This is a genomic window from Colwellia meonggei (assembly GCF_057537295.1).
In genome coordinates this window covers 346,028-403,698 of sequence record NZ_BAAJLZ010000004.1, presented here as the reverse complement: position 1 = coordinate 403,698, position 57,671 = coordinate 346,028, and the positions used below count along the sequence as shown (strand labels likewise).

General features: G+C 37.7%; 50 protein-coding genes (2 of these 50 running past the window's edge). 16 read left to right on the top strand and 34 right to left on the bottom strand.

The genetic code is table 11. The annotated features are described in order from the left end of the window. From hrpA to AC27E9_RS12670, 5 genes are all read right to left on the bottom strand, one after another. Positions 1-3,055: the 5' portion of an ATP-dependent RNA helicase HrpA gene (hrpA, locus tag AC27E9_RS12690; RefSeq protein WP_487130712.1), read on the bottom strand. The gene continues 941 nt to the left of window position 1, outside the view; the window shows 3,055 of its 3,996 coding nt (coding positions 1-3,055); the start codon lies at positions 3,053-3,055; its stop codon lies beyond the left edge, outside the window. A gap of 136 nt (positions 3,056-3,191) precedes the next feature. Continuing rightward, positions 3,192-3,605, bottom strand: coding sequence for a CBS domain-containing protein (locus AC27E9_RS12685; RefSeq protein ID WP_487130710.1), 414 nt, complete (start codon positions 3,603-3,605; stop codon positions 3,192-3,194). 390 nt (positions 3,606-3,995) lie between these two features. Further along, positions 3,996-4,778 carry a hypothetical protein gene (locus AC27E9_RS12680; RefSeq protein ID WP_487130708.1) on the bottom strand — a complete coding sequence of 261 codons (783 nt, stop codon included), beginning with the start codon at positions 4,776-4,778 and terminating at the stop codon, positions 3,996-3,998. Between the two features lie 53 nt (positions 4,779-4,831). After that, the gene (locus AC27E9_RS12675; RefSeq protein WP_487130753.1) at positions 4,832-5,335 is read right to left on the bottom strand and encodes a CreA family protein; all 504 of its coding nucleotides are present in this window, start codon (positions 5,333-5,335) and stop codon (positions 4,832-4,834) included. Positions 5,336-5,360: 25 nt separating this feature from the next. Next, positions 5,361-6,407, bottom strand: coding sequence for an isoaspartyl peptidase/L-asparaginase family protein (locus AC27E9_RS12670; RefSeq protein ID WP_487130706.1), 1,047 nt, complete (start codon positions 6,405-6,407; stop codon positions 5,361-5,363). A 173-nt stretch (positions 6,408-6,580) separates the two neighbouring features. Here AC27E9_RS12670 and AC27E9_RS12665 point away from each other — a divergent pair, with 173 nt between their 5' ends. From AC27E9_RS12665 to AC27E9_RS12645, 5 genes are all read left to right on the top strand, one after another. Continuing rightward, a complete protein-coding gene (locus tag AC27E9_RS12665) occupies positions 6,581-7,390 on the top strand; it encodes a crotonase/enoyl-CoA hydratase family protein (protein WP_487130704.1) in 810 nt (269 codons plus the stop codon). 37 nt (positions 7,391-7,427) lie between these two features. Further along, a complete protein-coding gene (locus AC27E9_RS12660; protein ID WP_487130702.1) occupies positions 7,428-7,883 on the top strand; it encodes a GNAT family N-acetyltransferase in 456 nt (151 codons plus the stop codon). A gap of 369 nt (positions 7,884-8,252) precedes the next feature. Next, entirely contained in the window at positions 8,253-9,101 is an 849-nt protein-coding gene (locus AC27E9_RS12655; protein ID WP_487130700.1) for a substrate-binding periplasmic protein, read from the top strand. A gap of 384 nt (positions 9,102-9,485) precedes the next feature. Next, entirely contained in the window at positions 9,486-10,433 is a 948-nt protein-coding gene (locus AC27E9_RS12650) for a bifunctional helix-turn-helix transcriptional regulator/GNAT family N-acetyltransferase (protein ID WP_487130698.1), read from the top strand. 10 nt (positions 10,434-10,443) lie between these two features. Further along, positions 10,444-11,127, top strand: a complete 684-nt coding sequence (locus AC27E9_RS12645; RefSeq protein WP_487130696.1) for an alkylmercury lyase family protein — start codon at positions 10,444-10,446, stop codon at positions 11,125-11,127. Between the two features lie 136 nt (positions 11,128-11,263). On the opposite strand, the gene AC27E9_RS12640 is transcribed toward AC27E9_RS12645, so the two are convergent. After that, positions 11,264-12,217, bottom strand: a complete 954-nt coding sequence (locus AC27E9_RS12640; protein WP_487130695.1) for a LysR family transcriptional regulator — start codon at positions 12,215-12,217, stop codon at positions 11,264-11,266. Between the two features lie 146 nt (positions 12,218-12,363). Here AC27E9_RS12640 and AC27E9_RS12635 point away from each other — a divergent pair, with 146 nt between their 5' ends. Then, the gene (locus tag AC27E9_RS12635) at positions 12,364-13,179 is read left to right on the top strand and encodes an enoyl-CoA hydratase/isomerase family protein (RefSeq protein WP_487130693.1); all 816 of its coding nucleotides are present in this window, start codon (positions 12,364-12,366) and stop codon (positions 13,177-13,179) included. Positions 13,180-13,337: 158 nt separating this feature from the next. Here AC27E9_RS12635 and AC27E9_RS12630 read toward each other — a convergent pair whose 3' ends face one another. From AC27E9_RS12630 to recC, 8 genes are all read right to left on the bottom strand, one after another. Further along, complete coding sequence (locus AC27E9_RS12630; RefSeq protein ID WP_487130692.1) at positions 13,338-13,856, bottom strand: P-loop NTPase family protein; 519 nt, start codon at positions 13,854-13,856, stop codon at positions 13,338-13,340. Positions 13,857-13,952: 96 nt separating this feature from the next. Continuing rightward, positions 13,953-14,162, bottom strand: coding sequence for a DUF2986 domain-containing protein (locus AC27E9_RS12625; protein WP_487130691.1), 210 nt, complete (start codon positions 14,160-14,162; stop codon positions 13,953-13,955). 105 nt (positions 14,163-14,267) lie between these two features. Then, positions 14,268-14,528, bottom strand: a complete 261-nt coding sequence (locus tag AC27E9_RS12620; RefSeq protein WP_487130689.1) for a DUF5062 family protein — start codon at positions 14,526-14,528, stop codon at positions 14,268-14,270. Positions 14,529-14,652: 124 nt separating this feature from the next. Continuing rightward, entirely contained in the window at positions 14,653-15,039 is a 387-nt protein-coding gene (locus tag AC27E9_RS12615; protein WP_487130687.1) for a VOC family protein, read from the bottom strand. Positions 15,040-15,110: 71 nt separating this feature from the next. Beyond that, positions 15,111-15,674 carry a DUF3087 family protein gene (locus tag AC27E9_RS12610; RefSeq protein WP_487130685.1) on the bottom strand — a complete coding sequence of 188 codons (564 nt, stop codon included), beginning with the start codon at positions 15,672-15,674 and terminating at the stop codon, positions 15,111-15,113. Between the two features lie 58 nt (positions 15,675-15,732). Continuing rightward, positions 15,733-17,799 carry an exodeoxyribonuclease V subunit alpha gene (gene recD, locus AC27E9_RS12605; protein ID WP_487130683.1) on the bottom strand — a complete coding sequence of 689 codons (2,067 nt, stop codon included), beginning with the start codon at positions 17,797-17,799 and terminating at the stop codon, positions 15,733-15,735. Then, positions 17,792-21,538 carry an exodeoxyribonuclease V subunit beta gene (recB, locus tag AC27E9_RS12600; RefSeq protein WP_487130681.1) on the bottom strand — a complete coding sequence of 1,249 codons (3,747 nt, stop codon included), beginning with the start codon at positions 21,536-21,538 and terminating at the stop codon, positions 17,792-17,794. The genes recD and recB overlap by 8 nt, the downstream gene beginning before the upstream one ends. Then, positions 21,538-25,329 carry an exodeoxyribonuclease V subunit gamma gene (gene recC / locus AC27E9_RS12595; RefSeq protein ID WP_487130679.1) on the bottom strand — a complete coding sequence of 1,264 codons (3,792 nt, stop codon included), beginning with the start codon at positions 25,327-25,329 and terminating at the stop codon, positions 21,538-21,540. The genes recB and recC overlap by 1 nt, the downstream gene beginning before the upstream one ends. 720 nt (positions 25,330-26,049) lie before the next feature. Between recC and AC27E9_RS12590 the strand changes: the two genes are divergently transcribed. The 4 genes from AC27E9_RS12590 to AC27E9_RS12575 all read left to right on the top strand — a co-directional run bounded on the left by AC27E9_RS12590 (position 26,050) and on the right by AC27E9_RS12575 (position 29,678). Further along, entirely contained in the window at positions 26,050-27,144 is a 1,095-nt protein-coding gene (locus tag AC27E9_RS12590) for a serine hydrolase domain-containing protein (RefSeq protein WP_487130677.1), read from the top strand. A 100-nt stretch (positions 27,145-27,244) separates the two neighbouring features. After that, positions 27,245-28,636, top strand: coding sequence for a hypothetical protein (locus tag AC27E9_RS12585; RefSeq protein ID WP_487130675.1), 1,392 nt, complete (start codon positions 27,245-27,247; stop codon positions 28,634-28,636). 185 nt (positions 28,637-28,821) lie between these two features. Continuing rightward, positions 28,822-29,226, top strand: coding sequence for a helix-turn-helix domain-containing protein (locus AC27E9_RS12580; RefSeq protein WP_487130674.1), 405 nt, complete (start codon positions 28,822-28,824; stop codon positions 29,224-29,226). 62 nt (positions 29,227-29,288) lie between these two features. Further along, entirely contained in the window at positions 29,289-29,678 is a 390-nt protein-coding gene (locus AC27E9_RS12575; protein ID WP_487130672.1) for a VOC family protein, read from the top strand. Between the two features lie 58 nt (positions 29,679-29,736). Here the strand turns inward: AC27E9_RS12575 and AC27E9_RS12570 are convergent, their stop codons facing one another. Next, positions 29,737-30,615 (bottom strand): LysR family transcriptional regulator, encoded by an 879-nt coding sequence (locus AC27E9_RS12570; protein WP_487130670.1) that lies wholly within the window; start codon positions 30,613-30,615, stop codon positions 29,737-29,739. Between the two features lie 84 nt (positions 30,616-30,699). Between AC27E9_RS12570 and AC27E9_RS12565 the strand changes: the two genes are divergently transcribed. Beyond that, positions 30,700-31,110 carry a PACE efflux transporter gene (locus AC27E9_RS12565; protein WP_487130668.1) on the top strand — a complete coding sequence of 137 codons (411 nt, stop codon included), beginning with the start codon at positions 30,700-30,702 and terminating at the stop codon, positions 31,108-31,110. A gap of 59 nt (positions 31,111-31,169) precedes the next feature. Here AC27E9_RS12565 and AC27E9_RS12560 read toward each other — a convergent pair whose 3' ends face one another. Genes AC27E9_RS12560 through AC27E9_RS12550 form a run of 3 tightly spaced genes read right to left on the bottom strand, consistent with a single transcriptional unit; the run spans position 31,170 to position 35,412 of the window. Further along, the gene (locus tag AC27E9_RS12560) at positions 31,170-33,443 is read right to left on the bottom strand and encodes a transglutaminase TgpA family protein (protein WP_487130666.1); all 2,274 of its coding nucleotides are present in this window, start codon (positions 33,441-33,443) and stop codon (positions 31,170-31,172) included. 14 nt (positions 33,444-33,457) lie between these two features. After that, complete coding sequence (locus AC27E9_RS12555; RefSeq protein ID WP_487130664.1) at positions 33,458-34,474, bottom strand: DUF58 domain-containing protein; 1,017 nt, start codon at positions 34,472-34,474, stop codon at positions 33,458-33,460. An 11-nt stretch (positions 34,475-34,485) separates the two neighbouring features. Next, positions 34,486-35,412: an AAA family ATPase gene (locus tag AC27E9_RS12550; RefSeq protein WP_487130663.1), complete on the bottom strand. Its 927-nt coding sequence runs from the start codon at positions 35,410-35,412 to the stop codon at positions 34,486-34,488. A gap of 540 nt (positions 35,413-35,952) precedes the next feature. On the opposite strand from AC27E9_RS12550, the gene AC27E9_RS12545 reads away from it, so the two are divergent. Further along, positions 35,953-37,029 carry a M14 family metallopeptidase gene (locus AC27E9_RS12545; RefSeq protein ID WP_487130661.1) on the top strand — a complete coding sequence of 359 codons (1,077 nt, stop codon included), beginning with the start codon at positions 35,953-35,955 and terminating at the stop codon, positions 37,027-37,029. A 99-nt stretch (positions 37,030-37,128) separates the two neighbouring features. Here AC27E9_RS12545 and AC27E9_RS12540 read toward each other — a convergent pair whose 3' ends face one another. From AC27E9_RS12540 to AC27E9_RS12475, 14 genes are all read right to left on the bottom strand, one after another. Further along, positions 37,129-38,379: a hypothetical protein gene (locus AC27E9_RS12540; RefSeq protein ID WP_487130659.1), complete on the bottom strand. Its 1,251-nt coding sequence runs from the start codon at positions 38,377-38,379 to the stop codon at positions 37,129-37,131. A 31-nt stretch (positions 38,380-38,410) separates the two neighbouring features. Then, positions 38,411-38,983, bottom strand: coding sequence for a MiaE family protein (locus AC27E9_RS12535; RefSeq protein ID WP_487130657.1), 573 nt, complete (start codon positions 38,981-38,983; stop codon positions 38,411-38,413). Positions 38,984-39,253: 270 nt separating this feature from the next. After that, the gene (locus tag AC27E9_RS12530) at positions 39,254-39,445 is read right to left on the bottom strand and encodes a DnrP protein (RefSeq protein WP_487130655.1); all 192 of its coding nucleotides are present in this window, start codon (positions 39,443-39,445) and stop codon (positions 39,254-39,256) included. A gap of 52 nt (positions 39,446-39,497) precedes the next feature. Continuing rightward, positions 39,498-41,336 (bottom strand): nitric oxide reductase activation protein NorD, encoded by a 1,839-nt coding sequence (locus AC27E9_RS12525; protein ID WP_487130653.1) that lies wholly within the window; start codon positions 41,334-41,336, stop codon positions 39,498-39,500. A gap of 155 nt (positions 41,337-41,491) precedes the next feature. Then, entirely contained in the window at positions 41,492-41,770 is a 279-nt protein-coding gene (locus tag AC27E9_RS12520; protein ID WP_487130651.1) for a hypothetical protein, read from the bottom strand. 153 nt (positions 41,771-41,923) lie between these two features. After that, entirely contained in the window at positions 41,924-43,312 is a 1,389-nt protein-coding gene (locus tag AC27E9_RS12515; RefSeq protein ID WP_487130649.1) for a cbb3-type cytochrome c oxidase subunit I, read from the bottom strand. A gap of 4 nt (positions 43,313-43,316) precedes the next feature. Further along, the gene (locus AC27E9_RS12510; protein ID WP_487115653.1) at positions 43,317-43,757 is read right to left on the bottom strand and encodes a c-type cytochrome; all 441 of its coding nucleotides are present in this window, start codon (positions 43,755-43,757) and stop codon (positions 43,317-43,319) included. 365 nt (positions 43,758-44,122) lie between these two features. Further along, positions 44,123-44,389, bottom strand: coding sequence for a cytochrome C oxidase subunit IV family protein (locus tag AC27E9_RS12505; RefSeq protein WP_487130647.1), 267 nt, complete (start codon positions 44,387-44,389; stop codon positions 44,123-44,125). A gap of 28 nt (positions 44,390-44,417) precedes the next feature. Further along, on the bottom strand, positions 44,418-45,032 hold the full coding sequence (locus AC27E9_RS12500) for a cytochrome c oxidase subunit 3 family protein (RefSeq protein WP_487130645.1): 615 nt from the start codon (positions 45,030-45,032) through the stop codon (positions 44,418-44,420). Beyond that, entirely contained in the window at positions 45,025-45,843 is an 819-nt protein-coding gene (locus AC27E9_RS12495; protein WP_487130643.1) for an AAA family ATPase, read from the bottom strand. The genes AC27E9_RS12500 and AC27E9_RS12495 overlap by 8 nt, the downstream gene beginning before the upstream one ends. A gap of 213 nt (positions 45,844-46,056) precedes the next feature. Next, positions 46,057-46,374 (bottom strand): cupredoxin domain-containing protein, encoded by a 318-nt coding sequence (locus tag AC27E9_RS12490; protein WP_487130641.1) that lies wholly within the window; start codon positions 46,372-46,374, stop codon positions 46,057-46,059. A 135-nt stretch (positions 46,375-46,509) separates the two neighbouring features. Beyond that, the gene (locus tag AC27E9_RS12485; protein WP_487130640.1) at positions 46,510-47,412 is read right to left on the bottom strand and encodes a DUF4350 domain-containing protein; all 903 of its coding nucleotides are present in this window, start codon (positions 47,410-47,412) and stop codon (positions 46,510-46,512) included. Between the two features lie 152 nt (positions 47,413-47,564). Continuing rightward, a complete protein-coding gene (locus tag AC27E9_RS12480; RefSeq protein WP_487130638.1) occupies positions 47,565-49,352 on the bottom strand; it encodes a NapC/NirT family cytochrome c in 1,788 nt (595 codons plus the stop codon). A 133-nt stretch (positions 49,353-49,485) separates the two neighbouring features. Next, positions 49,486-51,114, bottom strand: a complete 1,629-nt coding sequence (locus tag AC27E9_RS12475) for a cytochrome D1 domain-containing protein (protein ID WP_487130636.1) — start codon at positions 51,112-51,114, stop codon at positions 49,486-49,488. 419 nt (positions 51,115-51,533) lie between these two features. Between AC27E9_RS12475 and AC27E9_RS12470 the strand changes: the two genes are divergently transcribed. Beyond that, a complete protein-coding gene (locus AC27E9_RS12470; protein ID WP_487130634.1) occupies positions 51,534-52,100 on the top strand; it encodes a bacteriohemerythrin in 567 nt (188 codons plus the stop codon). Between the two features lie 1,017 nt (positions 52,101-53,117). Continuing rightward, positions 53,118-54,581, top strand: a complete 1,464-nt coding sequence (gene sbcB / locus AC27E9_RS12465; protein ID WP_487130632.1) for an exodeoxyribonuclease I — start codon at positions 53,118-53,120, stop codon at positions 54,579-54,581. A 22-nt stretch (positions 54,582-54,603) separates the two neighbouring features. Here sbcB and AC27E9_RS12460 read toward each other — a convergent pair whose 3' ends face one another. Continuing rightward, positions 54,604-55,182 (bottom strand): hypothetical protein, encoded by a 579-nt coding sequence (locus tag AC27E9_RS12460; protein WP_487130630.1) that lies wholly within the window; start codon positions 55,180-55,182, stop codon positions 54,604-54,606. 434 nt (positions 55,183-55,616) lie between these two features. Between AC27E9_RS12460 and AC27E9_RS12455 the strand changes: the two genes are divergently transcribed. Together AC27E9_RS12455 and AC27E9_RS12450 are read left to right on the top strand one after the other, a co-directional pair. Beyond that, positions 55,617-56,477, top strand: a complete 861-nt coding sequence (locus tag AC27E9_RS12455; RefSeq protein ID WP_487130628.1) for an NAD(P)-dependent oxidoreductase — start codon at positions 55,617-55,619, stop codon at positions 56,475-56,477. A 156-nt stretch (positions 56,478-56,633) separates the two neighbouring features. Next, the gene (locus AC27E9_RS12450; protein ID WP_487130626.1) at positions 56,634-57,116 is read left to right on the top strand and encodes a glutathione peroxidase; all 483 of its coding nucleotides are present in this window, start codon (positions 56,634-56,636) and stop codon (positions 57,114-57,116) included. 95 nt (positions 57,117-57,211) lie between these two features. Here AC27E9_RS12450 and AC27E9_RS12445 read toward each other — a convergent pair whose 3' ends face one another. Beyond that, positions 57,212-57,671: the 3' portion of a hypothetical protein gene (locus tag AC27E9_RS12445; RefSeq protein WP_487130624.1), read on the bottom strand. 155 nt of this gene lie beyond the right edge of the window; the window shows 460 of its 615 coding nt (coding positions 156-615); the start codon falls outside the window, past its right edge; it ends in the stop codon at positions 57,212-57,214.

The window sequence follows — 57,671 nt, the reverse complement described above, 5'->3', positions numbered from 1 at the left end:
GACCTTGTTTCAGCAGTTTGCCGTTTTCGTTAACTATTTTAAAGTTCATTGATAAGTGCGGCACTAGCTCTATACCTTGCCACGCATCTTCTGGCAGCCGCACACCCGTCATTCGTAATAATTGTTTTTCAAGCGCTGCTGTTAACGCACTGTCAGCCCCTGAAATTGCTGAAAAACAAGCTTCGGCATAGTTTGGCGCCGGAACAAAATTTCGCCGTAACGACTTAGGTAAACCGCGAATCAAGGCAGTTATTAACTCAAGCCTTAGTGCTGGAATCAACCAGTCAAAGCCAATATTTTCCACTTGGTTTAATATACCAACAGGGATCAAAACACTAATACCATCGTCAATATCACCAGGGCTGAAATGATAACTCAATGGTAGAGTTAAACTGCCTTGTTGCCAGGTTTCTGGGTATTCATTGGCGGATAGTTTAACGGCGGTTTCTTTAAGCAAAAATGCTTTGGTAAAATTTAATAACTTAGCGTTGTTGTGTTTTTGCTTTTTCCACCAAGCCAAAAAGCTTCGCTGACAAATAACTGTTTCAGGTAGCTTTTCAGTGTAGAAATCAACTAACTGTTGTTCTTCAATCAAGAAATCTTTACGTCGCGCTTTTTGCTCTAATGCTTCAATTTCATTAACAAGTTGACGATTATCTTTTAAGAATGCTTCTTTTATCGTGCTGTCACCATTAACTAACGCTTCGCGGATAAAAATTTCACGACAGGTATCAGGCTCAATCTTATTGAAATTAGCTTTACGCTTACCAACGATAATCAAGCCATAAAGCGTTACTTGCTCAAACGCCATCACAGCGCCTTGTTTCTTTTCCCAATGCGGTTCGCTATAACTTCGTTTAACTAAGTGCTCTGCCAAAGACTCAAGCCATAAAGGGTCAATCTTGGCTGCCATACGAGCAAATAAACGACTCGTTTCAACCAACTCCGCCGCCATCAACCACTTAGGTGACTTTTTGGCAAGTGCTGAGCCAGGGAATATAAAGAATTTACTACCACGAGCACCTTTGTATTCTCGGTTTTCATCTTGTTGCCCTAAATGACTTAACAAGCCAGACAAAATTGCCTGATGAACAATATCTAAATTTGGGTTTACTTTGTTTTTACTTTCTTCTTCAGACAAGTCCAATTCAATGCGGCTCATCGGGATTTTCAGCTCGCGCAATGAATGCGTTAACTGGCTGTAGATATCTTGCCATTCTCGGATACGCACATAAGACAAGAATTCTTTCTGACACAAACGACGAAATTGATTATTAGTAAGCTGCTTTTGCTGCTCTTCTACATAATTCCACAGTTTTAATAGGCTAACAAAGTCCGATTGTTTATTTTTAAAACGGCCATGCTTTTCATCAGCGGCTTGTTGCTTTTCGTGTGGTCGTTCACGCGGGTCTTGAATACTTAAGGCACTAACAACAATAAAGATTTGCTCAATACAACCTAAATCTGCTGCCGTTAAAATCATTTTAGCTAAGCGCGGGTCGATTGGAAACTTTGATAACGAGCGACCAACTTGCGTCAACTTAACGCGACCAGCACTTGCATCTATGGCCGCTAACTCTTCCAATAAACGCACCCCATCATTTATATTTCGATTATCAGGTGGTTGAACGAAAGGAAAGTCAGAAATCTCACCCAAATCTAAAGCCAACATTTGTAAAATAACCGTGGCTAAATTGGTACGTAATATTTCAGGATCGGTAAATTCAGGGCGGTTTATGTAATCATCTTCTGAATATAAACGAATACAAACACCTGAAGAAACACGACCACAACGCCCAGCCCGCTGATTGGCACTGGCTTGTGAAATTGGCTCAATAGGCAAACGCTGCACTTTAGTTCGATAGCTATAGCGAGAGATCCTTGCCGTACCTGGATCAATCACATATTTAATGCCTGGCACAGTTAAACTCGTTTCTGCAACGTTGGTTGCTAATACGATATTACGACCACTATGCGGTTTAAAAATTAAGTTTTGCTCAGCCACAGTCAATCGCGAATACAAGGGTAAAACATTGGTATGACGTAAATTTGCCTTTTCTAAGGCGCGAGCAGTATCGCGAATTTCACGTTCACCATTAAGAAATACTAAAATATCACCGCTGCTACTAGAGCCTTTACTTTCTGAGCCAAGTTCATCAACCGCGTTTAGAATACCTGAAATAATATCGGCATCCCCGTTACTGTCATCGCTTAGTTCACTTAGTGGCCTGTAGCGCATTTCAACTGGGAATGTACGACCTGAAACCTCAATTATGGGTGCAAGGTCACCATTGCTAGTTGCAAAATGCTTAGCAAAACGTTCAGGGTCAATAGTTGCTGAGGTAATAATAACCTTTAAATCAGGACGTTTAGGCAAAATTTGGCGTAAATAACCTAAAATGAAATCAATATTTAAACTGCGTTCATGAGCTTCATCAATAATTAACGTATCGTATTGACGTAACAAACGGTCTTTTTGCATTTCTGCCAACAAAATACCATCAGTCATCAATTTAACGTAACTTTGCTCACTTACTTGATCATTAAAGCGAACTTTGTAACCAACAGCATTGCCTAACTTAGTATTTAATTCGTCAGCAATACGGTTTGCGACTGTGCGAGCCGCTATACGACGAGGTTGAGTATGACCAATAATGCCTTCGACACCACGCCCTAATTGCAAACAAATTTTTGGAATTTGCGTGGTTTTACCAGAGCCAGTCTCACCAGCGATAATCACGACTTGGTTTTCAGTAATCGCTTTAGCAATAACATCAACATTTTGTGATACTGGCAAGCTTTCTGGGTAACTAACTTTTGGTATATTGGCTAAGCGAAGTTGCTTGCTCTCAATGGATTGCACAATTGAGACAGATATTTGTTGCAAAGCTTTTTGTTGCTTACCTGTGTTGTTAATTTTCTTAACGCCCAGCAAACGCTTTTTAATACGTGCTTTATCAGACAATTTAACACGATGTAATTGGTCAAAAAGTGATTTTACTGTGACATTTTCAATATTATTAGAAGTAGAATTAACAGAGGATTCAGTGGACAAAACAAACTCAAAACAGATAGTAAAAATACAGTTTAACAGGTAAATAATAGCAAATGAATATCAAACCGAATGGAAAGTTTTCATTTACTATTACTTACGAGTAATAATTAATAAAATCAACAATAATGACTATTTGTTAAGCTTTATAACCGGAGCGCAGATGCAGGTCGATTGCTCGTAAAACATCATTACGTGATATTGTCCCTAATAAGTTCTCATCGTCATCAACCACAGGATATACCTTGGGCTTATTTTTTAACATCTGCTGACCTAGCTCCATAACACTATCATAAGGTTTTACGGTCAGAACATCTTTGCGCATTAAATCGCTAACATCAGCAATATGCTCGTTGTAATAAATGGTTTCTATCATTTTAGCGAGCACGTCGCTTTCTGATAAAAAGCCGATGAGTTGATGATTTTTATCAATAACAGGACCACCTATTTGCTTGGTTTTTAAAAACCGTAATGCGGCTTCTTCTACGACCATTTCAGGCGTAAAAGTGACTGGATAATGGTTCATATATTCTTTTACTTGTAATGATTCCATAGCGGATCCCTAAAAATTAAAAATAATACCTTTATGCTCAAACTACTTGTAGATGCAGGATTCAGCAAACCGATAAAGGGGTAGCACCAAGGCATTGATTGAATAGAATGGTTGTCCCATTGTAAAAATCAATAACGCCGGAGATGCCCCTTTCACGTATTGCCCGCAGGGAGCTATGCTAGAAAAACAGTTCAGCGTTGCGCTACTTGATAAGGGAATAACCATTACCTTCGTACCGCGCCTTGCTCTAATTTCCTAGCTTAGTTCTGAAACTGCATCTTCAAAAAGTTTGAGCATACACCCTTAACTGTAGACGCATTTGCAAATAAATCATCCATTTACCAATTTTTTTATAAATTTTTTGATTTTGGCTAATGTAGAGATCTTCGATTAATTCATCACCGCTAATAATGCCGGTTGAGTACTGTTATTAAGCGATTGCTCAATGCTTTTGTAAGCATGGCTAAAATCTTTTCTTAAATGTGACTTTAAGTGGCTCTTTACCTGTTTTATCGGCTCTTGCTTTAATACACAGAACAACGCTAACGCGTATAAGGTTTCTGGCTCAGTTAACGCTGCTTGACGATTCAAACTGGCATTGTTACACGAACCACATCCACCTTTAAATTGGTAAGCGGTATTGGCAAAAATCACCCCGAATCCCATAAAACACGCAACCAAATCGATTGCTTGTGGTAAGTATTCTTTCCCTCCTGGAGGTAACACTTTATTCGACACCACTAAAATACTGGCAAGCGCTTGACTAATACCGGCAATTAAATCTTGTGGTTGGTTCACCTGGTTAGACGTATAACCTAATGTTAACGCCTCATTACCTGTACTTAGAGTGATATCAGCATGTTCTCCACGAATAACAGTACCTAAGTTTAGATCTTCAATTGCTGTATTTGACGTGGGGACGTTATTAGTCAATTGAATTGGCCATTGCTGCATACCGGCATAATTTTTAGTATTAATAAACATTGCTTGTGCCATTTCATCAATACTAGACACCGTGCCGGGATAAAATTCATTGCTGGGTAAGATCAAACGTGTTTCTTTTTTCAAAACATCAATATCAAAATTTTCAATTGCCCATGCAAATGTATCAAGAATCCAGTTTTGAGTACTTTCATCAATAATGGCTTTTGGACTAAACAGTTTTGCTAACATAATTTCTACTACTTTCTTTATTTTAATTCAGGGTAATCCACTAAAATGTTTATTTACGGATTACCATTTACATCTTGCGCTTGTGCCCAATCCCATGCTTTGGTGTTGTATAACGGCACGGTAGATAACGAATGATGATGACTACCTGACGACTCTTTAGTTGAATAAGACAGGTAAATTAAGGTTTTATTTTCAGCATCATAAATGCGTCTTACCTTTAAGCTTTTAAATAATATACTTTTCGACTCTTTAAAAACTACTTGACCATTTTTAGAGCGATCAATTTTTGCTAAATCTTGCGCAGATATCTCTCCTGTTTGTCGACAAGCGATACTCATATCTGAAGGATCAGAAAAATCTAAATCGGCTTCAACATGGCTAATATGACAAGTAACCCCTTTTACTATCGGATCTTGCTGAGCATTTATCACCACATCTTTAGTAGTAAATAAACCTAAACTTACTTTGCCAACATCATCTGAACAGCCAACCAATGCCCCAGCGGACACAAAGGCTGTTGTTAAAGCAACAATTGGAGCGCTTTTAGGCAACGATATTGCGCTGATAATCTTAGTTATATTTTTAATCATCTTTAAAAATTCCAATAAACTCTTCGCCATTTGACGATTTACTCGCTCGGTACATACCAGAGCTATTAAACGGCATGGTAATATTACCTGCATAATCAATAGCGATAATACCACCCGAACCGCCGGCTTCTAATAAAACATCATTAACCACTACGTCAGCAGCTTTCTCAAGGGTTATGTTTTGATACTGCATGCGTGCACAGATATCAGCCGCGACATGGTAACGAATAAAATACTCACCATGACCTGTTGCTGAAACTGCACAGCTTTCATTATTTGCATAAGTGCCCGCACCAATAATTGGTGAATCTCCAATACGGCCATATCGTTTCGCAGTCATGCCACCAGTGCTTGTGCCTGCCGTTAATGTGCCTGACTTATCTAATGCCACAGCACCTACAGTGCCGTATTTAAATTCATTAGGTAGTAATTGATGCGCCGCTTGGAAGTCTTTTAATTCTTTTTCTTTTTCTGCTAGTTTCTTTTTCGCACGTAATAATGATTTATATCTAGCCTCAGTATCAAAGTAAGTATTTTCAACTTGCTCAATGCCTTGTTGCTTAGCAAATGTTTCTGCCCCCTCGCCACTCAACATAACATGTACCGACTTTTCCATAACTTTTTCAGCCAACGCAATCGGGCTCTTAACCGTTTTAACGCCAGAAACCGCTCCTGCGTTTAAGGTTTTTCCGTTCATGATGGACGCATCAAGTTCATGTTCACCGTCGAAAGTGTAAACCGCCCCTTTGCCAGCATTAAATAATGGCGAGTCTTCTAATATTTGAATTGCAGCTATTACTGCTGCTTGACTAGATTCTCCTTTTGCCAACAAGGCAAAGCCTGCATCACGCGCCTGTTTTAATTTACTTTCATAGGCAGCACGCTTTTCAGTAGTCATTTTACTTTTACTTATCGTCCCTGCGCCACCATGAATAGCAATGGCGAACGGTTTATCTTGATGAGCCTGAGCTACATCATTAACCAACAGCTGTAAGCTCGATAATACAATCACACTAGATAAAATTATTTTGCTTTTCATAACCTTTTACCAACATTCCAGAAATATATAAATAATGCATAACAATGTGCGATAAAAATATAGCTTTTACAAGTGTTCAATCAAAACAGCAAATACGAAAGTGGACATCAATATTGACTTTCGCTAAGGTACTGGTCATACCATTAAAAGATACCAACAATACAAGGACGCCCATGGCCAAGCATAGAGTTACTGTTGAAATAGTCGATAATATTGCCCACGTGCAACTTAATCGCGCAGATAAGCTTAACGCGCTTGATATGCCAATGTTTATTGCTATAGATAAAACTATCAGGGCACTAAGTAAAAATAGAGCAATTCGCGCAGTCATTGTCTCGGGTAATGGTGATGATTTTTGCTCAGGGTTAGATGTAAAATCTATCATGAAATCACAAATGAGTATGATTAAGCTGCTTTTTAAAGGTTTACCGTGGCGAGCTAATTTAGCGCAACGGATTTCGACAAGTTGGCAAGATATTCCTGCCCCGGTTATTTGTGCTATACACGGTCGTTGTTGGGGCGGCGGTTTACAAATTGCCCTAGGCGCAGACTTCAGGTTTGCTACGCCTGATGCTTCACTATCAATTATGGAAGGGAAATGGGGCTTAATTCCAGATATGGGCGGTACAATTGCTCTTCGCGATCTTATTGCCATTGACCAAGCCAAAAAACTCGCGATGACAGCAGAAGAGTTTAGCGGTACACAAGCACTCGCATTAAACTTAGTTACCGAAATTACCGATACACCGTTTGTTGATGCACAAGCATTTGCTTTGTCTTTAATTAAACAATCACCTGACGCCATTGCTGCTAGCAAAAAACTTTATAATAAAAGTTGGCAAGGTAGCCGTGGTTGGGCATTGTTTCGCGAGTCTTATTATCAAATTAAAATTTTAATAGGGAAAAATGTTCATCGAAAAATTTACAACCAAACACACGCTAATGAACAACAAAAACAATTTCTACCACGTAAAAAATGGTAATATCAGTATTGGATGTCAAAAAAAATAGAATAAAAGCATGCAGATAAAAGTTGATGATTTAATTGACGGCGAAGTTATCGCTTTACTCGAAGAGCATTTAGCTGACATGTACGCAACATCGCCACCTGAAAGTGTCCATGCCTTAGACACTTCAGCATTGAAAGACCCTACAATCACTTTTTACAGCTGTTGGAAAAACGACACTTTGCTTGGATGTGCAGCATTGCGTGAACTTAACTCAAGCCACGTTGAGATTAAATCAATGAGGACGACTACAAAAGCACGCAACTTAGGCGTTGCTTCGACTTTAATGGAACACTTATTAAAAGTAGCGACTAGTCGTGAATATCAAAAAATGAGTTTAGAAACCGGTTCAATGGAATTCTTCAAGCCCGCCAGAGCGCTTTATAAAAAATTCGGCTTTGAATATTGCGGCCCTTTTGGTAATTATCAGCTCGATGCTAATAGTCGGTTTATGGCTCGAAATATCTAATTTATTGCTAGTTGCTCAACTTTAGAACCAGTATTTAATGTTTACTATCTGAATATCAGCTACTGAAGTGAGCTTGCACAAGGTATGTAATTCTCACGCAGAAGCTTCATGCCAATGTAGTTTACTTTAAAGGTTGTTTATTGGTCATCCGCCATTGTAATGACAAACTAAAAGCATGGCGTTATTATGTATCAAAATTATTTAGTACTCAAAATGTGCGCTTTCAACCTATTTCAGCATAATTGCGTGTTTAAGCCACAAACTTTTTACTTAGATAAACACGACCCTCAAGACCTATTAAGCTTGTTATATTGTCTGTGTTCACATGACCAATATTATTAAATATTAAGGGACGTTAAAATTATTCAAATGAAATATTTACCTAGTCTAGCTGGAAATTTTAGCTTGATAGCCTATTTTTTGTTGACGATTTTATTTTCCCTCAATGGAGAAACCGCGGAAGTCAGGTGCAACAAAACTTTAACGGTGCATTTAGATTTACATGCCCCCTCAGCTTACCTTGATAACAATGGACAAGTTGCAGGTATGGACGCAATGCTAGTTCAACGGATATTAAACCAAGCCGGCTGCCAAGTTCGTTGGCATCTTCTACCTATGACAGGAGAAAGGATTTTAAGAAGCCTACAGCAGGGTAAATTTGACGTTATGATCCGCGCATCCAAAACAGTTCAACGGCAAAAATATGCATATTTTAGTGCCCCATATCGTAATGAAGTTGTTGGTTTGTTTAGTAGAAAACAACTTAAACTCCCCCCCATATTTAATATGACTGACGCGCTGGAACAGAAGTTACGTTTGATTGGTCCTGTAAGTGGTTGGTATGGTGATAAATTTGAAATATTACGCACTAAGTGGAAAAAAGAGAGGCTTTATAGCGCTTATCCAGATGCCAAACGTGCTACAGAATTACTGTTTATCGAGCCTAGTAGAGGTAGTTTATTGCTAGTAGATGCAGACATATTTTACCTTCATCTTGATGAAGAGAGATATGAACAAGTAGAATTAGTTGCTAACAATCTACATATTAGTCCAGCCTCATTGATGTTTAGCCGCAACTCTATTGAAAAAAGCGATTTAATAGCTATCAACCAAGCTATCAACCTGTTACAAAAAACTGGGGAGTTAAAAGCTATTGAAAATAGCTATCGTCCTCAATCATTACAAGAATTATTAAAAGCTAATTCCTCAGGCCCTTAAAAAATATCTCTCGAAGCAAACATATGTAGTGAGAGCTTTAATTTTTAAGCTACTAAATTTGATGATAAAAATTTATCTCACTCATTAGCTTTATAGTTTAGGGTTGTTGGAGTAATGAGCTTTCTTTCCAGTAAACTCACCATGAAATTTTGATGTGCTGACTTTAGAAAAGAAGTCAGTCCATTATCCAAACTAAGCCTCTTAGCTAATATCATTGTACCTTTCTTCAGCTGGATAATGACAATAAACTTATTGGCTCTCTCAATAGCAAAACATGCATATTCTATATAATTTCATTCCATTAAAGAGAAAATAATAATTAATTTGACAGATCTCAATTTTACCCACTAAAATATCCGTAACTAATTACGGAGTTTATCGAGAATGAAATCATTTAATGAACTAGGACATATCGCTTTAGGCACTGCCTTAAGACAACTTGCGGCACAAGTATCGAAAGACGCGGAAAAAACTTACGAAAAATTTAACTTTGAGATAGAAACAAAATGGTTTCCAGTATTTTATCTACTTGCAGCTAAAGGCGCCGATTCTGTAGTCAATATTGGAAAAGAAATCAATCACTCTCATGTCTCCGTAAGTAAGATAATTAAAGAAATGAAGGCTGCCGATTTAATTGATAGTTACAAATCAGCTGAAGATTCACGTATTACTTTAGTGCAGTTAAATACGCGAGCAAAAGCTATGGTTCCTGTGATGCAAAAGCAATGTGACGCAATTGACCTCGCAATGAAACAACTAAAGCAAGAAACGGGGGTAGATCTGTGGCAAGCAGTAAGCGTTATTGACAGGCACCTTAGGTTTCGACCAATAAGCGCTAGAGTAGATGAAAATATTGAAGACATTCATGTTGTAGACTACGCACCAAAATATCAAAAGGCTTTTAAGGCTTTGAACATTGAGTGGATCAGCAAACACTGGGAGTTGGAGGCGCCTGATTACAACGCTTTGAACGATCCAGATAGTTATATCCTAAACCAATCAGGTACTATCCTTATTGCATTAGATAAAGATAAACCCGTTGGTTGTTGTGCTTTGATAAAAATGGATGCGGATAATTATGAGCTTGCAAAAATGGCAGTATCACCAAGCGCTCAAGGAAAAGGTATTGGCTTATTATTAGGTAAAAAAATACTTGAAAGAGCAAATTTAATGGGGATAAAACGACTGTACTTAGAAAGTAATTCAGTATTAACCCCTGCCATCAAGCTTTATGAAAAGCTCGGCTTTAGTCACATTGAGGGTGCGGCATCGCCATACGAAAGATGTAATGTACAAATGGAGCTTCATTTAACCAATACGACATTTAAATAAAGGGAAAAGCATGGAATTAAATAATTCTACACTTCATTATTTCATCATGGATCATATCGTTAACTGTGGTTATGCGCCCAAAATTGATGACATAGTTCAGCACTTTAATGCGTCAAAACCTGATGCAATTAACGCGCTACAGACCCTACAAGAATATCATGGCGTGGTTTTACACCCTAAGTCATCAGAGGTTTGGATAATGCATCCATTCTCAACCGCTCCTACAAACTTTTGGATTGAATCGAAAAGTGGCAGTTGGTGGGGAAATTGCGCATGGTGCTCTTTAGGAGCAGCAGCCTTGCTAAACTGTGATTTAACGATAACAACAACCTTAGGTGGTGAAGCCAAACAAGTAGTTATCGAAATCATCAAGGGGCAAATAAAAAACAAAAACCTATTTATTCACTTTCCTATACCTATGATCAACGCATGGGACAATGTCACCTATACATGTAGCACTATGCTGATGTTTGCATCAGAGGCTGAGGTTGATAATTGGTGTGAAAAGCACGGTATGAATAAAGGTGATGTACAACCAATAAATAATATCTGGGAGTTTTCAAAAGTTTGGTATGGAAACCATTTAAACCCTAACTGGGTTAAGTGGAGTGTTGAAGAAGCTAAAGAAATTTTTCAACGCTTTGATCTTCAACATACTGTATGGAACATGCCTTCAAACAGCGCTAGGTTCTAAAGTAAAAACTGTTCCTATTAAATTAGTGCCTGAATACAGCATATGCCTACCTTTTTTAATATAACGATTTCGTCGCTAATACAACAATAAATTAATCTATTATTTTAGATCTTCTGATTGCTTTAACAGTAATTTATTATGACGTTTTGTTGCCGTACATTTTATCAAAACCAGGAATACGTGACTCCCAAATTGGAGTTTTATCTCCAACCACTGCTTTCAATGTATCAATAAATAACCTAGTTTTTAATGGGGTATTTCGATGTGGATACACTGCGTAAAATGTACCATAATCGGCTAAATTAATATGCGTCATTATCGGCACGAGCTGACCTTCTAAAATTTCATTTTCTATCATCTGTGCCGTTGTTACTGTATACATATTTCCTGCAACAGCCGTATTGATTAGCATTTCAACTTCATTCACTTTATACGCAGGGTTTAGCTGAATAACCCCGTCATTTCCTGAGCTATCACAGTACTTTATTTTATCAATTAATAATCCCTGCGCTGAATATACAACAGCTGGTAGACTTTCAAGCTTAGGTATAGTGTTAGGTTTCCCAAACCTTTCAAGAAATGCAGGTGCCGCAACAATTAAAAGTCTATTCCTAGCGATTTGTTTTGAGATTAAATTAGACTCTTTTGGTTCACCTAGACGAAAGCCAATATCAAAACCTTCACCAACTAAATCAACCATTCGATCTTCTAAAACCAGCTCAATAGTTATTTTGGGGTACATCACTTGAAATTTTAAAATGGCTTGTTGTACGTATTGACGCCCAAACAAAGTCGAACTAGAGATTTTAAGCTCTCCCCTAGGTTCACTGTGATAGTTTTCTGCTAAACGTTTGGAGTTACTAAGCAGCTCTCGCAATTGCTTTGCCTGATTTATCATTTCAGCTCCTGCGGCTGTTAACGATAATGAGCGTGTAGTTCGATTCAATAATTGAACGCCAAGTTCATGCTCAAGCTTTCCTATTTGTTTAGAAATAGCAGACCTATTCACATTTCTATGTTCTGATACTTTGGCAAAACTACCGAACTCTGCGACTTCTAGTAAAAGTAATAATCGACTTGCGAGATCCATACCCACCTCATTGGTTCCAATATGGAATCAGTATAGTTCATTTTAGCTTGTTTTTGGATACCAACTTAAGTTTTAAAATGGCTACATCAATTCGAAGTGACACAAGACTTTGTCACAACACTGACAACCTTAAAAGGAAAATTATAATGAACAAATTGATGATTACCCAAGAAGCAGGTGTAGCTACGGTGTTAATTAAAAACCCACCTGTCAACATTCTAACTATTGATTTAATTAATGAATTGAATACATTTATTCTATCATTAAAAGATGACCGTAAAATCAAAGCTGTTATCTTTAAGTCATTTCATGAGGCGTTTTTTATTGCTCATTTAGATCTTAATGTCATTAACGGTTCTTCAGGAGGACAAGCCGCTTCAATTGAGTTCAATCATTTAATCGCCAATATTAAAGCAATGAAACAACTTTCTATTGCGATAGTTGATGGTGTAGCGCGAGGTGGAGGCAATGAATTTGTAATGGCATGTGATTTAGCTTACGGCACTGAAAATTCAGCTTTTGCTCAACCAGAGCTATACATCAATATTCCTACAGGAGGCCAAGGAGCCGTGCAATTCGCTCGACGCTTAGGAAAAGGCAAAGCACTTCAAGCACTCCTCACAGGTGCTGATTTTACAGTACAACAAGCTGAAGCTTTAAATATTATTACTCAGTTTGTTCCTAAAGCAGAATTGGATAAATTTATAGCGCAATTATTATCAATTATCGTCGGTTGGGAAATTCGCGATATTGTTATGTACAAAGAAATTATTGCTGCTTCTATAAAAGATGAAGATGTAGGAACTGAACTTGAACTTCGATATTTTTTAGAGCGAGCCAAAGAAGAAAAAACGCAAACAATTATTGCTGCGTTTCTTAAGCATGGTGGTCAAACAGAAAGAGAAGCGAAAGATATTCAAGGGATTTTTATTGATACTGCTGCTGAGCTTTCAAAACAATAGCAAAAACTAATGGCAACGACTAAATGTTGTTGCCATTAGTTAATTATTAACCAAATAAAAGTAGCTAAAAAAGCGGTTAAAATCTCACGTAAATAAAAACTTCAAGATTTAATTAGTTATCAGCAGCTGTTGCCGGTGTTTGTCGTGCTCATTCACTATCACAATGACAATTGCTGGTTATTGGTGTATTGGGTTTTCTTGCCGGTAAATTCATCATAAAGTTTTTGATGTGCGGATTTTGAAAAGCTATCAGTACGCTGGTCATATTGTGCTATCCAATCAATTAACATACCTAGATTAGCATCTTGCGCAGCTTTACTATCGTATTTATGCGGCTCCCAAGGGCGATGTTTGGCATTTTCAACACAAAGCTCGATGGGGAGGTTCATAAAAATAACCTCACTGCATTTTGTCAACACATGCACGAGTAGATCACTGTAGCAACCTTCGATCACCCAGACCTGATTTTGCTTTATAAAAGCATTAATATTTGCAACAGAAACCTCAATGCTTTGTCGCTGTGGCACTAACTCTTCAGCAGCCATAGGTAGCCAAGCTAAAGTATCTAAGTCTAAATGTGCAAGCTGATATTGTGTCGCCAATTGCTTAGCTAAACTTGACTTCCCTGAGGCTGAATTGCCAAAAACAACAATTTTTTTGAGACTATTTGGCTGCATATTAATAACTTCTACTTTTTGATTAATGGCATTTTTGATTAACAGAACTTCCCAGGTAATTGAGAGCGTAAATTTATAGCTTTGTGCTGTTAAGATTTATTCCGTTTCGTCTGTGTCGACAACTGATGATATGCCTTGTGAGTTTTCTTCTGCACCTTCTTGCACATTAGCTTCAGTTTCTTTGGCTGCAATCGCTGCCCTTTCAGCCTTAGAAATATACTTAGGCTTATTGGACTTTTGTCGCTTAGCATTCATTTTTTTTACCTTAGCTTTCAAGGTTTGGTTAATTTTCTTTTTACGATTCATAATACAAATTTACTATTTCATTGCTTTATAATTAAAAAATTCAATCAACGCTACACGCTGATTGAATTACTAAATAAACGCTATTTTAACTTAAAACAAGCTAAGTTACTTAAGTAATGGGTGACCTTCAGGCAATTGTTTAGCAATCCATATTGCCAACTTATGCTTCATACTCGCTAAGTCTTCATTATCTTTTGGTAAAGGCTGAATAAGCTTATCATTTACTAATAATCGATAGAGAGCTTCAACCTTTTCTTTAGCGGCGTTAGTAGCAGAGAAACCTTTATAACCACGATTTTTCGCGTAATTTTCACCAATTACAATTGCTTTTTTCAATAATTCAGCTTCATTTTTTAGCTTTTTCATTCGTTTTCATTCACCCGTTTTTATTGTTCTGTTTTTTTGCTCTTTTTTTTTGCTCTTCTTTTTTCTCAATAATGTAACTTAAAGCTCGCCCATTATGGCAACTTAATTGGTGCAGTTAGTGCCTTTATTCCGTAGGCATATCAAGGTAAAAAGCATTAAGCTTGTTGCCATCTAAATCTCGGAAATAGCCAGCATAAAAACCTGCCATTTCACCACGAGGTCCAGCTGGTCCTTCACAGGTCGCGCCTAGCTCCATTGCTTTTTGATAAAAGGCATCAACTTCGTCTGTAGAATTAAGCATGATAGCAACCATAACACCATTACCGACAGTTGCCGGTTGCCCGTCAAACGGCTTAGTAATTGAAATACCCGCTTGTTCAGGCCCTCTTGACCAAGCAACGAATTGCTCAGTTTCAAAAAAACGCCCAGCGCCTATAGTGGCAAGTAACTCATCATAAAATGCGACAGCGCGTGCTAAATTATTGGTACCTAATGTAACGTAACCTATCATGATATATTCCTTATTTTCACATTTGTTGAGACTTACTTTTACCTTATTGAGACAATAATCGCCACCGCTTTTTAGTATTCAGTAAGCAAACTCTGTTGATATTGCTCAGTTGTAATTGTCAGTTGTTTACTTTCAATTTTACTGTCAAGTTCACAGATATCTTTATTGAGTTTAGACATGGTTAATGTGTTGTCATCAAGTAAATAAATTTGCTTTAAGCTAGCATAATAAAAATTTAAAATTATCAAGGCATTAACATCATCGTTTTCAGCAGCCGCTTTAATTTTCTTCAATTTACGGTAAATATAGTTTTGCTGTTGTTTAACTTGCCAAACATAATAAACCTCAGTGAAAAATGCTGTATTTTTCAATCGATGTAAGGCAAAAGCACATGTTGCTAACGCTAAAACCACACCTAAAAAATTGTACTTAAAATTACTGTCTTGTTCGCCAGTATTTACAGTATCTGTTGCGGTTTTTGCTGGTTCAACGGCGACATTAGCTAAATCTGAAAATAAGGCTATTAGTCCTTGTCCGTATGCCAAAGCTAAAAGGAGTAGGCTAGCAATAAAGCTAACAATAATAATGTTTAAACGTTTACGATAAATGCTTTTTTCAATGTTCTTTAAATTCATTAGTAGGTGTGCTTCTTCGATTTACTGCGATAAAAATGTTTAATATTGCTGATTGCTGTTATTCAATGGCTAAGCCGGAATAACGATAAACTTGCTGGCTGACACCACTTTTCCAAACCGCTTCTGAACTTGCTATGGTTAACTTAGCCTTAGCACGGGTAATGCCAGTATATAATAATTCCCGCGACAATAGTTTATTGTCTTCCTGCTCAGGCAACACCATCGCCACATGCTCAAATTCACTACCTTGAGTTTTATGAATGGTCATAGCGTACACGGTTTCAAATTTAGGTAAACGTGATGGCATGATCCAGTCATATTCACCTGCCGTATTTTCAAATACAGCCATTAAATGGCCTTGCTCATTACGCCACAGCAAGCCAATATCTCCATTATAAACACCTAAACGGTAGTCATTCTCTGTGATCATTATTGGTTGTGTTGGATATAAACCACTGCTGCCATCAATATTATTGAAGGGTATTTTTCCTTTGTTACGTAAAACGTCTATTACTTGTGCATTTAAGTTTTCAACACCTTCTGGGCCTTTTCGTGTTGATGATAAAATTCTAAACTTTGCTAGTAATGCAAACGCATCCGTTAGATTAGTAGACGAACAAAGTGGCGCATAATATTTATTAACTAAAGCTGGTAACCAACTATCAATGGCTGTGGTTAATAAGCTCAATTGAGCATCATTTCCATTTAATTCAACACCATGACTTTCCTTTAATAACTGCCAGCTTTGTTGATGTTGACCATTGATAACCATACGAGCAATATTACCAATACCACCTGAGCCATCAAACCTGCGACTTTTCATTAAAAAGGTCACACAGTCGGCGACACTGTACTGGTTATTATTGCACGCTAAGTCATCACTTTGCTGTTCTAATTGCTCAAATCCTGTCACCTGCGATAAATATTGATGATTGTGTTCACTAAAACCAGGATGCGGGCGCGGTGCAAAGTCAGCCAAAACATTACCGACCGCAACAGAAGGCAATTGGTCGGCATCACCAAGTAAGATAACTTTTGCATGAGCAGGTAAAGCACGAAAAGTACGTGCCATCATAGGCAAATCAACCATAGACACTTCATCTATTAACAGCACATCTACAGCGAGTAAGTTTTCTTGATGATGACGAAAATTGACTTGCTTTGGAATAACGCCGAGTAATCGATGTAAGGTTTGCGCTTGCTCTGGGATAAGGTCTAGTACTTGATCAGCAATACTGCCACGAAACCCTTGCACGGCATTAATAATTGATTCTGACAATCGCTGAGCTGCTTTACCCGTTGGCGCGACCAAAGCAATATTAGGCATATTTTCTACAAGGCCATTATTTTTCTGTAACGCCAGCATAATTAACGCTGCTAATAGTTTCGTTACTGTATAGGTTTTTCCGGTACCTGGACCACCCGCAATAATGGCAAAATTCTTATTAATTGCATTTGCCACTGCAAGTGCTTGCCAATCTATCTCACTGCTGTCATTCAGTGACTCAGGAAATAACTGAGCAATAATATTGTTGATTGCTGAATTGCTTACAGGTGTGGCTATTTCTTGCGGGCTTATTTGCCCGATCTGTGAGGCATTAGTTGGGGTATTAAATTGTGGAGCATTAACTTGCCTACGCGCAATTATTGCCTGCTTTAATTCTTGCTCAAACTGGTAATAACGGCGCATGTACAAGCGTCCGTGACTATAAACAATTGGTTGCTGATCATTTTCAGTTAACGGTAAATTATTCAATAACGCGCTTAACGTCGAGCTGCTATCAAATGTAAAGCCACTTTTTTCTTGCTGTTTAATGCCAGCAATTATTGTATTTTCACTCACATAAAAACACTTAGCCGCCACCGCATCTAAAGGCAAGCAACTATGACCATCACGCAAGCTCGCACTTAAAATAACCAGCAAATGAAACCATTGTTGCTGTATTTTTGCTAATTCTGCTGCGTCGTGCTCTTTAAGGTTAAATATTGAAATGCACTGACTGATCTCTTTAGCAAAAAAGTAGTCAACCGCCACTAAACCTGACAACTGGCTACTGGCATGGCTAAAAGAAGCATAGATTTCTGTAGCGTATTCCGCGCTTTGATTTGCTGCTAAATCAGGCATTACTGTTTTCTCCTGCAAAAATAGCATCAAGTTGCTGTAACTCACTGAGTAAGATTTCTCGATAATATACACCACAATTTTGATATTGCGCTTCGCTACTCATACCGCGTAAATATAAATAGTAAACGCCACCAAAATGCAATTTAGGATCATAGTCCGCTAAGGCGTATTTTAAGTGTCGATGCAGGGCTAATGAATATATAAGATATTGTAAGTCATAATGATTTTTCTCAATATTTTCACGCATCGCAGCGTGGTTATAATCACTATATTGATCACCTAAGTGGCTAGATTTATAGTCACAAACATAATATTTACCATTGGCGAAAAAAATCAAATCGATAAAGCCGTGCATCATACCTTTTAGCTGTTGATAAGAAGGTAAATGTACGCTGCGTTTATTAGTATTATTGCCTGCATTCATTGGAACATCGTTATTTCGATGTTCGGTCAACAGTTTAGATAATAAGCGACTACTTGCCGATTGCATCGGGTAGTAAAATTCAGTTTCCCTAACCGTATCACTTTGCTCTAGCTGAGCTAATGAAAAGTGTTGTTCAATATCAAGTGGCGAGTGCAATATGTCATCAAGCCATTGCGTAAGTAATGCTTCACCACTTGCCTGCTCTGTAACTTGGCTATTTTCATACTCATGTTCAATGACGCCATATTTTAGCAGTGGCCAATAACAACTTTTTTGCCAGTCGGGCGCGGAAAAGTCTGTATGCTCTAAAATATCGTGTAATAAATTACCTGTTTGTGCACCTTTAGTTAGAGTAAAACGTAGCTCATTTTTGCTCTGCGATGGGGTGGCAAGCTGTGATTGCTGAAACGCTTTTTCTAACTCCTGCGTATCACGATCTGGAGACGAAACACCGTTGTGGCGTAAATTTTTACTAAGTGCTGAGAATGAACTTAACCACCAATCTCGTTCGATTTTACCGCTAAATTTAGCGACAGCTGGCTGTTGCAGCTCTACAGTCAAAAGAGGGTTTGCATTTTTCGAGGTACTGCTCTCTTGATTACTATCGTCATTACTCTCAAAGAGGTCATCGCTATAGTTATCAAGTACTTCTAAGGCAATTGCTTGGCTATTATCTTCTGCTAGTTTAGTTAAACTTGCCGGAATATCAGTGTCATTCGACCATTTTAAGGTTTTACCTAATGGCGACTTATCAAAATGCTCAAAGGTTGTAGTTAAAATATAACAGCGCTTTTCCGCCCTTGTTACAGCAACATATAACAAGCGAATCGCTTCCGCATAAGCTTCTGCTGCCATACGAGTTTTAGCGTCATCATTACCATCTAGGCTATGTTGTAAAACACCATTTTCATCATGAAATTCAATTAAGCTAACATTACGATTACCGAATTTAAGTGGGTCTTTATGGCGAGTTGCAAATGGCACAAATACAACTGGGTATTCCATGCCTTTCGAGCCGTGTTGAGTAATAATACGAATCAAATTATCGTCACTTTCTAACCGCAACTCAGCTTCTACTTCTGGGTTATCTACTTGGCTTTGTTGCTCAAACCAAAATAGTAGCTCTTGTGGCTGACGATGGCGCTGACTCGCACTTTGCAGCAACTCAAAGAGGTGGAGTAAATTAGTTAAGGTGCGATCCGCATTGTTGTCAGTGTCATTTTTATCAACTTCAATATGAAAATGCTGATGCATAAGTTGTAATGCCATGGAAATAAAACCTTTGTATTGCCATTCATTACGTAACTTTTCAAAACTAATTTTTAGTTGCTGCCATTGTTGTTCATCGTGTTGCAGCTGCAACAGTTTTTCGCGATTAAAGCCCATCAACGGGCTAGCTAATGCTGCGGTATATAAGCGATCATTTTCTAAAAACAGTATCCCTTGTAACACCTGTAGTAACTGCTTAGTTTGTTCGCTTTGTAGTAAATTTGCGCGATTACTCATAAACACACTTGCTAAACCACATTGGTTCAACGCTTGTTTTATATTTGCCGCTTCAGTGCCGTCCCGTACTAATAACGCGATATCACCACTTACAATCGACAAGTCAGGGTTAGCCAATAACCGTACAATTTCATTCGCACACCAAGTTGCCATATGAGCGCGATAACTTTGTTTAACGGCTTGCTCTTTGCCCTTTTTACTTTCTTGTTCAACATTAAAATGAACAAACTGTAGCGCATTAAATTTTTGATCTGGGAATGTTTTTCCCTTCGCTTTTGGTGAAGCAAGAACTGGTAAATAGGGAATTTGATAGCCAAAAACATCAGTTGGTATTTCAGTTAAATTATTGCCGTAAAACAGGCGGTTATAACCAGTGATCATTTCAGCGCTTGAGCGCCAATTGGTATCCATTAGCCATTGATGCTCACAATCGTGACGGGCTGACAAATACGCAAAAATATCACCTCCACGAAAACCATAAATGGCTTGCTTAGGGTCACCAATCATATATAAAGCGGCTTGTGTTTGGTGGTAATAAATTGCTTTTAAAATAGCAAACTGTTGCGGGTCGGTATCTTGAAATTCATCAACCAAGGCAACAGGGAATTGCTTAAAAATACTGCTCGCCAGCGTTGCTTCATCAGCAGTAATACTTTCGGATTGTCGCTCTTTAGTTAAACAATGATTTAAAGTGGAAATTAAATCATCAAAACCTAACACATTAGCCTGCAATTTCTTACGCGTTATTTGCTCTCGAATATGATAAATACCTTGTCGCACAACCAATAACGCCTTTGCACGATCTAGCTGTTTTGCAAGTAACGGCTGCTGTTTTTTAACCATATTAGCAGCGCTAAAAATTTCAACTAATTCACTTTTTACTTTTGAGCGCGCATACCTTCTACCATCAATAAAAGCGTCGGGCATTTTACCATGTTGCCCTTCAACATTAGCCGACAAGTTCGCTAACCATAATAAAAGTTGCTCAAGTTCTTGTTGACGCTTTTCACGATCAGCACCTTTTTTAACATCAATTAATGTTGTAGTTAGCGTACTTAAATTTGCATTTAGACTGGCAATTGCTTGCTCGACAAGGCCTTTAAATTCAACATTAATATTTTCAGGCGCCTGCACATTAAGGGCATTATCATTATTAAATGCTTTAGCAAATTGGCTGATAAAGCTATTTGGCTCTGGCCAAAATTCAGTGACTAAATGAAACGCGCTGTGTTGCTGAGATCTGTTGTGTGTTGTTTGTTCGCTTTCCGGGTCGTTCTCCTGAACATATGCCTGCTCAGGCTTCTGCACAGAAGCTAACGCCAGCACTCGATACCAATCTTGCACCGCTTCAAGGGTGATATCTTGAGTGTCGGTTTCCATTTGAGCATTGAAATTAACGCCACTTGCAAACGCATATTGATTTAAGACTCGTTTACAAAAGCCGTGAATGGTAAAAATAGCCGCTTCATCAATATACAATAAGGCTTGTGTTAAACGCGCTTTAACTTGTGCGCTGCCAATCCCCTGTTTGCTTAAGTTTTCGTTGAGTTTAATAAAGTAATCATCTTCAACGACTAGATTATCCCAGTCGTGCAAACTTGTGCGAATAAAATCGTCGATACGGCCGCGAATTTCTTCAGTGGCATCTTTAGTGAATGTCATCACCAATATTTGCTCAATTGGCAATGCACGCTCTAACAATAAACGAAGAAATATACGGGTAATGTTATGGGTTTTGCCTGTGCCCGCACTCGCCTCAATTAAGTGTTTACCGTAAAGTGAAATCGTACTGGCATTTAAGTTTTGCATTATTTAGCCTCCGATTTCGGTGCCGCTTTTTTAGCTGCTTTAACCGTTTGTAAAGCATCAAATAAAGGCTGATAAATACTAAATAAGCGAACAGAAATATCATCAAATGCTGGGCATTTAGACCAAAAATATTGCATGTATGGATCATCACCAAAGGCTTGAAAACTATTACTGTCAGTCCAGAACTGGTCAAACTGTGTATGCTCAAAAACTTTACTTTTTCTCACTTTTTCAGCAAGTTCACCGTTAAGTAGTACTGGTTGCTGCTGACCTAAATAAAACAAAGATATTAAACGCTGTAGCTGCTGTTTCGCATCAATCACCTCTTGGAAAAAGAATTGGCTTGGTTTTTGGCTTTTGGTATCAAAATAATAACCGTGAGTAGCAGTTATACTTGACCATAATGCAAGGTTAGGTTGATTTTCATCAGCTTGCGCTACTTGGAGTATTAATTGATTTAAATACAACGTAAATAAGTCTTTCGCTTTCGCACTACTGCTACGATAAAACACAACTTTATGATCAACAACCAAAAGCTTTGTGCTTAAAGTAACACTTTTTGGTAGTAGATTTTTCAGCGTAGCTAATTCTTCTTCATTAAATAAATTTTTATCAAATATAATGTCATTAGTTGTGTTTAACTCTATGTTAACGCTGCAGTCTAGCGGCTCTGCTGTGATGCTATCTTGAGTTAATTCAGCCATTATAAACTGGCTAAACTCTTCGCTGTCGTCTTGCCAACCTTGAATGAGATCATCGGTATTTGGTAAATCAGGAAGTTTGCCACTTAAACGCGCACTAAGCACAATATCTTCACAGCTTTGTCTGCTTTGCTCTGGCGATAAATAGTAATCGAGTAATTCTTGCCTTAACAAATAACTGTCGAGTCGGTTAGCTACAAACGGCTCTATATCGTTAATTAAACTGTCATCTTGGTCTAGGTATAAATACAATGAGTGTTGACCATAATAACGGGCTGGATGTTGATAAAAACGAATAAGGTCATGAGCTAAAACCGTTTCAATAGTTCCGCGGCCTCCTTGTTGCGCGTGTGTATCCTCAATTATTTCATTTGGCTGGGCATCGTTTTGATTTGCAATGAACGGACGCTTTAGTTGCAGCCAATTAGCATCAAAACTGGCGAATTGACCGAGGTAATTTTGCTCACTAAATGCCTGCATAGGTAATTGTCGAATATCTTCTTTTGGCAGATTGCGCGAAGGTGCCAAGAGAGAATTATCTGCCTCAGTTGCCAGCTCTTGCTCGGTGTCTTCGTTCAAACCCAGTAAATGCCAGCCATACCCACGAGCTAAATATTCCATTAGCTCTTTTAATACCAAAGACGGTTGCCGCTCTTTATTGTTTTTAATATTGCGACCTTGGAAGCTTAAATATAATGCTTGTCGGGCTGAAATTATTGCTTCTAAAAATAAATATCTATCGTCACCGCGGCGTGATCTATCACCGAGTTGTGCAGGCGTTGTCGACATTAAGTCAAAACTTAGTGGTTGTCGTTGACGTGGAAACTCGCCATCGTTTAAACCTAATACAGCAATAATTTTAAAGGGGATACTACGCATCGGCAGCATAGAACAAAATGTAACTTGCCCGACCATAAATTGGCGACCGGGATCTGGCTGGCTAAAATGGGCATTAAGATAGTCGCGAATAACCGCCAAACTTATTTCATTGCCATAGTCGGCATGCTGACAATATTCAACTAGCGACTCTATCGCTGAGCGAACAATATTCAACCCATTGTCGCTCTCATCATCAAATAATTGTTGTAATAGGTCGAATAAAAATTGCTGCCATTTGGTCGCACTGCGTGGCGTTGACATGCTAGCAGCGGTTATTTGAAGTTGCTCGATAATGAGCATCAGCTTACCTAATAACTCACTGTCGCTACCTTCAATATTAGCTAATAACATTTGCTCTTGATAAATAACACTATGGTCGGCAAAAGCAAAACCGCGCATTAAGCGTGATAAGCCTTGCTGCCAGGTAAAACTATTATTATTGGCATTGTCAGGGATGGCGCTTGCGCCAGTTGTTGCCGCATTTTTGCTCATTTGGCTTTGCGCTAAAACTTGTTGTTTATGCGCTTGATCAAGTCCCCAATGAACAGATGCAGCTTCAAGCCAATGGGTAACTTTTTCAATATCATCAAGGTTAATGGCAAAGCGTTTCTGCATTGCAGGTAAACGCAGTAAGGCGATTAGACTCGATACTTGAAAACGACTATCAGGTAATTTTAAAAGTTCGGCAAAGGCTGCAACTAGTGGCTCGGCATCTTTACTAACACGATCGGCAATTGAACAAGGCAAAGGTGGAACTTCATCTGCAATATCTTGCCAACCACGAGTAAAAACCGCATTAACATAAGGTGCGTATTGCTCGACTTGCGGGCACATTACCAGCACATCTTTCGGGGTTAAGCTTTTATCTTGATTAAACTGATGCAGTAACCAGTCGTGTAATCCTTGCACTTCTCGTAATGCGCTATGCGCACTGGTGATAATAATGGAACCATCACGTTGGCGAACGAGGCTTGTGTTTTGTCGAGCGTCAGATAAAGACAATATATCTTGTTGTACTTGTGCTAAAACGCTGGCTGAACAATGATTGCCACTAAATTTATCTTCTGCAACATCGAGACTTTCATCACTTTTGTTAGTGCTTTCAGTACTAATATCAGCAATTGCCGATTCAAACACATCAATATTTACTGTACTGTATTGGTACAACAACGCCATAAATTCACGCCCTTGTTGCCCCAGATTTGCTAGTAACGGATTACCCACTTGACGGTTAATATCGATCAGGTTGTTATTTATGTCTTCTGTTGTATTTTGCGAACTTTCGTTTTGGCTGTCTTCGCTAAAGTTTTGACCATTAATCCATGCTTCAATGGCTTTTTTCTCAGTAACAACATCGCCCCAGTAGGCATAACAAGGGTTAAGATGAAAAAAATGTACATCTATTTTTTCACTTAAGGCGTGTATAAACTCAAGCCATAACGGCGCCATGGCGTTGATACCAAAGAATGATAAACGTTGTGGCAAAAGTTGCGCCGTTGAGCTTTTATTATCGCTCAAGTCTAAGTCATGCAGTTTTTTAATCGCAAGCGCTACCAGTTCATGAGGGTCATAGGCTTGCTCACTTACTAGTAAATGCCATAGCTTGCCTTGCCAAATGGCATTACTTGCATCATTAGAGCCGTTTTCATTAGTGCTTAGCGGTTCATCCTGACCTGTTTGCTCATAGGCAGCAAACTGCCCTTGATGCCAAGCATGAATCCACTCTGGACGAAATATTAAATATTGTTCATATAAATCAGCTAATTGGCAAGCTAGTTGAAAGCGCTTTAATTGTGCTGCTTCGCTGGTAGTAGTAGTTTTGCCCGCTTGTTCAATACCACAATTTGTTTCTTCAAACCAATAATCAGTCGCAACGTTAAATGCACTATTTTCAACAACGGCTTTGGAAGCGAGTAAGGAATCAATACGCCACGCTAAAACTTCACGAGAATATGGCGATTGCTCTGGTACATCTTCATCGCTCGCTAAGTTACGGATCAAATTCCATAAATACTGCGACGGCAAGGCATAACGCATATTCATGCTGATACCTCGCTGCTCCGCCAAAGACATATTCAACCAGTGTTGCATGCCGGCATTTTGCACAATTACGGTGTCTTGAGCGAAAACAGGTAGTGGAGAAAGTTGCTGAATTTTATTCAACAAAACTAACAAGTTTTCCATTTTGTTAGCGGGGTAAAGGTAGAACAAACGCGTGCCTTTTTAGCCATTTTTTCTTATAGCTAAATTTAACCACATCACGCTAAATAACACTAGCATTGATGCCCTACTGTGACTGCTTTAATTCGGTAAAATCTAAGCTTAAAAAAGTGCTATTATTTAGGCTATCTCAATTTAACATTGATAAACTTCACTGATGATTATTTTGCACAGGCATTACAAATATTTGGCTGATAAAGCTTACCGTATTGTGTAAAAACATTGCATAACTCGCAGAAACACTGCTCATACAAATACCTGAGGCCCCGTAACTGACAAGTACAAACCATAAATGTAATGCAGCTGCGTTGCTATTTCGGCATGAATTGTGACTAAACTTGCCACAGGGTTAGCACTAAGCAAAATAACAAGAGCAATAACGTATTGTACAATTTACACAAAACGTATTGCCACTTTAACTAAATGAAAATTTCTTAGTGTTTGTTCTCACCTCTAAGCCTACCTATCATAGGTGGTAGCGCCATGAACAATGCTAATATTAAAATAATAGCGATATACTCTATGCGCCTCGCTCCCCCCTACGTATCGATAGCAAATTCGCCATAAGACGCAAAGGTAATTGATATTGTGAGTGACAAAATTGAATGAATAAATCTAAGAGGTGTCTTTGACGTTATAAGTATCTATTTTCTATTTTTAAATACGTATAAGATTGGCATATTAAGTATCTCTAATCAAAAATGGATTTTCATGAATAAATTACTACCATTCGTTTTACTTTTAATCTCTCAGGCGTCATTTGCCACCAACCTTTCTAAAATAAATCAGTTAATACGTGAAGAGCTGGCCCAAAGCAATATTCCAGCACTTGCAGTATCAGTTGTCTCCTCTGGCAAAGTCATCTATATGAACGCAATAGGACTAAGTGATATAGAGAAGCAAAAGCCAGTATCTGTCAATACACCATTTCATATAGCGTCAGTTTCCAAAACGGTGACTGGTATGGCTATATTTCACCTTATTCAACATAAAAAAATTAAACTCAATGATGATATCAATAAATATTTGCCCTTTATGGTTATTAACCCACACCACACAAAAGACAAAATAACAATTTCAGAACTATTAAATCATCGTTCAGGCATTCTAGATAATGAAGATTTCTATTTGCCTTTCTGGTCAACTCCAAATGGAGATCCAAAAGGTAACTTAAACAGCTTTTTAAAAGAATATCTCGTACAGGGAGGAAAACACTATTCAAGTCGTAATTTTGAAAGTGCTGAAAATTACAAAGTATATGATTATTCAAATACTGGCTACGCTTTACTAGGTTTAATAATTGAACAGGTTTCGGGCGAGGCATTTGAAAACTATTTGAAGAATAAAATATTTAAGCCAACGAAGATGGTTAACTCATCTTTCTTTTTAAAAAACTTAAACATAGAAAATGTTTCAAAAACATATACAAAGGAGAAAGAAAAATTAATATTTAAAGGTTTCAATGGCTATCCAGATTTCCCTGCTGGTCAATTAAGAACATCAATATCTGATTATACAAAACTCATTACTGATTATTTAAACATAAGCGAAAGACAATTTTTCTTAGACTCTAAAATAACGACAATTATCACCCCACCATTTAATAAAAATAACGAAGATCATTCATATACATGGTTTTTAAAAAGCATAAATGATAATTGGTACTACCAACATGATGGTGCAGATTTAGGCGCCAGAGCTGAAGTCATAGTCGACATAAATAACAGCAATGCCATTATCATTTTTACTAACTCAGAGCATGACTTATCCTCCTTAGTAAAAAGTATTGAATTAATGGCTTTTTAAAACATTTGCCGTTTTACCCAACCAAGGTAATAGCCCATATCGTTAATTAACATTACTATTAACTTAAATGACATAAAATTTTGTCTAATAGGGAAATCATTTGAAAACAGTACTCACCTTTTTATTTCTAACTTTTACAACATCTACATTATCTTCTGAAGTACCTATTCGGCTTTCAGGTACTGTTGAAGTATCTGTGAAAAGCGGCACTGTTGATGCTATTTTTCAGCTGACCAATATTCCAGAAATCAGCAACTATCTTATACATTTAAATGCTGGCTTTAATATTCAATATTTTAGAAATGAAAAAGATGGTTTCAACTATGCATTTGAAAAGGTTTATAACACGCAATATTCAGAAGAGAGTTTTGGCTATTTCTTTAAGAGCCATAAAACTAATAGTAAGTTCTTACCCAACACTATAGCGTTCAAATATACGGGTAAATTTCCAGTTATTACAAATATGAATACCGCAAATGAGCACGGAGATTGGAAAGGCAATATCGCTTTTAATGGTAAAAATATTCGTACAGACGGCTTTCAAACTGCTTGGTATCCAATTTTATATGATATTGACAAAGACAAGCGATATGACGAAGTTATTTATGATATTGAAGTGACTTGTTTAGACTGTAAATCAATTTACGTTAATGGCAGCAAGCCAATTTCATCGACTCATGGAGTATTTAAAAGAGACAAGCCAACTTCACTAACATTATTTGCTGGTTATTTTGATATTGCTAAGCACAAAAATAATTACTACTTAAACTCACGCCTTTCTGAACAGCAAATGTCCGAACTTAGTCAAATAACATCTGCGTTCGAGAAGTATTATCAAAATAAGCTGTCCATTTCATATGGTGAAAATGTTGTTTACATTCATACGGCTCCTACATCAAAGAAAGATTCTTGGCTGTTTGTAGCCTATCCGTCAATCGTCGTAATGAACCATAATGAAGATGGTTTAGCCAATTTGGTAAACAAAACAGACTCAAATTGGTTTAAACCATTTATTGCGCATGAATTAGCACATTATTATTTTGGCACATACAAAAAGTTTAACTCTGAACTTGGTGATATGTTTACTGAGTCATTAGCTGAGTACCTATCATTAAAACTCACAAAAGAATTACTTGGCAACGAACATTATTTTAATAAAGTAAATCGGAAGCTCAATGCCTTAGACGATGTACATTTAGCGCCTATTAAGGATATAAATAAACAGTCCGACTATGGTGATAGAGAGCTATATGTATACACTTATGCACCTGTTATTTGGTTAGCCATTGAAAAAGAAATCAGTGAGAGAAAAATGTGGTTGTGGCTCAATAAGATGCTTACAACTAAAACAGAAAAAACTGACTACGACTTTATGATAAAAACACTAGCAAACGTATTGAATGACGATAAAAAATTAGCTTTTCTAATTGATAACTATTTTTCAAATGAAGATGCTGTAACGAATGCAAGAATATTGCTTAAAAGCCAATGAATAACTTATAGGGTGTATTCAGCGGCGACTTTACTGTTAACATTTGAAAAGCTACTATTTATGTATGCAGCAAATATTTTTACTTAAATTATGTGTACAATTTAAGTGCCATATAGGCTCTATAATTTATTATGCGCTTGTATACTAAGATAAAGCTTAATCGAAATTGTCGCCGTAACCTTTAAATGTTGAAAAAAGAAAATTCAATCTACGAAAATGAGCTTAATCGTTTATATAATGATGTGCTCTTTCGACCAGAGCAATATGCACAAGTAAGGCAATCTCGAAAATTTATGGAAGAGAACTATTGTCAGCGAATAGAGCTAAATGATTTAGCTAATGCGGCATTTATGTCTCGATTTCATTACGTTAGAATTTTTCAACAAATGTATGGCCTAACACCAAGAGTTTATTTACGAGATCTACGAATTTCAAAAGCTAAAAGCCTGATAAAACAAGGTTTACCCGTCACTCAAGTTTGCTTTGAAATTGGTTATGAAAGCCTACCAACATTTTCAGCTGCCTTTAAAAAATGTACCGGTTACAGTCCTCGGCAATATTACCAAGTTCAAAAAAGCAATCTAGAATAAGTTTTTGCATCAAATTCTAACTATACTTAACTCATTCAAAATTCAGTAAGTAGCTTTAAAATATGATTAAAATAAACGTAACGAGCGTTCCTGTTGACGACCAAAACAAAGCATTAGACTTTTATACACGCGTATTAGGTTTTATTAAAAAAACAGATGTTCCTGTTGGTGAATACAAGTGGTTAACGGTTGTCTCCCCTTCTGAGCAATCCGGTGTTGAGCTTTTGTTAGAGCCTATGGCGTTTGAGCCAGCTAAGGTGTATCAAAAATCGCTAAAAGAAGCGGGAATACCATGGACATCTTTCGCAGTTGACGACTTGGAAAAAGAACACCAAAGACTATCAAGCTTAGGAGTGGAATTTTCAATTACGCCCAGAGAGGCTGGCACTGTTATGATAGCCGTACTCGACGATACCTGTGGCAATCATATTCAGTTAATGCAAGAGCTGTAAACTAAACTTTTTCAATGCCTATAGCGTCAAAGTTTGACGCTAGCTTCCCCAGACCTTATTAACTAATTACGCTTTTTAACTCATTAAATAGCCATGTTAATGCAGGCCCTTTTGATATTCCTTTTTTACTGACAAGGTCAACCGTAAAGCTCCAAGTTTTATGGTCAAACGAAACATCTATTTTTTTCAGTTGGTTAGCCTTAATTTTCTTTTCTACCATATGGGAGGGTAAATACGACCAACCAATATTTTGTTCAACTAAAGACAAAATAGAACCAAAGTCATTACACCACCATGTTTGATTTGACAGGGATATAAACTGTTGTAATTCACTACCTTGCTCGCCTCTTAGTGAAATCTGGCGATGGGGCACTAAGTCTTTCACAGTAACCGAAGTCAAAGAAGACAACGCAGAAGCAGGGTGACAAACAGGATAGAACTCGATATTACCAATAAAACACAGTTCAACATCAAGGTTAAATGATAAATCAGCAAACATAATACCTAAATCGATATCACTGGCACTAAGGTGCTTAAGAATATCTGTACTAGCTAAAGTTAGTAATTCAACTTGCGTATGGGGAAAATTAAGGCTGAACTTTTCTAAAATTCGATTAACACTCGATAACTGTAAAGCGCTATCCACTACTAATTTAATCGTTGCTTCTTCGTTGTTATGAACCGACTCAACAACTTTATCTAATTCCATTGATTGGTGGAGAACCGCCTTAGCATAATTATAAATTCTCTCACCTTCTTTCGTTAATTTTGGCTTTCTGCTACGCCTATCGAAAAGCAATATATTTAAGTCAATCTCAAGATTAGCTATTCCCTGACTAACAGCAGACTGAACTTTATTCAACTTTCGTGCACAGGCTGAAAATGAGCCTAGTTCAGCCGCTACAACTAACATTCTTAACTGTTCTAAATTATACATATCACTATAACTGATAGTTACTAACTACCTATCATTATAAATATCGATAAAATAACTCACAAGTTAAAATATGAGGAACGAATAATGACAACCAAAGAACGAATTATTCATATGGTACTATTTGAAATAATTGCGCTTGTTTTACTAACCATTATAGCAATATTGACCACAGGTAATGATGCAAAAGAAATGGGCGGGCTCGCTATTATTCTCTCATTCATCGCTATGTTTTGGAACTTCGGTTATAACTTCGCCTTTGACAAAGTAGTACCCGGTGAACGACTTGCAAGAACCAAATTTACCCGCTTACTGCACGGCATTGGCTTTGAACTCGGGATGGTTATTTTATCTTTCCCTATATTGATGTGGTTCTTAAAAATGGACTTTGTTAGCATTTTAATAATGGACATCGGTTTTGTAACTTTCTTCTTTATTTACGCCATTGCCTTTAATTGGCTTTATGACTTAGCAAGTGTTCGAGTTATCCGTGATTAATGATAGGCATCGAAGGGGCTGTTATTTCATGTAAAACTTAGACTTATTTGAAAATAACCTTACTTAAAAGTAAGTTTTGCCAGAAATAACTGCCAACGTAATTCTCTATAACATTGACTATATTTTCTATAAATTTGCTGACGATGTTGCACTTTGCTATCGAGTTTAGAATTATTTTCAGCGGTTAGGGCGTTAGTTTTCTGGCCAGCCGTCATATTCTTTGGTATTTCACTAACCAATTGATACTGTAGCTGATAGTAATAATGTGAAAGGCTATTAAACTTGTCTGCGATTTCAGGCCTGTGCTTAGCAACTTCGCTGGCAAACTGCATTGCGGTAATTGATTTTGCTTTAACAATATTTTGTTTAGCCAAAATAGCAACTAAGTTAGTGTATTGCTTTTGCCAGACACTTTGTTCATGGTTTTTCTTCAAAAAAGCTCGAACAAATACAATCATGAATACAAGACTTACAGTACCAGCAAGTATCAATACTAAACTTTGTAACGACGGCAATGCCGCTAAAATACGTTTGACTACTTCGTTTTGCCGTTGCCCTGTGTAACCGATAACCCAGCGGGTCCATTGATAATCAAGCGCCTCAAGTTGTTGCCGTATTTGAAAATAAAGCTTACTTGCCTTAATAGCTTGAAATGAAAACAAACCACTAGAAAATTCATTATATTCATTCAATAAACTTGAAGAAAAACCACGTTCAACACGCTCAGAGTCTACCGCAGCAGTAGGGTCAACTCTTACCCAGCCTTGCTCTGCTAACCAAACTTCTGACCACGCATGAGCATTACGTTGATAAACACTTAAGTAATTGCCATTAGGATTAACTTCACCGCCAAGATAACCAACAACCATGCGAGCAGGAATACCTGCCGCACGCATTAAATAGGTGAATGCGCTCGCATAATGCTCACAGAAACCGGCTTTGCTATCAAAGTAAAATTGATCAAGAGTCGCGCCATTTAGTCTTGGCGGCTGTAAGGTATAAAAATATTGCTGTTGATTAAAATCTGCTAGTACGGCATTAATTAACTGCTGATTATCGATATATTGATTACGCAGCTGTTGACCTTTTTCTGTTAGCCTAGGGTTACTGGTAGCTGGCAAAAGAAGATTTAAATTACGCTCAGTAGCGCTAAGCGTTCGCGAAAGAATAGTATCAGGATAACTGGTTACGTTGTAACTGAGCGTTTGATTAACTATTCCACGATAATACAGAGAAAAATCACTACGTTGAGCAATTTTGGCTTGTTCACTTGTAGCAAAATCTAAAGCAAATAACCAAGACTGAAAACTCGGTTCTGTGATCACTTGATAAGAAACTCCGACCCCTTGAATATCAACATTCACTTGTTCATTTCGACGCTCGTTTAAGCGCGGGTTAGCGGCTTTTAATCTATCAGCTTTTGTTTGTTGCCAAGTACCGCCGTCAAAATCATCAAGTACTAATGCTCGCCAATATTGCTGTGAATGTGCCGGCATATCGCTATTAAAACTTACTCGAAACGCCAATTCATCAGACAGAGCTAACTGCGCAATATCACCGACCTTAACTCGGTCAGATAACCCGACTTTTGCTGATTCGACACTCGGTACTTGCCAAAATGGTGTGAGCTTTGGAAAGCCAATAAACAAGGCAATGGCTAATGGTAAAGTATAAAACATCAACTTGGTTAATGTTTTCAGTTGTTGTTTTAAGGCTATCGTTGGCGCATAAAACACCAACAACACAATCAAGTTAGCGAAAACCAATAAGATCACTGCAATAGAAAAATAAACCGATTGATAAAAAATAAGTGATGACGTCGCAATAAACATCCCTAACACCACCAACTGATATAAATCTTTGCGCCGTGGCATTTCAAATATTTTCAAGCTATAAGCAAAGCACAACAAGTGCACCATAGATAGCAATAGCCCCATATCCCGCCCAGAAATTGCCAGTGTTATGCTACCAGTGATAGCAAAAACAAAAACCAACCAAGCGGGAAGTATTTTAGGTACAGAATAAAAAGCCGCTAAATTTGCCGAGGCGCTCGCACTTTCTGTGAGCGATTTTTCGGTGCTCGATAGTGGTTTTAATGGCGCGAAGCCTTTTTGCTGAAAAACCGTTAAGTTTTTTCTTATTTTATAATGACTAATAAACTGAATTAGCAACAGCGCTACTGCCACTACCAGGTAAATAAAATGTAACTGCTGCACTAAAGTTAATAAGTTAAGTAGCTGAGCTGCCAGCAATAATAAGTACATTCGGCCGGATAGCTGTAAGTTGTTACCGCTATTTTGTTTGATGCTTTTTTTAGTGCCTTGTTTTGTCATACCAATAAACCTCTCTAATAACACGCTAGTGCTGTCAAACAGTGCTGAGTATGTTCAGGGCTGTACTGATAAGGAAATTCTTGGTTTGGCAAAATTAATGAAAAAGCAATTTGTTGTTGGCTACAATCATTAATAGCATAACTAAGTAAACTTAATTTTTGCTCTAAGGTAACATCAGGCAATGAATTGAAGTCTAATTGTAACTTATTAGAAAATGCTTGCTGGAATTGCTTACTATGCCAACCTTGACCTCGGGCAACTTGTTTCCATGCAACTCGACTAAACGGTTCACCTTGTTGATATTGCTGTAATTGATAAAATTCATCATGTCCTACTTGTAAACTGGCTTGGTGATTTTCCAAAGTTTCATTTAGTTCAGCGGTTTGAGCACCCTGTTGTTGACTTTGCCAAGCGTAAATAACGGGCTCAGGAAAAACAGTAACTTGTTGGGCAAAATCTAACCGAGTCCATGTACGGAACAAGCCAAAACCATATTCACTGTTAATAAGCATGCGCGGCAGCGGGAACTGCCCGCGTTGTTGTGCATAAAATGGCACTTGAATGTCGTTATCGCCTGATGCAAGTTCTAGTATGGTTTTGCTATTACTTTCATCGTTATCCTGAGTAAACGAGAAATAAAGGTTATAACGCGATTTTTGGCTTGAAACCGTTAGTGGCAGTAGTAATTGCCTACCAGCGAAACCTTGAACCGAATTAGTCGCTGCAAACTTTAATCCTGATAAATTGAAAAAACTATGGTGTAAAACCACAATAAAAAAGCTAACTAATAAATAACTGATCAAAATAATAATATTATTTTGATAATTGGTGCCTAATAAAAATAACAATAGCGTAAAAAAACAAAAAGCAGCACCAAAGCGGGTCGGCATTATAAATATATTACGGTAGTTTATTTGTTGCTGTTTAGCTTGTGGTATTCTGCGTCTCAACCAAATCTCAAGCCGGTGTTGTAGCCAGCGATTCAATGGTGCAACTAACCAGCTAAACTTTGATTTAAGGTATTCCAACAAGTGACGATTCTCTATTGTGCCAAGGGCAATGTTGGGTCAACTTGACTAAGAACTTGTTGCGACAGTTCGCCATTTTGCTCAAAAACATTATGCTGCTGTGCTGCTAGCCTATGTTCACATACCGCTGAAAATACTGCTTGAATATCCTCAGGAATAACATAATCGCGGTTTTCCATAAAGGCCCATGATTTCGCCGCAGCAATGAGCGCCTTACCAGCACGCGGTGATAACGCTTTACATTGTAATTGTTGCTGACGACTAGCCCGACATAATGCAATAACATAATCGACAATCACAGGTGCAACTGTAATATTGGCAATGTGTTGTTGAATATCGCGCAACTGTTGATCGTTTAAACATGCGGTAACATTACTTACGTGGGAATCAATTGACTGCAAGATTTGTCGCTCGGCTTCAATACTAGGAAAGCCCAATGATAGTCGCATCATAAAGCGGTCAAGCTGTGACTCAGGCAGCGGATAGGTTCCTGCGTGTGTCATTGGGTTTTGTGTGGCAATAACAAAAAATGGCTCAGGCAGTTGATGCGTTACTCCGTCAATACTCACTCGCCCTTCTTCCATTGCTTCTAACAAGGCACTTTGAGTTTTAGGGCTGGCACGATTCACCTCATCAGCCAATACCACTTGATTAAAAATTGCTCCCTGATGCAATTGAAAGGCTTTTTCATTATCATCAAAAATGGCTATGCCGATGACATCAGCAGGCATAAGGTCTGAGGTGAACTGAATACGTTGATAAGATAAACCTAGGGTATAAGCTAAGGTGTTGGCCAGGGTTGTTTTACCCATACCAGGTAAGTCTTCAATTAAAATATGGCCTTTCGCTAGCAAACAAGCTAAAGCTAATTTAACCTGATGAGGTTTACCTATCACCACAGATTCAACTTGCGCCAAAATATTAGCAACAACGGTTTGCATATATTTAATTCCTTATTACCTGTACAAAAATACCAGAGTAGCTCGTAAGACTAACACTTTATGCACGCCAAATAAAAGCACATACAATCGAAGCTTAAAACAATAAACCACATATCTAACACGCGATTTACAGCCTATTTTTCATGTCGAAAAGAAGATGAAATAACTTTAAAATAACAACAAATAAATGTGCGTTATATCACATTTTTATCGCGTAACTTCTTTACCGTCACCCCTTATAAAATAAAGCTTTCATCAATTAGCGCTTAAGATCAAAAAAGCATTAAAAGATAGCCCTTTTGTTGAAAAGAAAACAGATTATTTGACCTTAGTCAACAATGCTAAATAAGACTTTGTGTCATGCTAGTTCGATGTTGCTAATTGATGCTTTGTCCGAAAATTAATTTTGCTATTTAGTATCGCCGATTAATTTCGATATCAATTACCAACAGTTTACCAGGTTGCTTTGCATTATGAGCTCAACACAAGCAACACATTTACTAAAACTCGCGAAGCTACTCTCGCGTTCTGGGGCAAGTTATGGACATAGATTTTAGCGAAATTAATTATTTAATAGACCCATGCAGTAGAACATTGCATGCTGACTATCAGCAATTTCTCTTATCGCTAATAGGACTTACCGTTATTGATATTAGTGGTGAGAACAAGGATGAATGGCGCGTAATATCAACACTTTTGCACGGCAATGAGCCATCAGGCCTTATTGCGCTGCACCGCTGGCTAACCAGTGAAAACGAATTGCCCCGCCCTAAAACAAATATTCGTATTATTATTTCTTCAGTAGAAGCGGCAACTTATCAGCATTTATTCAATCACCGCTACCTACCTGATGGTGTAGATTTAAATCGCTGCTTTAATGAAAAAAGCATTAGAAACAGTAAAGACGCTAAAAATAAAAATCTTAGCGGTTACATACAACGCGCTAAACTAGTTGAACGAGCGATACGTGAAGTTAACCCAAAAGCCATTATCGATTTGCACAATACCTCAGGAAATGGCCCTGCATTTGCGGTAAGTACTTTAATAAGCCCAAATGTTTTGTCATTGGCATCTTACTTTTGCGACACGTTAATATTATCGGATATTAGTATCGGTGCCATGATGGAGCTTGATTTTTCTTGCCCCGTTGTCACCATTGAATGTGGCGGTAGTAATGATGACCAAGCACATGAAGTTGCTTACAACGGTATAAAACAATTTGCTAAATGTGACAGCAGCTGCACTTTACCACAAGACAAAGCAGTGCAAATTCTCTACAAACCTCTGCGATTGGTTATTAAAACCGACCGCAAGTTATCATTTAGTGAGCATGATGAAAACTACAGCGGTGTCACATTAAGACAAAATATAGAGCAGTTTAACTACGGTGGTTGTTGCGAGGGTTTATTACTTGGTTGGCTAGATGATCAAGGTTTAGAAAATCTTGAAATGCTTAATGACCAAGGTATTAATGTTATTGAAAATTACTTTAAGCAAGTAGATAACAAACTGGTTTGCGCTAGCAACTTAAAAATATTTATGGCGTCGAATCAAAGTGGTATTGCTCGCTCAGACTGCTTATTTTACGTGGTTAATAATGTTAACAATCATTTATAAAATACTATAAATTTTAGGCTTTCTAATTAACTGATAATATCTCAGTACGTTATTGAGTGACTAACAAATCAATTGCTAGTCACTCGCAACAATATTCGTTCATACTTTAAACGGAGCGATTTCAAGCGCCCGCACTAATGGCATATTTTCTAGCCCTAAATCTCTCAGTGCGTGAATAAATTTGAGTGTTTTAAAGCTATCAAACCAAACAGCCAACTGCTTATCAAACTGCACTTGCGAAGCACGCTGCTGCTTTGCAATGAACGACAACAAACCAATATTTTTCAGAGCTTGCTGTGTTATCGGTGTTAATGCATTTAACCAAAATTCCGGTTGTTCTCGATGTTGCCACAAACAATGAAAAGCACTTAAGCAGCCCTTTAGCTCAAGAAAAACATTAGGATTATAATACTGATATTCTTTCTTTGGTGTTGTCAGCTCCATAATACTTTTCACCGCAGGCCCTGTGCCAAATGGTACACGCTGCGATGGTCTCGCATCGAGCTTTATGGTGATATTTGGCAAAAATTCAATACTGCCAAGTTTTGCTAGTTTATTAAGTAGATAAAAGTCTTCCCCTGCACTGCGTTTTGGAAAACCTCGAGCCTGACAGTAAGCCAAAGCGTCAAAAGATAAAATACTGCCGATGGTAAAATAGGCATATGGAGAGTCAGCATAATGCAGCCCTGCAACATAATAACGTAATGCACTTTCGTACAATGCGTTTGCTTGATGAATGGCCTGCTGCTCACTATGGTGGTAAAAATTACAGCATGTCGCAACTACATTTTTTTGCTTTAAATTGGCAGGAAAATGGCCAGTAAAATAATTATCAGGCAACTCTGCATCGGCATCAGTTGAATGAATCCATGCGGACTTTATAGCTTTTTGTTGATACAGAGCTACGGCAATATCAGCGCCAATCTTCCTTGCTAAACCTACTCCTTGCTCCGGAGGCAACGGTTGCGAATAACGATCAACCAATAAAATTGCGCTACTAGCACTATTGTTGGGCTTTACCAATCGTAAGTTTTTTTGCTGCCAAGCAACGTCTCCTAGCGCGGTTAGTTGTTGTGCCAACAATTGCTGGGCAGATGTATTTTCACGACCAAAATCACTGTCCGGTTGATTAATAACAACAATAACTAAACATTGCTGTCGTGATAATGCCGAATTAAGAAAGTGTTCAATAAAGGTATTCGTTTCTTGAAATGCAGGAATAACCAAGACATGTTGAAAATTTAGTGCCACTGGGAATGACGCTAAACTTGTCACTTCTTGCTCAGCATATTGGGCTAGATATTTTCTAATAGCTTTCTGTTGTTGTGCTATAAGTTGCGCACTAGCCATAATATTTTCTCTCTAATTATACGCTAGGCAATTAATGTAAGGCTGCTCTGAAAGGTAATGCCAAACAAATATCTGCCTCAATATCCAAAATTTCATCTAAACGAGCATTAACCTCTTCTTTTGGAAAATATTCATAGGCCAATTCAATAAATAGGTTCTTATGCTTTTCTTCCGACTTCGCAATACTCTGATAAAGATCTTTGTCTTTACCAGCGGGCAATGCTTCAGCAACCAGTGAAAAACGCTCGTAACCACGCGCTTCAATAACACCTGCAACAATTAATCTATCCATAAAAAATACGTCACTACCGTTACGAAAAACTTTTCGTAGTTGGTTAATGTATGGGTCTTTCTCATCTGAGCCTAGCTGACCGCCACGGGCATTAATTAACTTCAGCACTTGTTTAAAGTGAATTAACTCTTCAATAGCTAAGTCGGCCATCGCCTTAACTACTGACTTTCTATCTGGGTAATGAGAGATCATTGACATCGCCATACCAGACGCTTTTTTTTCCGCGGCGGCATGGTCAGTTAAAAAAGCATCGAAGTCACTCAATACAACTTCTGCCCACTCTTTTGGTGTTTGGTATTTTAATTCGAACATAGCTAAATTTACTGCATAAAAAATTAAGAATAATTGATGGCGGTATTTTACACACGAAAAAAAAAGCAACAAGGATATTTGCCGGTAAATGGCTATTTATCTTGTTACTTTATGATTAGTTTGACAGCCAAAGAAATATCAACGCTTTACTTTATAGTCAGGGAGCCTGCCAACTTAAAAGTTATCTATAAATTTTACTGGTTATATAGTTAGAAACTTAAAAATGTGTATATATCACTTACAAACGAAATGAGTTGTTAATTTTCCCCATTAACGCGGTAGGTAAAAAACCATCACTAAGCAAAATAGCGCAATAAAGACAAACGCTTTGAGAAAAAAGCTCCAGCGCGCTTTTCCCTCGGGATGATTTTCAGCCAGTGCCATGCCGCAGTTACTGCAATTATCCAACTCTTTATCATTTGAGGTTTGGCAAAATAAACAGGTTATTTTTTCATGTGACATAATGAACCTTTCAATTTCCTATTTAACGTATGAATATCGACAATACGATAACTTACTGATTTGTCATTTGATGATACAGTTGCGGAAGTCTAACCGGTAACTGATCAGGCCGTAAAATCACGGTATATCCATTACTGCCAAAGATATAAGGCAAGTAACTTTGCGCTTCCTGATCAACGGTAATACAGAATGGTTTAATGCCTAATTTGGTTGCTTCTTTTATAGCTTGATGAGTATCTTCAATGCCAAAGCGCCCCTCATAGTGGTCTATATCATTAGGTTTACCGTCAGTTAGTATCAACAACAGTTTTTGTGAGCTTTTCTGCTCTACCAAGATTTTAGTTGCTTGGCGAATCGCCGCCCCCATACGAGTATAAAAGCCTGGTCGAATAGCTTGTACTCTGCCACGTATGTTATCGTCATATTTTTCATTAAAATTTTTCAACAAAGAAAATCGAACATTGCTACGTTTCACCGAAGAAAACCCATACATAGCAAAGCTATCGCCAACACTGTGTAGTGCTTCACCAAACAATAGCATTGAGTCTTGTACTACATCGATAACACGGTTATCGTCATCTAAATAGGCATCGGTCGACATTGACAAATCTGCCAACAATAACGTTGATATGTCACGATTATTACCACGAAAACTACGGTATAAACCGCGCTCTTTGGTTGGCGATATTTTCGATTCAATATGAAAATCAAGCCAAGCAGATAAATCTAGCTCCTCCCCTTGGTGTTCACCTTTAAGCCAGTAGCGAACACTTCTTAACTGTTCAAATTGCGCTTGAATTGTTTTTGCTGTTTTTTGTAATTTAGCAGGTAATGGCTTTGCCATAGCATCTTTTGGCAACATAGGGTGCAATAGGCAACGCTCTTCCTCTAATCGTTGTACTTTATAATTCCACTCGGGAATTTTAATACCTTCGCCCAAAGGAATATCATCTTCTGCAGCGGACGGTAAGTCCATATCAATTTTAATACGAGCACTTTTCTGGCTTTGCTCTTTTGACACGGTAATTTTATCTAAGTCTTCTGCAACACGTTGATTGTCTTCGTCATCATCGTCACTATCGTCAGTACCACGGTCGAGTTTTGAAAACTCGCTCCATGAAAACATGGTTTCAAGACGAAATATCATCATACCGTCTTTTTCGTCGCCTGAATCAACACGTTCAGCCTTTTTCCGACTGGTATCACTTTTCTTAGCTTTGCTTAGCTCAGCGGCTTCAAGCTCTTCATCGTCTTCGTATTCAGGCAGTATTTGCGGGTCAACTTGCGCGGATGGATACAACCATAAATAAACGGCTTGAGGCGCATAATTAACCATAGGAAACTCTTTTACTGAGCCAGGCTGCGTTATAGCTTGAATAATGGCTTTTTCCATCACCTGTTCAGAGTTTGGACGTTTAGAATGATCGTTCCTGCTCGCAACAAATGCGGCAGCTAAACGATCATAACGTGGTTTCAACGCTGGGTACTGTGCTAAAACATCAACGACAAGTTGTTGGTTATCAATAGCCCAATGACGAAACTTACCACTATGCTGCGCCGCAAGTACGGCTAGCCAAATGTATAAATCATGGTTTAACTCAGAAGTTGGAAAAACCGCTAGGCTTTCGGGTAAGCGTAAACTATCTTCATCTTGCCAAGCCAAGCTAATTTGCTGGTTTTCACCGGCTATTTTTTGTAAGAAACTACGACGAACAATATAGTCACGATCACTTGCTGCTTCAACACGCTTTATGGCATCACCACCTAAGGCACGAAACACCATGCCAACCGAATGGCTAACTTGAGAAAACGGCACCGCTGCATCGGCATATTCAGTGCTCGCTTTACGTGTAATATATTTGTGCCAAAGACCACCTACCCATTCTTCCATTTCGCCCTTCCTAAAAGGATTACTACATAATTAACCATAACGGTCATGCTAGCAAAAGATTTATATGCGTGTTGTGATGTATGTCAAATTAGCTTGTTATGGCAATGCTTTAGTTGTTTATGCAATTGATTAATTATCAATAAAAAGCCGCTAAACTAGCTTTTATCATCAGAAGCTTGCTTGGGTTTATCTTTTGGAACCGTTAAGTCGGGTAAATTTGCACTACCAATGTTGTGTAATACTAAACCCATCATAAAACAGAAAAATGAAATTGAGCCAAAAAAAGCCTTCATTACTTTATCTTCTGTATCGGTTAATGTCAGTAAATACCCTGCACAAATAAAGGCAACAATAATACTGATAAAGCCAACAACCTTAGCAAAACGCTGCAAAATATGTTTATTTTTACGCTGTGTTAATTGCTCTTCACTCAAGGGCTTCTCCAAACGAAATAATTATGTAAATTCAAGCTATTATTCTTTAATGCTAGCTTGAAAAACCAAAAAATAAAGCCGCGGTATCACTACCACGGCTTGATGCAGACTAGCATAGTTTTGTATTCAACAAAGTGAATTCAAACTGTAGTGCTATGCAGCTGTTTTTTCTTTAACGAAAAAACTAGCAAGGTATGCAATAAGACCAAATAAGAATACAACACCAGCGATTTCACGTAACCAGTAGAAGATTGCTAATTTGTCTTGAGTTGCCATAAAGCTTAATGCTTCACCGCTTTCAGGTAAACGTTGTAACCAAACTTGTAGTACACCAGCACCTGTTAGGAATAAAGTAATAAATACCATACCTACAGTCATTAGCCAGAAGCCCCACATTTCAGTAACTTGTGCTTTATTACAATTTGCTTCACCTACACCACGTAATTTAGGCATAGCGTATGACATTATCGTCATAACGATCATCGCATATGCACCGTAGAATGCCATGTGTCCGTGAGCTGCAGTAATTTGTGTACCATGAGTAAAGTAGTTCACTGGAGCAAGTGTATGTAGGAAACCCCATACGCCAGCACCTAAGAATGCCATTACTGAAGTACCTAATGCCCATAATGTAGCCGCTTTGTTCGGGTGTTCACGACGGCGACGGTTAACCATGTTAAAGGCATACAATACCATGGCGAAGAAAGGTAACGGTTCAATTGCTGAGAAAATAGAACCAACCCACTGCCAATACTCAGGTGTCATTAACCAGTAAAAGTGATGGCCTGTACCTAAGATACCTGAGATTAAAGCCATAGCGATGATCACATATAACCATTTCTCGATAACTTCACGGTCAACACCAGTAACTTTGATTAATACGAACGCTAAGATAGCACCCATAATTAATTCCCAGACACCTTCTACCCATAAGTGCACTACAAACCACCAGAAGTACTTATCAAGTGCTAAGTTAGTTGGGTTGTAGAAAGCAAATAAGAAGAATACTGCTAAACCGATTAAACCTGTCATTAGTACCATGTTGATAGCTGTTTTACGGCCTTTCAAAATAGTCATACCTAGGTTGTATAAGAAACCTAAAGCGACAATAACAATACCAATTTTAGTAATAGTTGGTTGTTCTAAGAACTCACGTCCCATGGTTGGCCATAAATCGTTACCAGTAATGTGCGCTAACGTTGCATATGGTACAAGTAAATAACCTAAGATAGTTAACACGCCTGCAGCAGCAAATATCCAGAATAAGGCAATTGCTAGTTTAGGACTGTGTAATTCTGTTTCAGCTTCTTCTGGTACTAAGTAATATGCTGCACCCATAAAGCCAAATAGTAGCCAAACAATTAGCAAGTTAGTATGAACCATACGAGCTACGTTGAATGGAATTAAGCCACCGACAATATCGCCGACAACATATTGTAAACCCATGAGTAAACCAAATAAGATTTGGCCTACAAACAAGATCATAGCAAAAACAAAATAAGGTTTTGCAACGGCTTGTGATTGATATTTAAGAGTATTCACGCCATTATCCTTCTATGTTTGGTGGCCAGTTATTATCATCCAATTCTGAAGTCCACTTAAGGAACTCAGCCAGATCATCAATTTCTTGATCCGATAAATGGAAGTTAGGCATTTGACGACGACCAGGAATATTTAAAGGTTGAGATTTCATCCAACCGCTAAAAAATGCCTTAAAGCCAGCTTCACCGCCGCGACGGTCATAAACATTGGCTAGTTCAGGAGCAAAGTAAGCACCTTCACCAATTAATGAGTGACAACCAACACAGTTGTTGTCTTCCCATAACGCCTTACCGCGCGCTACAGACTCAGTGATATTTTCTCGATGATCCCGTTTGGGCATCTCTTTAGTTGTGTGGAAAGTCAAAGCAAGAAATATTAGAAAGAAGAATACACTTCCACCGTAATAAATATTTCGAGCCATGCCTTTTGTAAAACGCTCTGACATGGTGTTTCCTTATTAAAGAATAATGTAATAAAGCGAATTAATAATAGGACAATACTTATTTTTCCACCTTGATAAGAATCAAGTTTTTGAGGATGTGTAACAAAAAAATTAGAAAAAGATTGAGCTGAAGCAGATAACTGTTGAATTTATCATCGATAACCAGATTTTTTTCACTCGGGTAACAAAAGCCCCTAATTTATATAGGGAAATAAGTTATTTCACAGCCACTAAAACTGAATTTATTTAGTCAATATTTTTGAGTTTTTCTAATTATTTAATAAATAGAAATGGCGCTATTGCGCAAATAACATACAGCTATCATTAACCTGCTGATAGCTATAAATGGTAGAAGTTACCATATAGATTTAACTATAAATCAGTGTAATAATCAGTGGAATAATAACAACATAAGCTAGCATTATATTTCGCCAAGTAGGTGGAGCATGCTTTAACTCCATAAATACATCAATAATTTGTTGGCCTTTCAAAGCAATAATTAGCATCACCACTGCAATAAAAAACACCGAATTAAAGGTAGGGTTTTGAAAATAATAGCCCGCAGCAACGGAAGCTAAGGTCAATAAAACTAACCAAACCCAACTCAACGCATACTGATGTGATACTTTTTTCATATATTTATGACCTTAAAACCCTATGCGACTAAATAACATATATTAGTGGAAATAAAATGATCCACAATAAATCAACCATATGCCAATAACAGGCGCCCGATTCATAGCCCGAAAACTCATTTTCTGTATTTGGGTCGTTATATTTATCTTTATAGGCATTAATCGCCATGTATCCCAAAATCACCATGCCCAAAAGAATGTGCATAAAATGAAACGCTGTTATCAAAAAATAAAGCGTAAAAAAGGTATTAGTTTCTATATCAATACCTTGAGAAAATAACGCTTGGTATTCCCAAAGTTTTAATATGACATAAACACCAGCAAACAATAATGCTATAACAAGCCTATTAACGGCCTGACGTTCATTGTTTACGCGCATTGAATGCAAGGATATAGCAACAAAATAACTACTGGTAATTAACGCAACCGTATTAATTAAGCCTGCAACTTTATGTAGTTGCGCTTTACCTTCGGCAAACATGACTAAGTTAAGATTTTCAGCGATGGCAAAGCCAATAAAGAATATTGCAAAAACGGTTAGCTCAGCCAAAATAAAAAACCACATGGCAAGGTCACCAGGTAGCTTTTTAGATTCGTTAATTTGATTTGCCTCTGCTGCCGGTAAGTCTGACGATTTAGGCATCGAAGTAAATTTTCGCAACTTCCATTATTGAATTAACCGTTTGAATATCATCAGATAATGGCTCTGCCAAACAACAACGGCAAACTTCAATAGGGTCCATACCTGCTGACATCATTTTGGCTGCGTAAATTAATAAGCGAGTTGATGCGACTTCTTCTAAATCGTTTTCTTCTAGACGACGAAGAGCTTGAGCTAATTCAACCAGTTTAAAAGCAATATTAGGCTCAACACCCGTTTCTTCGATAATAATATCTTGCTCTATCTTCGCTTCTGGGTAGTCAAACCTTAATGCAACAAAACGTTGTCTGGTACTTGGTTTCATACCTTTAAACAGGTTCTGGTAACCTGGGTTATAAGAAACTACCAACATAAAGCCAGGTGCAGCTTCAATCAATTCGCCAGTGCGCTCTAACGGTAAGATACGTCTATCATCAGCTAGTGGATGTAAAACTACCGTAGTATCTTTACGCGCTTCTACTACTTCGTCTAAATAACAAATACCACCTTCACGCACTGCTTTTGTTAATGGTCCATCTTGCCAGTAAGTGCCTTCCGGGCCTACTAAATGTCGACCAACTAAATCAGCCGCAGTTAAGTCATCATGACAAGCAACGGTATATAACGGCTTATTTAATTTTTCAGCCATGTGGGCGACAAAACGCGTTTTACCACAACCCGTCGGTCCTTTAATAAGCACAGGTAATTGATGGCCGTATGCATACTCAAAAAGAGCAACTTCGTTATCTTGCTCCTGATAAAACAATGCATCACCACTTGTTTCGTCTATCGAATTTAAATTTACAGTAGTCATAATTTCCTATTTGCACACTTTCACTAAAGAACAACGAAAGTATCAATGAAAAGTAATTTCTGTTGATACTAGAATATGTTCGTAAAGTACGCTCATTCTTCTATTATGGCAATTAACATTGTAATGAGAATGAATAGTGTTTGATTCCGATCAATCAAGCCACTAAATTTAGTCGATTTGTGCGTAATATCACTTAATCACAACATTTAGATATTATTTTTCTACAACAGTAACAATGCCAGTCATTTTGGGATGAGGACCGCATTCATAAGGAAACCTACCTGCATTATCAAATGTTCGTTGGTAACTTTCGCCAGGGAAAAAGTAGTCAGGCTCTTCTTGCTCAAATTGCTTAAACCACACATTGTGATATTGACGTTTCTCTAAATTCTTCCAGATGACGGTGTCACCTTTTTCAATCGTAATCTCTGCCGGCCTAAACTTCTTTTTATAAACTTCAACAATAACTTCTTTTGCTTGTAAATGAGAAGAACAAGCTAACAAACATAGCACGACTATAATTCTAGACATCTATTTTCCTTTTCCTACAAACTAAAAAATTAATAAGGTAGCCAACTTGAATAGGTACCATTATACAGACTAAATTTAGAAGCACTGCATGTGCCTTACTCTAAATCAGCTTCTCAATAAACGGATTTTATTGAGTTATATTTCCTTTGCTAACCATAGCATAATGTTTAAAAGGAAGCGTTCATTTTGCTCAGCACCATCAGCGATAACTCCCATTTTAAACTTCTCCTTTCCTGCCAATTGTGCCGTAAACATTGCCGCTTCACCAAACACAACTATACGTCCTTTACCGAACTTTAGTGTCGCACCTTGATGCCAACCTGCAACGGAAATTTCGGGAGTATCATCAGGAAATTTCCATGATTTACTAGGCATTAATGAATAAGCATCCTTGCCAAAACTTAACAATGACTTAGCTTTAGGCGGTATTATAAATGCTTGGCCTGTAAAAGCTTTTATCGAATTCACTTGGTTATGCGTTGATATTTGTAGAATGGGGTGCGCATTTAAGTTTCCTTTCTCAAGTGAAAATATTTGCTTTCTATCTGCTAAGTCTTCGACATAGCCATTATTAAATTGAAAACCGAATATTGCTGCCAAATCTTCAGAAGCTTTAGGAAACGGCATATGATCAGCGATAAGAAATAGTGAACCACCTGCTCTTACCCAATGATAAACCGACACTATTTCGTCTCGACTAAATGCAGAAAAATTAGGCAAATCCCAATTTTTAACATTTTTCTTATTTAACGCGTTAGAAATCACTAAAATGTCGGTATTTGACAAAGATTTACTAGTAAATCTTTGTTTATTCTTTTTAACGATATAACCATCACTTTTTAATATTTTACTAAATGCTTGGTAACGACCATCCATGGTATGAAAATTATGATGTGCCTCGTCAATTAACACGATAGGAGCGTGTTTGTTTTCAAAGTATTTATTTGAATTTTTAGGTGAGAATTGAGTATCACCTTGTTGATAGGCATTAACCGAGAACGCCAAAAAACAATATACAGTTATTAATATTCTAGTCACAGATAGTCCTTTATAAATTCTGATAAATTAAGCACCTGAAAATATACACTAAATTCAATATAATCAGCTATAAAAAAGCCCTTTGTTTTCACAAAAGGCTTTTAATTTCTTCACTTATTTACATAAGCTAGTTAATCGCTTTGACACCAATATTATAGTTTCACGGCGTTAATTTCTGCTTCAGCATTATCAAGTGCTAACTTGTAGCCAAATGATACATGGTGGTAACGACCACTGGTGTAATCATCATGAATGGCAAAACCAAAGTTATATACTGTACCGGCTTCGATATTAACATCACCAGCTTTATCAGATTTCAGTTTACGTTTAACCATTACCGTCCAGATGCCATTTTCAAGTGTTGCATTGACTTCACCACCTTGACCACCGTGCATTTGACGTTCAGCTAAAATATAACCGTCTTCAATTTTACCTTCACCAGCTTTATAACGAACAATATCCATAAATTTATTAGCGTCTAGTTCAGATTTTATATCGGCGTCGTCTTTTAATTGATCCCAACCACCAAGAGCTTTACCACGGCGGCCTTTCAATTCAAGTTTAGTACGAGACTCTTTAGTGTACTTTGTTAAGCCATTACTGAAATCTAAACGTTTTGCTATATCAGAGCCAAGTAAAGCATCTTTTTCTGGTACAAATGGCATACCATTTACATCGGCATGACATGTGCCCCAACAACCGGCTCTGTCAGCGTACTCAACTTCATCTGTTGCAACCATGTAAGCTAACTTCATTGAGTTTTCAGGGTCCATTTTCCCCCCTTCAACAAATGGTGCTGGTGTATGGTCAGTTTCAGGCCAGCTAAATTTCAAATATAAATTCTCAGCGTCATGTACAGCATTAATAGTGACATCAAAACTACCACGTTTACCTGGAATTAATGCAGGATCTTCAACTTTTTCACTTTCGCCAGAAGCGATATTATTGCCAATATCGGCCACTTCTTCACCGTGACATTCAACACAACGATCACCTTTAGTAAAGGCACGTTTACCGCCATGCTTGCGCCCAAGCACCCATTCGATTGATGCTGTACCTGGGTAGAAAACGCTAATATCTGCTGAGTTTGCTTTACCCCAATCAACATTAATATCACTACCACTTGCTGAAGGCGAATTGTTTGCACCTTCTGCTGCTGGTGCAGCCGTCATTCTGCTGGTTGCTGCTGCTACTGCTTTTTCTATTTGTGCTTGTACTTTTGCTTTTTCAGCTTCTTTTTCAGCTTTTGCTGCAGCCTTTTCTTCTGCTTCTTTAGCCTCAATTCTTGCTAAGCCATCCTTATACATTTGTGGTATTTCACGAATATAAGCAGGGTTTGGTGCTTCAATTGCTTCTAATTCTTCATCTGACAATTTGTCTCTCACGCCATGATGAGCAATGCCTTTGTGACAATCGATACATGTTTGTCCTGTTTCAAAAGCATTTAAATGTTGTTTACGGGCACGAGGTTTCTGAAATTCCGGATTCATAGATTCAAAGTTATGACAATTACGACATTCTCTAGAATCAGTATCTTTCATTGCTTTCCAGACGCTTTTCGCCATTGTAAAGCGATGAGCATCAAATTTTTCTTTGGTATCAAGTTTGCCTGTTAACCACCCATAAACTTCATAAGAAGCTTGGATTTTACGAACCACTTTATGTACCCAAGGTCTTGGCACGTGGCAATCAGGACAACCAGCTCTTACGCCGGTTCTATTAGAATAATGTATGGTCGGTTTGTATTCTTGATAAACGTTGTCTTCCATTTCATGACAACCAATACAAAATTCGGTGGTATTAGTCGCTTCCATGGCGGTGTTAAAACCACCCCAAAAGATAATACCAACGACAAAGAAGATCACCGCGCCTGATACCGTTGTACCAAGGATTAGTCGACGAGACCAAATGCTGGGTTTATTTACTGTGTTATTTACCATAATTAACTCTTACAGAATAAAGCGAAAAAGCGTGGGCATGGCATTTGCCATGCCCACTGACCTAAGTTGATAAGGTGATATTTAAGTGAGGAGAATGTTCACTAGTAATATCACTTACCAATTAAGTTACTTACTAGGTTTTGTGGTTCATACGGTTAAATACGTTGAACTTACCTGTTGGCGTAGTTAAACCTTTAATACGATGTTTCTCTTTAAGCGTTTTTGCATCATAAACTACAATTTCGCCTGTAGGGTTTTTCGCATCTTTACGGTTCCAAACAGAAACCCAAACTTCTGTACCGTCGTCATTGAATTCCATGTGAAGAGCAGCTTTACCTTCTTCTTCAGTTACACGGATGGTTTTAACGATTTCATGAGTATCTTTATCAAATACTTGCACAGACTGTTGAATTTCTGGCTCTGGGTGTTTAAGTTGGTCAGCCCAAACGTATTGAGACGTTTCATGAGTACGGATGAATGCACCAGCACCATCTGTTTCAACTTCATAACAAAGTTTCCACGCTTTATCAGGATGACCGATTGGATCATTACCCCATACAGATACTAAACCAGTACCTAAGTGAGTTGTACCACCAACTGGACCACACTCTTTATCATTCCAGTTAGCACCTGGACCTGGATGTGGTAAAGAATCAACATCAATTTGTGCTTCTAACTTACCAGTTTCAGTGTCAACGATAACCATTTTGTTTGACGCGTTAGCAGCGATTTGGAAGTAACGGCCAGTTGGGTCATAGAAACCATCATGCAAGAATTCAGATGACGCAATGCTAGTAATGGTTAAGTTGTCTAAGTCACTGTAGTCAACTTGTAACATTTGACCTGTTTCTTTAACCGCGATAGTGAATTCTGATTTGTTTGGAGAAGTGTAAACAGCTGCTACACGTGCTTCATTAACAAACTCACCTTTAGTGTTGTAACCACGAGTTGAAACAACTTTAAGTGGATTTAACGTTACAGCATCCATGATAACGAAATGCGCAGGCCAGTAACCACCAGCAACTACGTACTTACCATCACCAGAAACAGCGATATCACGCGCGTCATATGCCATTTTAGTTTCAGCAACTAGCATTTTTTCAGGTGTTTGCCATAAATCGATTTTGTTTACCTTACCGTCACGACCAATGGTGTACCAGAAACGACCTACATCTTTTGCGTGGTCAATTTTATGATGCTCAGTGCCTTTGATTACATGAACCGCGTAACCTGTATCGATATGCGTGATAACTTTTTTAGTGTCGCCATCTACGATTGCTGCAGTACCTGCATCACGTTCGATAACTACGAAAAAGTTTTTCCAGTTTAAACCATGCAATGGTTTAGTTGGGTAGTCTTTCGGTGCAACATACTCTTTAGTATGAGAGCGCATTTGCTCCAACGACATTTCAGGTGGAACAGGAGGTGTCATCTGAATAAATGTTGCCATATTAGCAATTTCTTCTTTGCTGAATAAATCATCAAAGTTATTCATGCCGCCTTCAGTACCTAGAGCAATAATCTTCTCTAGACGCTTTTGACCTTTTTTAAGGGTATTTTTCGGCTCTAAGTTTTTACCTGTAGCGCCTTTACGCAAAGTACCGTGACAACCAGCACAACGTTGGAAGTACTGTAACTGTGCTTTTTCAAAGTCGGCTTCAGATAAAGTAGGCTCTGCTGCTGATACAGACATACTGATACCAGTAGCTGCCATACCAATAGCTAAACCAAGCGCTGAAAGACTATACTTAATCGTTTTCATAGGATTATCTCCGTTTACAATATTAACTAGCTTCATGTTTAAAAGTGTGTGTTTCTTATCCATCTAACTTTCTATCAGCTACCCTACTACTTCCGATACTTATAATAATGTAGACAATAGATAGACAAATTTTTAGTTTGTACTATTTGTTCTTAAGGTTAATTTTCTTCCTTTAAGCCAAACCTATTAAACGGTCACTATGCTTAAGCTCAAGAACAAATATAAAGTAGTGCAACTATTCATTACTTTGCGAAGAAAAAACCTGATGCAGATCAAGTTTTAAAAGTTTTAAACTGGAATGCATTTACAACTTGATCAAGGTCAACAAATAAATAGGTTTTACGGGAATTGATCGCAATTCGTATTAGAATTGCCGTGAACTTAACAATTTAACCACACTTTTTATAAGAGTATTATTTATGAATAATCGTAGTAAATCTTTAATATACGCCGCCATAATAGGGTTAATTATTGTCGCCATATTTCTAGGGTTTTTATCAAGCATTGCTAACCCAATTTCATGGATACTTATTGCGGTTTTAGTTTTAATTCCGGTGTTTTATAAGAAAACAGTTAAAAGCAATGAAATGGTTTGGAAAGATGAATACAGTGTTGGCATTGAAAGCTTAGATAATGATCATAAGAAGCTTATTAGTTTATTGAACCAATTTACTATGGCTTACGATTATGCCATGAGTGAAGAGTATGAGCGAGAAGCGTTAAACGACTTAATTAGCTATACCAAATACCACTTTGAACGTGAAGAACAGTTGTTAGAGCAGCACGACTTCCCTGATGTTATTGCCCATAAAGAACAACATAAAAAAATGATTGAGCAAGTGAACGATTTTATGGACTTATATAATGACAAAGGCCATGACGCGTTAAACGAAATTAGCGATTTTTTGTCTAACTGGTTGATAAACCATATTAATGGTACAGATAAAGAATACAGTGCGCACTTAAATCAACACGGTGTGAATTAATCAACTAAGCACGACGAAGTTTAATTTTTTTATAAAAGAAAGGGCCAGCGTTAACTGGCCCTACTTGCTATAAATTGGCGATTTATAGCGTCTCTCGCTCCTTGTTAAATTCTTCCTTGAAAACGCCCATTCCATTGGGTGTTACACATACAAACTATAAAGCGAGTGCTGTCTAAATAGTTTGCCTTTTTACACCATTTGCTTACTGATATCGCGATTAATTTACTTGGCTTGAGATCCTGGGCAAAAGCCAATTAAATACAACAACTTTACTTTCAGCAAAATATCGATAGAAATTTTACTTTTAACTAGATATTCCAACATGTGCTAATTTCGGGTTGCCCCGCCACCACCTTTAGCTGTTGCTGTTTATATAAATACGAGCACACAATTCTCACAAATATATAAAACTAACGGTAATGTTTGTACTTCTTTAACCGTTTTCGGCGACGATTAAAGAAGTACGATATTAAGTAAATACGAAAGTATATATGCCATCGTGTTCACCTAATTCAAAATGGCCTAAGTATTAACGTAATATTACTTACATACTCAAACCAAAATAAACCTAAGTTCTATGATTAATAGAAACCTATTTACGAATTAAAACTGCAAGGTTAATAACACCAGTAAAAATCTCGTCGTAATTTTTACTGTAACGATTAACTTAAATATTCTTACTAAATTGGAGGGAGTAGTAATTCAGTTTAAGTTTGCATCTTCATCCGTAAATAGGGTCTATACTGCTTCATCACTGTAGAACCTTTTACTTCTTATCATCTGCTATAACCCCAAAGAGACAAGCACCTAAATAAGAATGATTCTCATTATCTACAAATAAAAGCTATTGTCAACAACTAAATGAGAATTAATTGCATTTAGTAATGTGATATTGTTTTGTACAAACAAGAAAGCACTATATGAATTAATCTACATAGCAGATAATGTCGTGATAAACTATTGATATTAAGCTTCAGCGAGCCTATATAGTTCGCGTTAAATATAAAAATTAAAAAAATGCCTAACGAAAGTACTGAGCCTACATTGAACCAAGCAACCATTCTTTGGCACGATTATGAAACCTGGGGTGTATCACCAAAGTTTGATAAACCATCGCAGTTTGCGGGTATTCGCACCGATTTAGATTTAAACATAATTGGTGAGCCGGAGATGTTTTATTGTCAGCCACCACAAGATTACCTACCACAGCCAGAAGCCTGCTTAGTAACAGGTATTACACCGCAAAAAGCACTACGCGAAGGTTTGACTGAAGCTGAGTTTGCTGAGCGAATTCACAGTTTATTTTCACAACCTAATACTTGTGTTGCAGGTTATAACAGCATCCGTTTTGATGACGAAGTTACTCGCTACCTATTGTATCGAAATTTTTATGATCCATACGCACGCGAGTGGCAAAATGGTAATAGCCGTTGGGATATCATCGATATGATTCGTGCTTGTTATGCCTTGCGACCCGAAGGCATCGAATGGCCAACAATAGAGCGAGATGGTCAACAAGTGGTAAGTTTCCGCTTAGAGTTGCTAACTAAAGTCAATGGTATTGAGCATGAAGCCGCCCACGATGCTATGAGTGATGTATATGCGACTATCGCAATGGCAAAATTAATTAAAGAGAAGCAACCTAAGCTGTATGAATTTATTTTTAATTTAAAGAATAAAAAGCAAGTTGCTGAACTAATTGATGTTTACAATATGACGCCAATTGTTCATACCTCAAGTAAAGTTTCATCTACTCATGGCTGTACTAGCTGGTTTGCACCCGTTTGTTACCACCCTGTCAATAAAAATGCCGTTATTGCTGTAGATTTAGCCAGAGATCCATCACCATTATTCGAGCTCGATAGTGAAGAAATCAAAGCTCGCTTATACACCCGCTATGATGAATTATCTGAAGATGAACTACCAATACCTATTAAGTTAATCCATTTAAATAAGTGTCCGGTTGTTGCACCTGCCAAAACGCTACTACCAGAGAATGCACAACGATTAGATATTCCTCGAGAACTTTGCCTTAGTAATTTAAAAAAACTTAAAGAATTTGGCGAATTAAGAGATAAACTCACCGATGTATTTACAAATAGTGACTTTGGTGATGACAATATTGATGCTGAATTTGCGCTTTATGGCGGCAATTTTTTCTCTCATAGTGACAAGGCACAAATGGAAATTTTACACCAGTTGCCCCCAGAGCAATTAGCGACACACCCATTTCAATTTCAGGATAAAAGGCTAGCTACTTTACTATTTAGATACCGAGCAAGAAATTATCCCTTAACTCTTACCGATAGCGAGCAACAAAAGTGGCAAGCACATTGTCAAAATCGTATTCAGTATGGTTCAGATGGTTTACTAAGTGCTGACGAGTTTATGATCAAATTAGAAAATTTAGCATTTGAGTACGAAAACAACACTGAAAAAATGCAAATATTAAAAGCCTTATTTGAATACATTAATAAGTAGTAAACATGTTTCTTACAAGAGTTCACTGATTTGGCATCAGTGAACTCTGTAAATGTATCACTTTTCTTTGCTTTAAGTTTAATGCTTTAAGCGCATTACCAAAACTCTCCTGAAATAGTATTTGGTAACTACCGTCAGCTAGAACTAGCTCAAAACCTTTTGTTATTGTTTTAGCTAATTCGTGATTATTTTTACCTACAAAAAAATAATAAGATGTTGGGTACTTTAACAACAACGTGTTTTCAACCACTAATTGTTCAGACTGCAAAGCATTAAGCTCCCTAGTTACTTCCAATACAGAACGAGGAAAGTAATCTGCCAAGCCATTTTCAATCGCTTTATACATTTGCGCAAAAGGCAAACTACCATCAACATCCAAATTATTCTCGACAAAAATTTGATGATCTGGCCAATCAAAACGTTGTATGGCCAGTAATTCCCCTAAGCCGCTTACACTATTTACTTTATCAAATGTTGGTTGATTATCTTTATGAATTATAAAAACACGCCAGCCAATAAATCCTTGATATAGCGGAATACGAATAGGCAGCAATGATTGCTCCCGTTGGTGTGTTGTAACACTCCAAGTTAAATCAATCACGCCACTATTATTAAGCTCTTTTAATGCTCTGCCCTAACTAATATTTTCTTTTGCGTATTCGAGCTTAAGGTTGATATTTTGTTTAGCAAAAATAATCTTCAGCAACTTTTCAACAAATGGGTTTCTAACTTTAAAGGGAGTACTAGGGCCAGGAATAACTAATCTCACAGTAACCTGAGTTGCTCGCACGGGAAAAGAAAGTAGAACAATAAAAATAACAAGGTAGCGATATTGCATAATAATACTCAGAAGTTAGCCATCCTTGAAGGTATTAGTCAGTATAGAATAAATACACTGAGAGGCGAAATGGCGATATTGCTGAAATAAAAATCAACACAGTTATAAAATATAATCTTGTAGTTAAATAGCTAATTATTGCGACTAAAGATATGTTATAAACATTAGCAACTTTAATCGTAGTAAGTTTTAACAACATGAAAAAAGTATCATTTATTGGTTTAGGCGTTATGGGTTTCCCTATGGCTGGACATTTACAAAACTCTGGTTACCAAGTAACCGTTTATAACCGCACTCAGCAAAAAGCTACGGCTTGGGTTGAAAAATATGGTGGTACAATGGCTGCTACGCCAGCAAAAGCGGTTAAAGATAGTGATATAGTATTTGTTTGTGTTGGAAACGATAAAGATCTAAAACAAGTTATTTTAGGTGCCAACGGCGCATTTTCAGGAATGAAAGCCGATGCAATCCTTGTTGATCATACCACGGCCTCTGCTTCGGTCGCGCGTGAGTTAGCACAACAAGCAAAATCTATTGGCTTAGGCTTTTTAGATGCTCCGGTTTCAGGTGGTGAAGCTGGTGCTGTTAACGGCCAGCTATCTATTATGGTTGGCGGAGAACAATCATCCTATCAAACCATAGAATCAGTTATCCAGTCATATTCAAAATTTAGCAAACTACTAGGACCGATTGGCAGTGGTCAGCTAGCAAAAATGATGAATCAAATCTGTATTGCTGGTGTTGTTCAGGGTTTAGCTGAAGCTTTACATTTTGGGAAAAATGCAGGTCTTGACTGTGAACAGGTTATTGAGGTTATTAGTCAAGGAGCTGCTGGTTCATGGCAAATGGATAACCGTCATAAGAGTATGATCAATGGTGAGTATGACTTTGGTTTTGCCGTTGATTGGATGCGTAAGGATCTCGACATCGCACTAACTGAAGCAAAAAATAACGGTTCAACATTACCGTTAACAGCCTTAGTTGATCAATTCTATGCTGACGTACAAAAAAGTGGTGGCAATCGCTGGGATACTTCCAGTTTACTTACCCGGCTATAAATGACCAACTGACTTTAATTAAGTCAGATAAATTCTACTAAAGCTTTATCTGACTTAATTTATTCCTCTCAAAAATCCAATCCTGAATGTGATTCTTGTCAATATTGAGCAATTCCCTTATGCTGTCAATAATATTGATCCGACCAGTTGAAAAGCATGCACTCTAAAATTTACACCTTCGGCGCAGATAACTATAAAAACGAAGCCATTGATTTTGAAAAATATAAAGGAAAAGCACTACTAATTGTGAACACTGCAAGTGCCTGTGGTTTTACCCCGCAATATCAAGGCCTAGAAAGCCTTTATCAACAATATAAAGACAAAGGTTTTGAAGTACTTGCCTTTCCTTGTAATCAATTTGGTAAGCAGGAAAAAGGCGACAACACTGAAATTAAGCAATTCTGTGATTTAAATTTTAACATTTCATTTGAGCTATTTAGCAAAATAGAAGTCAACGGTGAACATTCGCATCCTTTGTACCAGCACTTAAAGCAACAAGCGCCAGGTATCTTAGGCAGCAAACGGATAAAATGGAACTTCACTAAGTTTTTAATAAACCGTGATGGAGAAGTTGTTAAACGCTATAGCCCAACCACAAAACCTGAACAGTTAAAGTCTGATATTGAAGCTCTTTTGTAGCCTAACGTTAATTTATAACGGCGTATAAACATTCAATTTCAACCAATAATAAAGCCAGCTTATGCTGACTTTATAAATTAACATTAAGCTGCCAACTACCTTTTAGCATCCAACGCTTGTTGAATTTTATTTAACTCTTCAGCGCTAAATTTTCCATGTTCAAGCATACTTACGATGGCAGAGGCTTTCATTTCGCCACCATGTGAAAACTTGAATACCTGATGCTCACCATCAGCAACAAACTCTTTAATGATATGCTTTTCAATATCAATATCATGATCACCGTCGCGCTCTATGATAATGACATTTTCACTGTCACCACTGGTTACCCAGCGCATTTCTTCGCCACTCCCGTTTTCATTAGACATGACATAGAGGTTATCACTTAAGTTAGATAACTCTTTAAGAAGCTTTTCACGCACATCTTCAGGAATATCTTGTAAATACTCAGTTAACTGTGATTCATCAGATAACGCTGAATGCGGAATAGAAACATTGACCATTTCGCCGTTGTTATCAACGAAAAGTTTAACATTCTTACCGTGCTCAGCTTCT

Bases quoted from the DNA above. Each gene is read 5' to 3' on its own strand.
- AC27E9_RS12540 (WP_487130659.1), bottom strand. From the start codon at position 38,379: ATGGCTAGTGCGCAACTTATAGCACAACAACAGAAAGCTATTAGAAAA.
- AC27E9_RS12495 (WP_487130643.1), bottom strand. From the start codon at position 45,843: ATGACTACTGTAAATTTAAATTCGATAGACGAAACAAGTGGTGATGCA.
- AC27E9_RS12610 (WP_487130685.1), bottom strand. From the start codon at position 15,674: ATGAATTTAAAGAACATTGAAAAAAGCATTTATCGTAAACGTTTAAAC.
- AC27E9_RS12525 (WP_487130653.1), bottom strand. From the start codon at position 41,336: ATGGAAGAATGGGTAGGTGGTCTTTGGCACAAATATATTACACGTAAA.
- AC27E9_RS12680 (WP_487130708.1), bottom strand. From the start codon at position 4,778: ATGTTAGCAAAACTGTTTAGTCCAAAAGCCATTATTGATGAAAGTACT.
- AC27E9_RS12620 (WP_487130689.1), bottom strand. From the start codon at position 14,528: ATGAAAAAGCTAAAAAATGAAGCTGAATTATTGAAAAAAGCAATTGTA.
- AC27E9_RS12480 (WP_487130638.1), bottom strand. From the start codon at position 49,352: ATGGTAAATAACACAGTAAATAAACCCAGCATTTGGTCTCGTCGACTA.
- AC27E9_RS12545 (WP_487130661.1), top strand. From the start codon at position 35,953: ATGGACATAGATTTTAGCGAAATTAATTATTTAATAGACCCATGCAGT.
- recB (WP_487130681.1), bottom strand. From the start codon at position 21,538: ATGCAAAACTTAAATGCCAGTACGATTTCACTTTACGGTAAACACTTA.
- AC27E9_RS12665 (WP_487130704.1), top strand. From the start codon at position 6,581: ATGGCCAAGCATAGAGTTACTGTTGAAATAGTCGATAATATTGCCCAC.
- AC27E9_RS12570 (WP_487130670.1), bottom strand. From the start codon at position 30,615: ATGTATAATTTAGAACAGTTAAGAATGTTAGTTGTAGCGGCTGAACTA.
- AC27E9_RS12535 (WP_487130657.1), bottom strand. From the start codon at position 38,983: ATGTTCGAATTAAAATACCAAACACCAAAAGAGTGGGCAGAAGTTGTA.
- AC27E9_RS12650 (WP_487130698.1), top strand. From the start codon at position 9,486: ATGAAATCATTTAATGAACTAGGACATATCGCTTTAGGCACTGCCTTA.
- recD (WP_487130683.1), bottom strand. From the start codon at position 17,799: ATGCCTGATTTAGCAGCAAATCAAAGCGCGGAATACGCTACAGAAATC.
- AC27E9_RS12470 (WP_487130634.1), top strand. From the start codon at position 51,534: ATGAATAATCGTAGTAAATCTTTAATATACGCCGCCATAATAGGGTTA.
- AC27E9_RS12625 (WP_487130691.1), bottom strand. From the start codon at position 14,162: ATGAATCGTAAAAAGAAAATTAACCAAACCTTGAAAGCTAAGGTAAAA.
- AC27E9_RS12635 (WP_487130693.1), top strand. From the start codon at position 12,364: ATGAACAAATTGATGATTACCCAAGAAGCAGGTGTAGCTACGGTGTTA.
- AC27E9_RS12615 (WP_487130687.1), bottom strand. From the start codon at position 15,039: ATGATAGGTTACGTTACATTAGGTACCAATAATTTAGCACGCGCTGTC.
- AC27E9_RS12670 (WP_487130706.1), bottom strand. From the start codon at position 6,407: ATGAAAAGCAAAATAATTTTATCTAGTGTGATTGTATTATCGAGCTTA.
- AC27E9_RS12630 (WP_487130692.1), bottom strand. From the start codon at position 13,856: ATGCAGCCAAATAGTCTCAAAAAAATTGTTGTTTTTGGCAATTCAGCC.
- AC27E9_RS12500 (WP_487130645.1), bottom strand. From the start codon at position 45,032: ATGCCTAAATCGTCAGACTTACCGGCAGCAGAGGCAAATCAAATTAAC.
- sbcB (WP_487130632.1), top strand. From the start codon at position 53,118: ATGCCTAACGAAAGTACTGAGCCTACATTGAACCAAGCAACCATTCTT.
- AC27E9_RS12475 (WP_487130636.1), bottom strand. From the start codon at position 51,114: ATGAAAACGATTAAGTATAGTCTTTCAGCGCTTGGTTTAGCTATTGGT.
- AC27E9_RS12655 (WP_487130700.1), top strand. From the start codon at position 8,253: ATGAAATATTTACCTAGTCTAGCTGGAAATTTTAGCTTGATAGCCTAT.
- AC27E9_RS12490 (WP_487130641.1), bottom strand. From the start codon at position 46,374: ATGTCTAGAATTATAGTCGTGCTATGTTTGTTAGCTTGTTCTTCTCAT.
- AC27E9_RS12660 (WP_487130702.1), top strand. From the start codon at position 7,428: ATGCAGATAAAAGTTGATGATTTAATTGACGGCGAAGTTATCGCTTTA.
- AC27E9_RS12565 (WP_487130668.1), top strand. From the start codon at position 30,700: ATGACAACCAAAGAACGAATTATTCATATGGTACTATTTGAAATAATT.
- AC27E9_RS12455 (WP_487130628.1), top strand. From the start codon at position 55,617: ATGAAAAAAGTATCATTTATTGGTTTAGGCGTTATGGGTTTCCCTATG.
- AC27E9_RS12450 (WP_487130626.1), top strand. From the start codon at position 56,634: ATGCACTCTAAAATTTACACCTTCGGCGCAGATAACTATAAAAACGAA.
- AC27E9_RS12560 (WP_487130666.1), bottom strand. From the start codon at position 33,443: ATGACAAAACAAGGCACTAAAAAAAGCATCAAACAAAATAGCGGTAAC.
- AC27E9_RS12645 (WP_487130696.1), top strand. From the start codon at position 10,444: ATGGAATTAAATAATTCTACACTTCATTATTTCATCATGGATCATATC.
- AC27E9_RS12510 (WP_487115653.1), bottom strand. From the start codon at position 43,757: ATGTCAGAGCGTTTTACAAAAGGCATGGCTCGAAATATTTATTACGGT.
- AC27E9_RS12575 (WP_487130672.1), top strand. From the start codon at position 29,289: ATGATTAAAATAAACGTAACGAGCGTTCCTGTTGACGACCAAAACAAA.
- AC27E9_RS12505 (WP_487130647.1), bottom strand. From the start codon at position 44,389: ATGAAAAAAGTATCACATCAGTATGCGTTGAGTTGGGTTTGGTTAGTT.
- AC27E9_RS12590 (WP_487130677.1), top strand. From the start codon at position 26,050: ATGAATAAATTACTACCATTCGTTTTACTTTTAATCTCTCAGGCGTCA.
- AC27E9_RS12685 (WP_487130710.1), bottom strand. From the start codon at position 3,605: ATGGAATCATTACAAGTAAAAGAATATATGAACCATTATCCAGTCACT.
- AC27E9_RS12530 (WP_487130655.1), bottom strand. From the start codon at position 39,445: ATGTCACATGAAAAAATAACCTGTTTATTTTGCCAAACCTCAAATGAT.
- AC27E9_RS12550 (WP_487130663.1), bottom strand. From the start codon at position 35,412: ATGCAAACCGTTGTTGCTAATATTTTGGCGCAAGTTGAATCTGTGGTG.
- AC27E9_RS12580 (WP_487130674.1), top strand. From the start codon at position 28,822: ATGTTGAAAAAAGAAAATTCAATCTACGAAAATGAGCTTAATCGTTTA.
- AC27E9_RS12640 (WP_487130695.1), bottom strand. From the start codon at position 12,217: ATGGATCTCGCAAGTCGATTATTACTTTTACTAGAAGTCGCAGAGTTC.